The sequence below is a fragment of the Novosphingobium silvae genome, assembly GCF_009856825.1.
Lineage (GTDB): Bacteria > Pseudomonadota > Alphaproteobacteria > Sphingomonadales > Sphingomonadaceae > Novosphingobium > Novosphingobium silvae.
The window spans coordinates 221161-278831 of the sequence record NZ_WVTD01000002.1 but is presented as its reverse complement, the minus strand read 5'-3'; the positions used below and the strand labels follow the sequence as shown (position 1 = coordinate 278831).

Genomic DNA, 57671 nt, shown 5'->3' with positions numbered 1-57671 from the left:
TGAAGACAACCGGAAGCGCCAAGATCAAGACCGCGGACTTGCGCAAGTTCGCAGCCGAGCGCCTCCACGAACTGGACGCCTGAATTGGACCAGTCGGGTTTTCCGGGCTTTGCCGATTGGCTTGCGCTCTGCAACCTGAAGGCGGCTTATTGCCGCCTGCTGGATACCAAAGACTGGGAGGCCTGGAAGGCGCTTTTTACCAAGGATTGCGTCGTCGACACCGGTCCGAGCGGCGGCATCCTGACGCAGGGTCGAGAGGAGTTCGTCCAGCTCGTAAGCCGTTCGCTGGGCGAGGCGAGGACAGCGCATCAGGTGCATTCACCGCAGATCATGGTCGAAGGCGATCTCGCGCACGTTGTCTGGGCCATGCAGGACCGGGTGATCAAGGATGACTTCGCCCTTACCGGCTACGGCCACTATCATGAGACGTGCGTCCGCACGCGCGAGGGTTGGAGGATCGCGCGTCAGCAACTGACACGCTTGATCGTCGAGATGGATCGATTCGAAAACTGACATGATCGTCGCCCAGGGCCGTCCGGTGCTATCTTGGCGATCACCGCTCTTCTCGCGCACATCATCGCTGGGGCGCCGCGCTCGGCGGTAGCGGCGAACCATCGCAGCCGCGATAGGCGGGCTGCGGCCTGTTCGCTATTGTCGTTCACATCAGTCGGACCCGGCGAAGTCCGGCGACCGGTCAAGCGGGAGGAAACGTGGGTAAGACGATCGTCATCACTGGCGCTGGGGCGGGCCTTGGCAAGGCCCTTGCGCGGCGCTTCGCCGAAGAGGGGGAAACGGTCGTTCTCCTGGGCCGGACTCTGGCCAAGGTTCAGGACGTAGCCGATGAACTGGGCGGCACGACGATGGCGGTGCAGTGCGATGTCTCCGACCCCGCCTCCGTACGCGCCGCCTTTGCCGCGATCGCCCAGAAGCACCCGAAGATTGATGTGCTGATCAACAACGCGGGTATCTACGAGCCCTTCACGATCATGGAGGCGACCGATCGCCAGATCGATTCGATAATCGCCACCAATCTCAATGGCCCGATCTATTGCTGCCGATCCGCCATTCCCATGTTGGAGCGCGGTGGCCTGATCATCAACGTGGGCAGCGAATCAGTGGACGTGCCGTTCGTGATGCTTTCGCTCTACCAGTGCAGCAAGGCCGGGCTGGAGATGTTCACGCGCTCTCTCGAGGCGGAACTGGAAGAGGCCGGTATCCGCGTCGCGTTGCTTCGCGCAGGCCCCATGTACGATGAAGGCAAGGAAGCGCCCGGCTGGGACCGGGACACAGCAATGCGTTTCCACATGGGCTGCGCGAAGAACGGCCTGGACCTGCGGACCCGCCCGGTTTCGCATTCCAACTCGGTCACGGGGGTTTTCCGCGCGGTCATTGACCTGCCCCCGGATGTGCGGGTTTCCCACGTCTCGATCGGAGCCCGCAGGGCCTGAGCGCTCGCGGTCCGTCGCCACCTTTCTTGAAGGACACGTTCATGACCACTCTTCCCGACGCTAGGCTCTACATCGACGGAAAACTGCGCGATGCGACCGGCGGGGCCACTTTCGAGATCATCAATCCCTGGACAGGTGAGCCGGTCGGCCAGGCGGCAGATGCGACTGCGGCGGACGTCGAGGAAGCGATCGCCGCCGCCCGACGCGCTTTCGACGAGACGGACTGGTCGACCAACGTCGAGAAGCGTCTCGTCCTGATGAAGAAGTATCGTGACCTGTTCGAGCGCGAACGTCCTCGCCTTGCCGAACTGGCCATCAAGGAGGCCGGGGCCGCGCAAGGCGCCGTTGGCCGGGCCCATGTCGGCATGGCGCTCGATGGCTGGGACGAGTACATGAACGTCTTTGGCAAGCTCGAATGGGAAAAGGACTATGGCGAGAAGCCGGCCTTCGGTCTGATCCATAAGCGGGTCGGGGTGCGCGAGGCCGTTGGCGTGGTGGGCGCGATCACGCCTTGGAACGTGCCGCTCTATGTCAATATCGGGAAGGTCGTGGCCGCCCTGCTTGCGGGCTGCACCGTGATCCTGAAACCTGCTCCCAACACACCCGGAATGGGCGCCATCTTTGGTGAACTGGCCAAGGAGGCAGGCTTCCCCGCAGGCGTCATCAATGTGGTGTTCGGCGCCGATCCCGCGCTCGCAGGCGAGATGCTGGTGACCGACCCGCGCGTCGACCTGATCTCGTTCACCGGCTCCACCGGGGTCGGCAAGCGGATCATGGAGCAGGGTGCGGCAACGCTGAAGCGCGTGTTCCTTGAACTGGGAGGCAAGTCGGCGAAGATCGTTCTCGACGATGCTCCCAACTTCGCGATGGACGTGGCGATGACGATGCTGGTCTTCCACGCGGGGCAGGGCTGCGCGGTGCAGTCGCGCCTCCTCGTCCCCCGCAGCCGCTACGAAGAGGCAAAGGTGATCCTCAAGGGTGCCTATGGCAAGTTCGGCGACAACTGGGGAGACGTGAGCAATCCCGAGCACATCATGGGCCCAGTGGTTTCCAAGCGCCAGATGGAGCGTGTGAAGAGCTACATCGACCTGGGAAAAGAGGAAGGCGCGACACTGCTGGCTGGCGGGAACATCCGGCCCGACAAGGGTGGCGGATGGTTCGTGGAACCGACATGTTTCGTCGACGTGACCAACGACATGCGCATCGCGCAGGAAGAGATATTCGGCCCTGTCCTCGTCGTCATCCCCTACGAGGACGACGAGGACGCCATCCGCATCGCGAACGACAATTCCTACGGCCTTTCCGGGGGAGTCTCGGGCAGCCATGACCGGGCGCTCCACATCGCACGCCGGGTTCGCACCGGGTCGATGAGCGTGAACAACGGCATGTGCATTGCCGGCGACATCCCGTTCGGCGGCTTCAAGGCCAGCGGCATGGGTCGCGAGTGGGGCCTGGAAGGGATCGAGGAGTACACCGACGTCAAGATGCTGGCGTGGCCGGTAGGGCAGGTGGAGCCCGCCTGATCCTCTCGCGGTGGAAGCAGTGAAGCCTGACGAGCCCGAACTGATCACGCACCTCGACATCGTCGAGCACAGCCGCCTTGCCGCGCTGCCGCCGACGCTGGCGGCAGCCGTGACACAGGCCTGTGCAGCGGTTAGCCATAACATCAACGGACAGAAGCTGGGTCGGAAGGGACGCGTAACGCGCGAGCGCATCCTGACTGCCGCCATCGACCTTATCGAGGCGGCGCAGGAGCCGGTCACGCTTGGCCGGGTGGCCCGGCATGCGTCCCTTGGTATGACCTCGGTCTACAATTATTTCACCGACATCACCGAACTGCTCCTGGCGACACTGGAGCCGGTCATGGCGACCGCGCTTGACGACTATCTCTCCGTCATCGAGGAGCGCTGGCCGGACGACGCGCTTTTCGAGCACTGCTACCGCTTCGTGCGCAGTTACCACGGCTTCTGGCTGCGCCATTCCCGTCTGCTTCACTTGCGCAATGCGCTCGCCGATCAGCAGGACGCACGTATGATGCAGCACCGGATAGAAAGCAGTCGGCCGATCATCGATCTGCTGGTGCGGCAGATGAGCGACGAACCTCTGGGCTTCGGCCCGCATACGTCGATGGCGACTATGTTGATGATCGGGATCGAACGATCGGTGACGCTGGTGACCGACCGTGAACTTCGACGTCTGGTGAACATCGGACCGGACATAAGCGAGGATCGCTACCTCGTTCCGGGAGCCAGGCTGATGGAGCTTGCGATAAGCGACGCACGCAGCGGAGGCGCCGGGCGCGAGCCGATGGCTCTGCTGGACTGAAGCCGTTTTTGGACAAGAAAAAAGGCGGAGCCGGCCGGCTCCGCCTTTTCGTTTTCCAAGACTGCGTGGCGTTACTTGCCGCGAAGCTTGCGATGCTTCGTCAGGTCGAGAACCTCGCTCGGATTACCGTCGTCCTGGAGCAGGCCAAGGCGGCGGGCGACTTCCTGATAGGCTTCTTCCTCGCCCCCGAGGTCGCGACGGAAGCGATCCTTGTCGAGCTTCTCGCCAGTGGTCATGTCCCACAGGCGGCAGCCGTCGGGGCTGATCTCGTCCGCCAGGATCACGCGGCTGTAATCACCGTCCCAGATGCGCCCGAATTCGAGCTTGAAATCGACGAGGCGGATGTTGATGGCCGCGAACATGCCGGCCATGAAGTCGTTCACGCGGATCGCCATGGCGGCGATGTCCTGCATCTCGTCGTTGTTGGCCCAACCGAAGCAGGCAATATGCTCTTCGGCAACCATCGGGTCGCCGAGGGCATCGTCCTTGTAATAGTATTCGATCAGCGTGTGCGGCAGCATCTCGCCCTCGGGAATGCCGAGACGCTTGGAAATGGAACCGGCCGCGACGTTCCGGACGACCACCTCGATCGGGATGATCTCCACCTGCCGGACGAGTTGCTCGCGCATGTTGAGGCGACGCACGAAATGGTTTGGAACGCCAATATGGTTCAGGCGCGTGAACACGTACTCGCTGATGCGGTTGTTGATCACGCCCTTGCCCTGGATCGTGCCCTTCTTTTGCGCATTGAACGCAGTGGCGTCGTCCTTGAAGTACTGGATCAGCGTACCGGGTTCGGGACCCTCGTAGAGGATCTTGGCCTTGCCTTCGTAGATCTGGCGGCGACGGGACATACGCGTGGTCCTTGAAACGGTCGAAAGAGCAAACCCGGCAGATCGAGCCGCGTTGGCGACTTCCACGGCCAGGGAATTCGTGCGCGCATATAGTGCAACCGAGGTCAAAAGCAAACCACCCTCGGGGAGTTGTCGCGCCGCCCACGGACGTGAAGGGCCGGAGCGGCGAAAGCGGAGTGCAGGGTGCGACCGGCGGCGCCTTTTCCGGCACGTGTCGCGGGCGCCGTTCAGTCCTGGCGGACTGTCTTCTTCGTTTCGGCCGCCAGGCGCCGCAGCATCCGGGAGACGTCGGAGGCGAGGAAGGGCTTTGCCAACATCGGGCGGGCGGCATGGTCGGACGGCAGGTGGTCCCGGTCATAGCCGCTGACGAAGGCGAACGGGATGTCGCGCGCGGCGAGGGCGTCCGCCACCACGTCTATCTTTTCACCGTTCAGGTTGCCGTCGAGCAGGGCGAGGTCCGGAGCTTCCCGTCCGATCAGGGCAAGGGCCTGGGAGCAGGAGGTCGCGGGGCCGATCGTGCTGGCGCCGCCGTCCCTCAGCTCCATCATCAGTTCCATGGCGACCATCGGCTCGTCCTCGACGACGAGCACACGCACGGGCGGCAGCGCTTCCGCAGGGACCGCGGGTGTCGGAGGCGGGCTCGCGGCCGAAATCGAACTCCGCGCCGCAAGACCTCGGCGTTCACCTATCGGGTTCTTCTCGGGCGGGGGGGCGGCGCTATCGAGCGGCAGTGTCATGCGCCAGCAAACACCTTCAGGAGCGAACTCGGCAGTGATCCGTGCGCCGTCTGCCGCCATGCTGTGTTCGATGAGTGTGGAGCCGAAACCGCGCCGCTCGGGCGGCGACACCGGCGGCCCGCCTTGCTCCGACCACTCGAGCGAAAGGATGCCCCCCTCGTATCGCCAGGCAAGTCGCACCGTCCCGGTTGCATTCGACAGCGCGCCATACTTGTGCGCGTTGGTCGCCAGTTCATGGAAGATGAGCGAGAAACGCAGCGCAAGTTCGGGCGGCAGATCGACATCGGGCCCGTCCAGCAGCAGCCTGTCCTCGCTCACCGCGCCGATCGCCACCTGGTCGGCGATAAGGGCCCGCAGGCTGGCACGCTCCCAGGTGGTGGCGCTGAGCATGGAGTGGGCGCGTGCAAGGGCCTGGAGACGGCCCGTGAAGGCATCCTGAAATTCACGCTCGGAACGGGCGTGGCGGAACCCCTGAGAGGCGATCGCCTGCACGGTAGCGAGCGTGTTCTTCACCCGGTGGTTCAGCTCACCGATCAGCAGGCGCTGGGTGTCCTCGGCACGGCGACGTTCCGTCACGTCGAGCAGTTCGATCATCACGCTACCCGGCCGCCCGCCGCTGCCGGCAAGAGACGAGCAGTACCATTCGCCCTCCCGCAAGGCGCCGTCTGCGCGGATGAAGCTGTGCGTCTGCATGGCGCGTCGGTCGGCGGCGCCATCCAGAAGGGTGTTCATGCCCGAGAGGAAGGCCGTTCCGTCGCCGTCCGGACGTATGAAGGGAGCGTCCGAAAGGGACAGCCCGAGCATTGCCGAGGCCGGATACCCGACCGTTCGTTCCGCGCTGCGATACCACCCGATGATCTTCAGGTTGGAATCGATCTCCATCGCGGCGAGGGGAGAGTTGTCGCCGTGGGCGCGAAGACGGCCGAGCGCAGCGCCAAGTTCGTCCCGCTGCAAGGCGATTTCCCGGCGTTGGCGGGCGAGTTCGACGAAAACCGCGACTTTCGAATTGAGGATCGTGATATCGAGCGGCTTCAGGAGATAGTCCACCGCGCCCGTTTCGAACCCGCGGAACTTGCGCCGCTCGTCCGTGGCGACGGCGGTGAGGAACACGATGGGCACGCCACGTGTACGTTCCGTTCCGCGCATGAGTTCAGCCAGTTCGAAGCCGTCCATTTCGGGCATCTGAACGTCGAGAAGCGCGAGCGCGAAATCGTGACGCAGGAGCAGTTCCAGCGCTTCGAGGCCGGAGGCGGCAGTTACCAGTTCGACGCCGGGCTGATCGAGAGCGGCCTCGAGAGCAACGAGGTTCTCGCGAACGTCGTCGACAGCCAGGATCTTGATCGGGTCAGAGGGCAAGGGACGGTCCCGGCAGGACGCCATTGTTTACGCGTTCGACGAAGGTGCGGCTCATGGCATGGCGTCCGGAGGGCGGTTGCACCGCGTTACCGGCGTGGCGCAAAGTGGTTACGCAAACCGTGCGCCTGGTAGCAGCTCAATCCACCCATGTCCTGCCTGTGCACTCGTTCGACGGGGCATACCGGTGTCACTTGGACCGCTCCCCCAAGCGCGGTTCCCGGATCGGGCATGTCAACGCACATGCGTGGCATTCGGTTCCTGACTGGCGAAGAATTTTTTCGACGGCCCGGATAGTGGCGGAGCCGCGAAGCAATTGCGAGAGCACGGGTCAGCCCGCGAAAACTTCCTTAAGACATTCCTGCTAAGCGCAGCCGATCATAGAGCAATTTCTAACGAACGGGTCCGCTCCAGAGATGCGCCACGCAACGCAATTTGCAAATCGGCTTTCGCGCGACCGGGCGGGCAATATCCTCCCGATTGCAGCTATCGGGCTGCTGGTTGGTGCCCTTGTGATCGGTTCCGCCGTTGACCTTGGCCGGACCTACCTTGCCCAGCAGCAGTTGCAGGCCGCCTGCGACGCGGGTGTCCTGGCCGGGCGGCGGGCGGTGACAACGAATGGCTTCGACGAGGCAGCGAGGAAGTCCGCAAACGCGTTTTTCTTCACCAACTACAACGACAACGCGCAGTCGAGCCGGTCTACCACGTTCACTCTCTCGACGCCTGACGATGGCAATACGGTGACTGCCACCGCCACCACGGTGCTCGACACGCTGCTGATGCGCGTGTTTTTGAAAGACAGTTTCAACATCTCCGTCGAATGCGCCAGTTCCATGGGCGTAGGCAACGCGGACGTGATGATGGTGCTCGATACGACCGGGTCGATGGCCTTCTCGCTTGGCAACACCACGCGCATTGCGGCCCTGCGCTCGGCGATGAAGAACTTCTACAACACGATGACGAGTGCCACGTCCGGCTCGAACGCGCGGGTGCGCTACGGCTTCGTCCCCTTCAGTTCCACGGTCAACGTGGGGCGCCTGCTGACTGACCTCGACACGCGTTATCTTGTCGACAATCGCACGGTCCAGTCGCGGATCTACGAGCCCGACGATGATCGTGACAACGACAGCTACGACAGCTGGAACGTCTACTCCAGCACGGCCTATCGCAACAACTATTGCGACAACCGGGTGCCCGGAGACGATAGCTACACCGACACCAGTTCGGGATCGTCAAGGTATGTGCGGCGCAAGCAGTATGCCTGCCGTTCTTCGGGCAATCGTTATTACATCTACTGGCGCTATGCCTATCGCCCCTACGTCATGCGCTACCGCCCGGTCGCCTATGACATGACGGCCTACAAGGCATTCTCCTCCGTGCGCACTCCCATCGGCAGCAGCGGCGCGAACCAGAACATCACCTGGGGCGGCTGCATCGAGGAGCGAAGCACTGTCAACCAGGCGACCTTCAGCTACTCTCCGACGACGGGGATCACGCCCAGGGCGGCGCTGGACCTTGATCTCGACAGCCGGCCGGATGTGAACAACGACGCCACGAAGTGGGCGCCGATGATCCCGCAACTGAGCTATACCCGATGGAACGACCGCGGCAGTTATACCACGTCCTCGCCGATGTACGATGGCGAGCAGGCGGGCATCTACTGTCCCGTCCCGGCGCGCCTTCTGGGCGAGATGAGCAAGTCCGCATTCGATCAGTACACGGACTCGCTGACGGCCGTGGGCGGGACCTACCTCGACATCGGCATGATCTGGGGCGGCCGCATGATCTCGCCGCAGGGCATGTGGGGCGACCTGGTGAACGACGAACCGCGCAACGGCGGCGAAGTGGCCCGTCACGTCATTTTCATGACCGACGGCGAGATGGAGCCCAACATCTACATCCCGCAGGCATGGGGGATCGAGTTCTGGGATCGGCGGGTCACCACCGACGGCAGCTCCGGTGACAGGGCGCGCCACACCCAGCGCTTCCTTGCCACGTGCGAGGCGATCAAGGACAAGGGCATCCGGGTGTGGGTGATCGCGTTCACTTCTGGATTGAGCACCGACCTTACGACATGCGCGTCGGACGCCAGCTCCTACACGGCGACCAGCGCCTCCGAACTGAACTCGGCCTTCCAGGAGATCGCCAAGCAGGTCGGCGAATTGCGGGTTGTCGAGTGATGGGCCGGGCAGGTGCGCTTTCACGCCGCTGCCGGGAGGACCAGCGGGGCGCGACCGTGGTCGAGTTCGCGATCGCGGCGCCTATCCTCATCACGCTGCTGCTGGGCATATATGACATGGGTCACTGGGCCTACCTCACTGCGGTGCTGCGCGGCGCGGTGAACCAGGCCGCTCGCAGCGACTCCCTGGAGACTGCGGACACCGCCAAGGCGGACGCCTATGTGATGAGCATCGTCAAGGGCGTGGCACCCGGCGCGATAGTCACCTCCAAGCGAGTGAGCTACTACGATTTCGCCGACATCAAGCGCGCCGAAGCCTGGAACGACAAGAACGGCAACGGCGTGTGCGACCGGTCGGAGGCTTACACCGACGAGAACAGGAACGGTCGATGGGACGCCGACGTCGGTACGGAGGATAACGGCGGCGCGAACGACGTCGTACTCTATTCAGTCACGGTGACCTACACTCCCGTTTTCTTCATCCCCTTCGGCACCGGCACGAACACGTCCCGCACGATCAGTGCCAGCGTGGTCAAGAAGAACCAGCCTTACGCGCTTCAGGAGAAGTACGGCTCGGCGGCGGGGACCTGCTCGTGATACGCCGGTTCGCCGTTTTTGCGCACAGGCTGCGGCAGGATGTGCGCGGCGTGTCCTTCATGGAATTCGCCTTGATCCTGCCTATCGTGATCGCGATGGGCTTCTACGGCGCCGAGATGGCCTACATGGCGACCGTCAACATGCAGGTCGGTCAGATCGCGTCTTCCGTCGCCGACAATGCCTCTCGCCTCGGCCAGACGGACAATAGCGCCGTTACCCCGACCGTCAGCGAAACGCAGGTGGATTCGATCCTGACGGGCGCCCTCATCGAAGGCGCGGGCATAAAGTTCGAATCGACCGGGCGGGTGATCCTCTCTAGCCTGGAGGTGGATCCGAGCACCGGCCGGCAGTACATCCACTGGCAGCGCTGCCGCGGTAGCCTGAAGATCCAGTCGAAGTACGGCGCCACGGGCGCAGGCCTGACGGGCAGCCGGCTGAGCGGTATGGGAAATCCCCAGATCACCGCCAGCGCCGGCTCCGCTGTGATGTTCGTGGAGGTATACTACACCTATCAGCCGATCTTCGGGACGATGTTCGTCCGCAGCACGAATTTCCGGCGCGAGTCCGCCTTCATCATCCGCGACGACCGGAACCTCACCCCCGGCGTCACCGGGGGCACCACCAAGTCGTCTTGTAGCTGAACCGGGCACCGGGCACCGGGCCCCGAGGGCCGAGCGATTCCGCCTCGTCAGCGCACCGGTTCGAGGCGCATGGCAACGCCGCCGCCGGGAGCAAGCCAGACATCCATGCTGTCGCCCTTGCGAACCGTCCTCGTCTCGTAGGAAATCTTGTGACGTGCCTCCGTCAGGTACGTCGCACCATCGCCGTCCTTCCATACGGCGGCCTTGTACCGCTTGCCGGGCTCGAGAAAGTCGAATGCAAGCTTCACCGTGCGCGCAGTGGCATCGTTCACCCCTCCGACGAACCACCGTGGAGACTGGCGATCCCGCCGTGCGAAGACGGCATAATCCCCGATTTCGCCGGCGATCAGGTGGCTTTGCGACCAGTCGGTGGGCACGCTCTTGATGAAGTCCATCTCGCGCGGGTGCTTGTCCAGCTGCTCGATGAAGTCAGCCGCCATCTGGATCGGTGAGTAGATCGCCAGATAGAGCCCCAACTGCTTGGCCAGGGTTGAGGCGAGGGGACCTTTCGCGCCTTCCAGGCTGAGAACGCCGGGCGTGAAGTCCATCGGGCCGGACAGCATCCGGGTGTAGACGAGGGTCGGCTCGTGCTCGGGGCCGTTGGAGAACGTGCCCCAGGCATTGTACTCCATCCCGCGCGCGCCTTCCCGCGCGATCCAGTTGGGATAAGTGCGGCGAAGTCCGGTGTCCTTCACGGGCTCGTGCGCGTTGATGGCTATGTGGTGGCGAGCGGCGGCTTGAACGACGGCGAGGTGGTGCTGTACCATCCGCTGGCCATCGTGCCATTCCATCCGCATCGGTCCAGGGGTGCCGCCTGGCGCATCGGTATCGGCAATGATGCCACCCGCATCGGCAACGTATCCCGTCTTCACCACGTCAACGCCAAGCTTTGCGTAAAGCGCAAAGCCGTCATCCATGTGCGCTTCGTAGTTGGCGATGTTTCCACCCGTTTCATGGTGACCGATCAGGCGCACGCCCTTGCTGCGGGCATATCGGGTCACCGCATTCAGATCGAAGTCGGGCGTCGGCTCGGTGAAGCTGAAAGCGTCGCCATGCCCGAACCAGTCTCCGTTCCAGCCCTTGTTCCATCCCTCCACCAGCACACCGCGGAACCCGTGCCGGGCGGCGTAGTCGATGTACTTCTTCGTGCGCGCGGTGGTGGCGCCGTGGAGGGGTCCTTCCGCCCAGCTCCAGTCGTTGCGGATCATCCCCCACCAGATCCCGATGTAGCGCGCCGGTTTGATCCAGCTCACGTCTCCAAGCCTGTTCGGCTCGTTCAGATTGAGCTCCAGGTCGCTCTCGACCAGCCCTGCCGCACCGTCTGCGATGCGAATCGTGCGCCACGGGGTCGCGAAAGGCAGTGTCCGCACCACGCGCGGACCGCCTGCGGAAGGCGACAACGTCGTACGGAATTTCTGGCCATCGGCGCGCTTGAACCAGTAGCCGGCATAGTCAACCAGCGCCGCTTCGTGGAACGAGAGGTGCGTGCCGTCGTCCAGCTTCATGGTTATGGGCGTATGCGCCGTCGATACGCCGTCGATCGGCGTCTGCTGGTAGACCTGCTCGTATCGGTTCCATTCCCCGCCCGGGATCCACCAGGCGGTGCCTTTGGGAACGATATCGAACTCTGTGGTCTCGTCGGCGATCTTCATCGTCTCGAGCCCGGCCTGCCGAGGGAGTTCGTAGCGGAACCCGACACCATCGTCGAAGAGGCGGAAGGTGACGTTCATCAGCTTCGATCCCTGCGGCTCCGATTGCCGGAAACGGACCGTGACCTGGTTGTATGTGTTCCGGACGAAGCGGCGCTCGCCCCATGGCTGTTCCCATGTGTCGTCGGCCGAAGTCTTCTCGCTGCCCGCGATGGAAAATCCGCGCACCATGTTGAGCCCGTCGGCCAGGACGAAGCCGAGCTTGCTCGGCGCGATCAGCAGCTTGCCCTTGCGGGAAAGCGACCAGACGGGCCTGCTGTCGCCGTCGGTGCCCACGGTCAGGACTATGCTGCCATCGGGCGAAGCCGCCGTGACGTCCTGAGCCAGAGCCTGGCCGCCAAGCGGCACGAGAGCGGCGCTGGCGAGGGCCAGCCAAGCAAGGGATTTCACGCCTGTTCTCCTTCGATGATCCAGATGCCCGCCCACGCGGGAAGAAACGAGGGCGACGCCTCGTTCACGGCTGCAAGGACGCGGCCTTGCACCGGCAGGCCAGCGGGGCTGAGTTGCGGCCAGGACTGTGGTGTTCCGCTTATGTTGAACGCTGCGAGCAAGGTCTCATCCCCCAGCCTGCGTCTGAGGACGAGGCGACTTTGATCTGCCGTCAGAACCTCGCAGGAGCCCACTCGCAGCGGCCTGCTGCCCCGGCGCAGGTGCAGCAGATCGCGCGTCAGGTTCAGCAGCGATCCGGGGTCTCCCTCCTGCCGGTCCACGGCGCGAGCCAGGTTTTGCTCACTTAGCGGTAGCCAAGGCGCCGCCTGGCTGAAGGCACCATGTTCGTCCTGGGCCCTCCACGGGAGCGGAGTGCGGACGCCATCGCGCGAAAGCGTCAGCGGCCAGTTCGCGATAGCTTCAGGATCGTGCAGGAGTTCGAAGGGTATGTCGTCCTGCAGCAGGCCCAGTTCCTCACCCTGGTACAGGATCGGATTGCCCCGGAGCGACAGCAGCAGCATCGCTTTCATGCGGGCGAAGGCGTCCACCTCGTCGGGAGCGCACCATCGGGACAATGCACGGGGCGCATCGTGGTTTTCGAACGCCCAGCTCGGCCAGCCCGCACCCGGCTCGTCAGGCCAGAACTCCAGCGCTTCCGCCACGCGCGCAGGCGTCAGGTCCTCGGCATAGAGGAAGTCGAAGCCATAGGCGCTGTCCAGTCGTGCCGGACCTTGCGTGAAGGCCTTCATCTCGGCGCCTGCGCCCAGTCCGCCGACTTCCGCCAGCGAGTAGGTGTCGGGATAGCTGGCGATCAGAGCCTGCAGTCGCTCGATGAAGCCCACGATATCGGGGTGCGACTGGTTGTAGGTCTGCAACTGGAAGTCGTAGGGACGCGTTCGTGTCCGACCATCGTCGGGCGCCGGCGGATTGTCGCGCAGCAGTGGATCGTGCATCGAGTGATTGAGCGCATCGATGCGAAAGCCCGACACTCCCCGGTCGAGCCAGAAGCAGGCGACATCGAGCAGGGCCTGTTGCACGCCCGGATTGTGGACGTTGAGCTGAGGCTGCTCGCTCAGGAAATTATGCATGTAGTACTGGCCGCGCCGTGCGTCCCACCGCCAGGCGGGGCCGCCGAAGATAGACTGCCAGTTGTTGGGAGGTGACCCGTCGGCGCGGGCATCGGCCCACACGTACCAGTCGGCGCGGGCGCTGGTGCGCGAGCTGCGGCTTTCGGCGAACCAGGGGTGCCGGTCCGAGGTATGGGCATAGACCTGGTCGACGATCACCCTAAGGCCGAGCGACCGGGCCCGTTCGATGAGCGCGTCGAAGTCGTCGAGCGTGCCGAACATGGGGTCGACGTCGCAGTAGTCCGAGATGTCGTAGCCGAAATCGGCCATCGGCGATTTGTAGAACGGCGAGATCCAAACGGCATCGACTCCAAGCCGGGCGACATGGTCGAGCCTTGCGGTGATCCCGCCAAGGTCCCCGATGCCATCGCCATTGGAGTCCGCGAAGCTGCGCGGATAAATCTGGTAGATCGCCGCGCCGCGCCACCAGGGGCTGTCGCTGCGATTGAGAGCGGGCTGGTTCATGGGATCCTGGAGAAGCAGACAGGTCAGGGGCGGGCGGCGCAGACAGTGAAGCCGAGCGGCGGAAGCTGCACCGTCAGGCTGCCCGGTGCACTCGGCTTGGCGGCACAGTTCGCACCTGCAAGCGTGGCGAAGCTGTTCGACGCCGGAGAGACGGCAACTTGCGTAGTGAGGGCCAGCGTCGAGGTGTTGAACGCCAGCAGCACCTCTCCGCCAGTTTCGGGATCGAAGCGGGAGACCGCGAAGAGCCCCGGCTGCTCGGAGGAGGCTCGTAGCTGCGTGGAACCCGAGGTGAGCGCCGGCGTGCTGCGCCTCAGGTGCGCAAGGTCCGAGATGAAGCGGTACAGTGGATGCGAGGTATCGAAGTTCGCCTCGGCCGTGGTCGCGGTCGTACCCACAAGCGTCTCGGAGTTGTAGGCGGCGACCTTGGACGGGAACATGTCCTGCCGTGCGAGCTGGTCGTTGCCGGCGCCGACAAAGCCCTGTTCGTCACCCGAGTAGATTGTCGGTACCCCGCGCAAGGTCAGCAACAGGGCATGGGCGAGCTTGTCGCGGGCCAGCAGCTCTTCCGCAGAGATTCCGGGCATGGCCTTGCGGATGAACATGGCGATGCGCCCGGCATCGTGATTGCCCAGGAACGTCGGCAACTGCAGCGCTGCCGCCTTCCCTCCCTGGTACAATGCGTCATCCTCGACCATTCGGGCGAGTTGCTGCGTTCCTTCCTTGCCGCTCAGAGCGGTGATCGCGCCTTTCATGAAGGCGAAGTCGAGGACTGCCGGCAGCCCGGCGCTTCGCGTCCACGAAGCCAGCAGCGCCGGGTCGTAGTCGTCCGTGGCGATTTCGCCGAAAACGTGGAAGTTGTGAATGCCCCTGGCTTTTGCCCGGGCGACCATGGCCGGGACAAAGGCGCGCCAGAACGCAGGGTTGACGTGGCGCGCGGTGTCGATCCGGAAGCCGTCTATGCCGAAGCGGTCGATCCAGGCGCCATAGATGTCGATCATCCCGGCTACGACACGCGGGTTCTCGGTGGCGAGGTCATCGAGGCCGACGAAATCTCCGTACTGGGCGCTTTCGCCTTTCCAGTCCGTGTTGCCGCGATTGTGGTAGAAGATCGGATCGTTAAGCCATGCCGGAACCTTCACGCTGCGTTCGGCCCTTGGCACCAGCGGCGTGTATGCGAAGGACGGGTCTGTCAGCTTGGACCAGTTTTCCGGCGCGGGATCCTCGTCGCCCGCGAAGCCCGGATTGATCGGGCGACCGCCCGTTCCCCCTCGGGTGGAGAAGGGATACTGCGCTTTCGAGCGATAGGGGAAGCCCTGAGCCGCGGCCTCGGCGTACTGAATGACGTCGGCCGTATGATTGGCGATGATGTCCATGTAGACCTTCATGCCGCGAGCGTGAGCGGCATCCACCAGGGCCTTGAAGTCTGCATCTGTGCCGAAGTGCGGATCCACCGTGGTGAAGTCCGTGATCCAGTAGCCGTGGTATCCGGCGCTTTCCTCGCCCTTGGCACCTTGCACGGGCTTGTTCCTGAAGATTGGCCCCACCCAGATCGCGCTGGCGCCCAGCCCCTGGATATAGTCCAGCCTGGAGGTGAGCCCCTTGAGATCGCCGCCATGGTAGAAGCCCTTGTCGGCAGGATCGAAGCCCGTCTTCAGCCGATCACCTTCAAGGCCGCCCTTGTCGTTCGCCGTGTCGCCGTTCTCGAACCGGTCCGGAAGGACGAAGTAGATCACGTCCTGCTCGGGCCTGCGGCTGCGCATGTCATCTTCCGGCGACGCTGCAGCCGAGCCGTGCCACAGGGCAAGGCCCAGTGCGGCGAGCGAGGAAAGGGCGAGCTTCATCGGTCGTTCTCCGGATGCCGGCAGTGTAGGCGGAACCGGGAAGCGAAGGAGACTTCGCCGGTTCCGCCCGGGCGGCGCCGCTTGGGGGAGGAGGTTCCCTCGCGGTGCCGATCAGGTGGGCGCAGGATGGCCCGGCCCACCTTGCGCTCAGAACTTGTAGGTGAACCCCGCCAGGAAGCGGCGGCCATACGTCTGATAGTCGATTACCTCCCGATTATCGCCGGGATTGGTCGTCACGAAGGGCTCGTCGGTAAGGTTCTGGCCCTGGACGTAGAGCGACAGGCCTTCAAGCGCGCTGCCGGGCTGGAAATCGTAGCCGATCTGGGCGTCGATGATGGTCTCTGCGGCAGCACGGCGGCGCTGGCGATTGGCCGCGAAGCCGGACACCTCGCCAATGAAGGTCGAGCGGTAGCGCACCGATCCGCGGGCGTTGAAGCCTGCCTTCTCGAAGTATGCGGTGCCGTTGGCGACCCACTTGGAATAGCCGGGAAGGGCGCTCGGCTCTTCGCCGGGGCTCGGCTGGATCTTCGTCTTGGTGTAAGCAACGGAGCCGGTCACGCCAAAGCCTTCCAGAGCGGAAACGAAAGCGTCGAAGGGCAGGGTGGTCGCCACTTCCACGCCGTAGAGCTTGCCGCCCTTGCCGTTGATCGGCACGTTGATGACGGCTGTGTCCGAGATGGGGATACCGTTGCCCGGCGGCTGCAGGGCCAGGCTGTCGGTCGGAACCACTACGTCCTGGTTGTAGATGTAGCTCTTCAGTTCCTTCCAGAAGAACTGCGCCGCGACATAGCCCTTGCCCGCGAAGTACTTCTCGAATGTCAGGTCCAGCGCGTTCGCGCGCCATGGCCGCAGGTCAGGATTGCCCGAACGCCCGGTCACTGCGGCGATTTCCTCCCCCGTGGGCAGGGCGACGAAGCTGTATTCGAAGCTCTCCGAGGCGCGCATGTCATCAAGCCGCGGACGGATGATCTCACGCGCGGCGGCAAAGCGGACCACGAAGTCGCCAGGGAAGCGCAGCGAAAGGTTTACGCTTGGCAGAACATCGAGATAGTCGGTGCTTTCGTTGCGGGTCAGCGATCCGACGTTGGCGGAACCGTTGGGGTTGGTCGGCGGATCCAGAAGCACGGCGGTCGCGCCGCGCGAATTCTGGTCCGTCCAGTTGGCCTGCACGCCGAAGTTGCCGGTCAGGTGCGCGGAGCCGACGTCGGCGTCCAGATTGCCCTGAACATATGCCGTCATGATCCGCTCGCGGATGGCATAGCTTTTCACCACCACATCGCCATAGGGATTCGCCACCCGGTTGTAGATGCCGTCGCGGACCAGCTCCAGCGGGTCGTAGCTGATGACGGAGCCAAGCCCGAGGTACTTCAGGTCCGTCGTCCCCTTGCGGTATTCCGCCGGGAGGACGAGGCTGGTGAGCCCGTCCGTATTGGCAGCCAGGCCAAGGAAGTACTCCTCAGGCACCAGCGACTTGGACCGGTTGGTGTAGTTCCACCCCGCCTGCAGCGAGTGGAGCGGACCGTCCTCGAACTCGTGCTCCACCTCGGCGCGGAACTGCCAGAGCTCGTCCTTGATCTTGCGGTCGTTGTAGTAGCCGTCCTGTCCGTTGAGGATGGCCGTGCCGTCGGGCGCGATCTGGGTGCCTCCCCAGCCTTGCGGGCTGGTCAGCTGGATGAGATCGTAGTCGCCATAGTCCAGTCCGTGGGTGAATGTCGTGCCCTTGCGGCCGCTGGAGAAACCGATGGCATCAGTCGCGCCAACGGTGTTTCTGCCGGTGCCGGCGGTGCTCTCCACGTTAAGTTCGTTGCGGTCCGTCTTCGAGTAGCTGACGTCCACGAAGGCGTTCCAGCCATTGTCGCCCTCCCACTTAGTGTTCCACCCGAAGGAGTACAGCTTGGCATGGCGCTGGAACACGTCGTTGCGGACCACGCCCTTGACGCCGTTGAACGTGCCCGCAGTGACCATGCCGTCCTCAACGGTGGCGCCCGGTGCCAGAGTGACAGTGTCCGGGTCCCAGTAGAGCGGCAACTCGATGCCGCGCTTGATCTGGTCGTCCTTGAAGTTCGAATAGAAGGCATCCAGCGTCGTCGTCAGGTTGGGCGTGGGTTGCCACTGCAGCGTGCCGTTGAGGCCAAGGCGCTTCAGCTTGGTGGACGTGACATACGATTTCGAGCCGCCGATGACCTTGTCACCTTCGGGAGTGTCTGCATATCCCCAGGAGTTGAACTCCTGGATCTGGTAAGGCTCATTTATGTAGCTGGCGCCGAGCGCGATACCGATCGTGTCGTTCGCGAACTGGTCGACGTACATGGCGTTCGCGCGATAGCCGAGATCGTCGGACCCGGCGTTGAGCTTGCCAAGATCGGTGTACGAACCGCGCGCGCCCACCGTGACGATGCGCTTGCCGGCATCCAGAGGGCGGATCGTGCGCATGTCCACGGTGCCGGAAAGGCCCTGTCCAACCAGGCTGGCCATGGGTGTCTTGTAGACGTTGACCGAACTGACCACTTCGGAGGGATACTGGTCGTACTCGACGGCGCGGTTGTCGCCCGTCGATGTCTGTTCGCGGCCGTTCAGCAGGGTGGTCGAGAAGTCGGGCGCGAAACCACGGATGGCGATCGAGTTCGAGCGGCCCGAGACACGCTGCGAGGTAAGGCCGGGCAAACGGGCGATCGACTCTGCGATCGACGCATCCGGCAGCTTGCCGATGTCCTCGGCCGACAGGGACTCCACCACCTGCTCGGCGCTGCGCTTCTGCGCGATGGCGGACTGAAGACTGGCGCGAAAGCCGGTGACGATGATCGAGCCGGTGTCCGCTGCAGGCTCTTCCTCTGCCGGTGAGGCCTCAGCCTCCTGCGCGAGGGAGGCACCCGGCAGCGCGGCGGCGACCAACGCGAGGGCGATGGCCATGCCGGACGCGCCGGCGGCCGAAGTTGCTTTGCGAACCGTCATTTCCCTGTCCTCTCCTGTCCCAGCCCGGATGTGCGCACCTCGGCGACTGGTTGTTCTTGCGAGGGCCCGCACATTGCTGCGGCGACTCCATCGGCTGCTTCTGATTAAGACGGGACTGCCGGGCGCATAATATGGCATACGTATGCCAAGGTGCCGAAAGGCGACGGCCGGTGGCAATGCTGCCACCGCAGCCGCCTCGCAGAAGCACGGCAAGCCCGGTGCTTGCATACGCCGGGCGGGCCGGTCGTTGCATTGCGGCACCGCTGGGGGCGCATAGGATAGGCGAATGGGACGCAAGCCAAGCAATCGACCGACAAGCTTCGACATCGCCTATCGCGCGGGTGTCTCGCAGCCAACTGTAAGCCGAGCCTTGCGGGGGTCGAAGTCGGTCAGCGCAGCGACGCGGGCGCGGATCGAAGCGATCGCGCGCGAGCTGAACTACTCGGTCGACAAGAACGCATCCTCGCTTCGTTCGCAGCGCGCCAACACGATCGCGCTGCTGTTCTTCGAGGAGCAGGCGCCGGACGAGGCACGGATCAATCCGTTCTTCCTGGCCATGCTGGGGGCCATCACGCGCGAGTGCGCGACACGCGGCCTCGATCTCCTGATCTCGTTCCAGAAGCTGGAGGACGACTGGCACGTCCGCTACCAGGACAGCCACCGCGCAGACGGGCTCATCCTGCTCGGCTACGGCGACTATAAGCTTTACGAGGACCGGCTAAGGCAGCTTGTGGGGCAAGGAACCCACTTCGTGCGCTGGGGCAACGTCGACGAGGGGAGTATCGGCGCGACCGTGGGCTCCGACAATCGGGGCGCAGGGCGGATGGCCGGGGAGCACCTGCTGCGCCTTGGCCGCAGGCGCATCGCGTTCCTGGGGCAGGCCGACGGCCACTATCCCGAGTTCGCAGAACGCTACCTGGGCCTGTGCGAAGCTCTGGAGGCGAGTGGGATCGCTCCCGATCCGAAGCTGCAGCGCGACGTCGTCAACCTTGAGGACATGGGCCGCGCATCGACGCTTTCGCTGATCGAAGAAGGGATACCCTTCGACGCGATCTTCGCGGCGAGCGATCTCATCGCCGTCGGTGCGATGCGGGCCTTGCGAGCGGCAGGTATGTCGATCCCCGAGGACGTGGCAGTGATCGGCTTCGACGACCTGCCGGCCGCAAGCATGACCACACCTCCATTGACGACGATCATGCAGGACCTCAAGCGCGCCGGGGAAGTGCTGGTCGAAACGCTGGTCGCGCAGATCGAGGATCAGGAGGCACTTTCACGGACCTTGCCAACCCGTCTGGTGGTCCGGCGCAGCACTGCTGCCTGACGTTCGCTGCTTGCGCCTGCACGAGTCGGGGCATTCGTATGCATATTGCCCGCTTGTCGCGCCCGTGCGAGGCCGAAGTCATATCCGAGGCGGCAGCAGTCCGCGCGGTACGGGAAGGGAAAAGAATGCATCCAACCACAAGCCTTGAAAAGCCGCGCCAGGGCTGGGCGGGCATGTGGAACATCAGCTTCGGTTTCTTCGGCATCCAGATCGGCTTCGCGCTGCAGAACGCGAATATGAGCCGGGTCTTCCAGTCGCTTGGCTCTAGTATCGACGACTTGCCCGCGCTCTGGGTCGCGGCTCCGCTGACCGGCCTGCTGGTGCAGCCGATCGTCGGGCACATGTCCGATCGCACCTGGCTTGGACGTCTGGGGCGGCGGCGGCCGTACTTCCTTGCGGGCGCGGTGCTGGCCACGACCGCCTTGCTGCTCATGCCCGAGAGCGCCGGATCGAGCGCGGGACTGCTGATGGCCGCCATGCTGCTTTGGCTGCTCGATGCCAGCCTCAACATCTCGATGGAGCCGTTCCGGGCATTCGTGGGAGACATGCTGCACCGCGATCAGCATACCGCCGGGTATGCGGTGCAAACCGCCTTCATCGGGGCCGGAGCGGTAGTCGGCTCCCTGTTCCCTTACGTGCTCGAGCATTTCGGTGTGTCCAACGCCGCAGGGCCGGGACAAATTCCCGACACCGTCCGGCTCAGCTTCTGGGCCGGCGCGGCTGCCATGTTGGCGGCGGTGCTCTGGACTGTGCTGACGACGCGCGAGTATTCGCCGGAGGAGCAGGCCGCTTTCGGCAATCTGGATGAGGAGCCGTCGTCCGTGGCCGCACTCGCCTCGCGCGGGAGCATGGCCGGGCTGCCGTGGATCGCCGCAGGTGCCGTCATCGCCCTGCTGGTCCGGGCATGGGATCTCGAGAAGGAGGTCTACCTGCTGGCGGGCCTGCTGGCCTGCTATGGAGCGGCGACCATGCTGGCCATACGGCTCGCCAGAACGGGCCGCAGCACTTCGATGCTCGCGGGGATCGTGGGCGACTTTTCCGGTATGCCGCCGCTGATGAAGCGACTGGCCTTCGTGCAGTTCTTCAGCTGGTCGGCCCTGTTCATCATGTGGATCAACACGACCCCGGTCGTCGCGCAGTATCATTTCGGCGCGAACGATCCGGCAAGTGCGGGATATCAGCAGGCTGGCAACTGGGTTGGAGTGCTGTTCTCCGTCTACAACGGCGTTGCCGCGGTGGCTGCGCTGGCCCTGCTTCCTGCACTTTCGCGGCGGCTTGGTCAGTTGCGGACCCATGCGCTTTGTCTCGTCGCCGGGGCTCTGGGCTTTGCGGGCTTCCTTGTGCTGCGCGATCCGCAGGCGCTGCTCGCATGCGAGATCGGCATCGGTATCGCCTGGGCCTCGATCCTTGCCATGCCCTATGCCATCCTCGCCAGCAGCCTGCCGCAGTCGAAGCTCGGGACCTATATGGGGCTGTTCAACGTCTTCGTCGTCCTGCCGCAGCTCCTCGTGGCGACCGTAATGGGATCGGTCATGAAGGCCTTCTTCCCGCATGAGCCGATCTGGACCATGGCGTTCGCCGCCTGCACTCTGCTGATCGCGGCAGCGGCATCGCTGCGCATCGGGAAATAAACGTCCGATCGGGAGCAACGATAGGTCTTCGCGCAACATCCTTGTTGCGTTACAAGGAGAGAAAGAGAGAGGAAGAGGATAAGAACAGGTATGCGCGCTACCCCTGAATTCGACTTTGCGCTGGGCGAAAGCGCTAAGATGATCCGCGACACCGTGGCCCGGTTCGCGGACGAACGCATAGCGCCTCTCGCCGCCAAGGTGGATGCACAGGACTGGTTTCCTCGCGAGCTGTGGCCGCAGATGGGCGAACTCGGACTTCACGGCATCACGGTGGAAGAAGAGTGGGGCGGCATCGGCCTCGGCTATCTCGAACACGTCGTTGCGGTGGAGGAGGTGAGCCGGGCATCGGCATCCGTGGGCCTGTCCTACGGCGCCCACTCCAACCTTTGCGTCAACCAGATCCGTCGCTGGGGTACCGACGAGCAGAAGGCAAAATACCTGCCGGGCCTGATCTCGGGCGACCATGTCGGCAGCCTCGCCATGTCGGAGGCCGGCGCCGGATCTGACGTCGTGAGCATGACGCTGCGGGCCGACGGCGTAACGGGAGGCTTCAAGCTGAACGGCACCAAGTTCTGGATCACCAACGGAACCTATGCCGATACTCTCGTCGTCTATGCAAAGACAGGCGAGGGCTCGAAGGGGATCACCGCGCTGCTGGTCGAAAAGGGCATGCCCGGCTTCTCCATCGGCCAGAAGATCGACAAGATGGGGATGCGCGGTTCCCCCACGTGCGAGCTGATTTTCCAGGATTGCTTCGTGCCGCAGGAGAACGTGCTGGGCCCACTGCATGGCGGCGTAGGGGTGCTCATGAGCGGGCTCGACTACGAGCGCGTGGTGCTTGCGGGGCTGCAGCTTGGCATCATGCAGGCGTGCCTCGACACCGTCATACCTTACCTTCGCGAGCGCAGGCAGTTCGGCAAGCCAATCGGTACTTTCCAACTGATGCAGGCCAAGGTGGCGGACATGTACGTCGCGTTGCAATCCGCGCGGGCCTACGTTTATGCGGTGGCCCGTGCCTGCGACGCAGGGCAAACCACGCGCTTCGATGCAGCGGGCGCGATCCTGCTGGCCAGCGAGAATGCGTTCCGGGTCTCGGGCGAGGCGGTGCAGGCGCTGGGCGGCGCGGGGTATACCACCGACTGGCCGGTCGAGCGCTACCTGCGTGATGCCAAGCTGCTGGACATCGGCGCGGGTACCAACGAGATCCGCCGCATGCTCATCGGCCGTGAACTCATCGGATCGGTCTGACCTCGTAGTCGACGGCGCCGCCCTCAGACGGCAGCGGCGCCGTCAGACACCGTCGCACGTAATCCTCGAAGCGAACCGGCTCCCTTCCAAGGAGCCAGCGGACCGTGTTGGCATTGCCTCTGCCTTCGTTGCGCGCCTGCCACGCATGGAGGCGGCTTACCGCGCTCGCCATGTACGCGAAGGTCGGGTCAGCAATGTCGAGAGCTTTCACCAGATCCTTCTCGGACAGTTCCCCTGCTGACACCGCTTCCCCGCTCGCCAGGGAGATCAGCGCCGCGACCTCCGCCGTGCTGAGGGCTTCTTCGCTGGCGATGTCATAGCTGGCATAGGCATGGCGATCCTCTGTCACGACTTTCGCGACGACCTCGGCAAGGTCAGCCATGTCCAGACGTGCCCGGCGAAGATCGACGGGGCAGGGCAGTTCCAGTGTTGCCGTTTCGAGCACGGCGTCCACGTCGATCTCCTGCATGAAGCTTTGCGGCCGCAGGATCGTCCAGCCTAGACCGGAACCCGCCAGGTGCGCTTCCACCTCCAGCTTGGCGGCGTTACCGGGCACGCTGTCCACCTGCGCATGAAGCGCCGAAACATAGATGAAGCGCCTTGCACCGGCAGCTACGGCAGCGTCTATCATGCCGGTGCCCATCGCTGCCTCACGCGGGTGAAACGGCGGGGCGGAATGGATGACGATGTCGACCCCCTCTACCGCCCGCGCCCGGTCGGCCGGGTTTTCCAGGTCGCCATGAACGAGGTCGATGCTCGAAGTCGGCTCGTCCCCGGGTTCACCCAAAGTAAACGCCATGGCGCGCTTGGGCCGACCGCTTCCCGTATTTCCCGGTATCGTTTCGATGGGACCATCGCGGCGTGAACTGCCGGTGTTTCCGGGCACCGTCCGTATTGATCGTTCGCGGCGGCCGCTGCCGGTGTTCCCGGGTATGGTCTCCACAGGTCCGTCGCGCCTTCCGCCTTCGGCTGTCGCCGTGAGGACCTCGATCGGCTGCTCGCCGGCGGCGCCGCAGGTCGGAAGAACTTCGAGGCAAGGTGCATCGGGTTCCGCATATCGGCAGAAGCCACGTATCGAGATGGCCCGATCGGCGAGGCGCAGGGCATCGATGATATGACGACCCATCAAGCCTGTCGGCTCAACAACCAGAACGCGCATAGCTGATCCCCCTGACCTGACCCGACGGATAGGCCTGCAATGCCTCCAAGGGTACTGACAACTCCTGTTACCCATGGAACCGCGCCGGCCGTGAATTCCTGACTATTCCCAGCTCAGATGACCTTGCAATGACGACAGGCAGGCCAGACCCGAAGCAGCGAACATTGTGTTCGTGCTCCGGTTGCCGCGCTTCGACCTATGGGGCGGGTGCCGGCACGTTGACGATGGTTTCTGCCAGACGCTCCACTTCGGCGCGATCGTGGCTGACATAGAGAATGGGCAGTCGCAACTCGTCTCGAATGCGTTCTATGAGAGTGAGGACCTCTCCCCGCCGTGCCACGTCGACCGAGGCGAGCGGTTCGTCCATCAGCAGGAACGCCGGCGTGGAAAGAAGCGCTCGCCCGATCGCCACGCGCTGCGCCTCGCCCCCGGATAGGGTTGCGGGCATGCGGTCGAGAAGGGCGGCGATGCCAAGCAACTCGAGCGTGTGGTCCCAAGCCAGCGCGCGTTGACCCCCTGCAGCGCGCCTCATCCCGAATTCCAGGTTGCTGCGGACGGTCAGATGCGGAAATAGTCGCAGATCCTGGAAGACATATCCGCACCTTCGCTGCTCGGGGCTGAGATCGATCGCGGCCGACCGGTCGTAAAGAGGCGTTCCCGCAACGCAGATGCGCCCCTTCGAAGGTCGAACCAGTCCGGCTACCGCATCGAGCAGGCTCGTCTTGCCGGCGCCCGAAGGTCCAAACAATGCCGTGAGGCCGGGTCCCGAGGTGAAGGAATAAGACAGCGACAATGTCCCGCGGCGCAGGACGACATCGATTTCAAAGCTCATGACGGCCCCTGTGCTGGCCACTGCGTCGCGCAAGCCATTCGGAGGTCACCAGTGCGATCAACGACAGCGCCACCGAAATCCCGGCAAGGCGCGCCACCTGAATATCGGAACCGGGCATCTGCAATGCGCTATAGATCGCCAGGGGCAGCGTCTGCGTCTCGCCGGGAATGTTGGAGGCGAAGGTGACTGTCGCGCCGAACTCTCCGAGGGAGCGAGCGAGCCCCAGCACCAGGGCTGCCAGTATTCCGTTGGCGGACAGCGGCAGAGTCACTTTCGCGAAGGTGCGCCATCGGCCGGCGCCAAGCGTGCGGGCGGCGCCCTCCAGCCTGCGGTCCACAGCCTCGAGCGACAAACGCATGGCGCGCACCATCAGCGGCAGCGCCATCACCGCCGCCGCAAGGGCAGCGCCGGTCCAGCGGAACAGGATAGTGATCCCGAACACCCGCTCAAGGAAGCCGCCCACCATGGCATTCGGGCTGAAGACCATCAGCAGCAGCCACCCCGTCACGACCGGAGGCAGGACAAGCGGCAGATGAACGAGTGCGTCGAGCAGGACCTTTCCCGGGAACGTCCAGCGCGCAAGCATCCATGCCAAGCCGAAGGCCGCCGGTAAGGCCGCTGCAATCGCCACGGCGCTCACTTTCAAGGAAAGAAGCAGGATTTCCCATTCAACGGTAGATAGCCAAATCATTGTCCAGCTACTTCGTTGCAAACCCATAGCGACGGAATACAGCCTTGCCCGCTGTAGAGACGAGATAGCGCCGGAAGGCCTCGGCTTCGGGGTTGCGGGAAGATGCTATCAGCGCGACAGGGTAGCTGATGGGGTCATGGCTGGACGCAGGGAACCATCCGACTACGCGTACTCCGCGATCCGCCCTTGCATCCGTGGCATAGACGATCCCCAGCGGGGCCGCGCCCCGGCTGACGAGCGCCAGTGCGGCGCGGACACTTTCCCCGGGCGCCAGCTTGCCTTCAACCGATCTCCAGACGCCGAGCCTGGTCAGCGCCTGCTTGCCGTAGACCCCTGCCGGTACACCGGAGGGATCGGCGATCGCCAGTCGCCCGCCGCCCAGCGCCTTAGCCAGCGGCATACCGGTCGAAATCCGCAACCGGACGGTGCTTGCGCGCGGAGCGACCAGGACCAGCGAGTTGCGTAGGAACGACACTCGCGAACCCTTGCGTAGCAAGCCCCTGGACTGCACCTCGTCCATCCAGGGCTCGTCGGCGGATACGAAGATGTCGGCAGGGGCCCCGGCCTCGATCTGGCGGGCCAATGCCGAGGATCCGGCGAACGAGATCCGCGGGCGGGGATGGCCCTTCGCCTTCCACGCGTCTGCAGCGGCGTTCATCGATTCCTGCAGGCTTGCTGCCGCGAGGACGACGGGCGCTTTCGGCGCAGTGGCCGCCGGTGCGGCGGACGCGAACACCAGCGCGAACGTCGCGGTAAGCGCTGCCACGCTTCGAGCGAGGGAGATTGTCATCGAGAGGGCCTCCGAAGGATACTGTATCGACCAGTATATCGATCTGCATGCATTGCAAGCGGCGGCATCTTCGTGCCGCGCCGGGATAGCAGGTGGTCAGGCTTTCTGGCTGGCCCTTGGCTCAGGTAGAAGTGCGCTGGCGAGGGCGTCGTAATCGGATCCTCGGGATGCGCCGACGATGCCTTCCTGCAGCGCGCGATAGCGGACGAGCACTTCTTCACCCAGCTCGGTCAGCCTGGCGCCGCTGCTTGCCGCACGACCGGGTGCGGTGTGGACCAGTGGGGCGTGCCAGCAGCGGTTCATGGCATCGACCAGCAGCCATGCTCGCCGGTAGCTCATCTCCATGGCGCGGCCCGCTGCGGAGATGGAGCCGTGCGCGCGTATGGCGTCCAGCAGGTCCGCCTTGCCCGGCCCCATCGCGACCTCGGAGCCGCAGTAGATTTGTATCTTGATCTTGAGCGGTGGAGCAGCGGTCATCGCTTCACGCTAAAGCGGCGCCTCTAACCCGGCAAGTACCGGAAGAGGTCTTCCGATGCGCGGCGAATCAAGCCTTTGCGGGCGCACCAAGCTTTGAAGGAGGACGAGAGGGCGGCGCCATCAGCAACAGTTGCTGCATTGCGGCGTGAAAGAGCAATAAAATGCTGCTTTGCAGTGAAATTACCGGGATATTTCTTGGCGATAACTTACCAGTCCAGCAAATTCGGAACCGGAAACGCTGTGCAGTGCGGCAATTGTCGGCGCGCCGGCGGTGAAAAATTTTCGCAACATAAATATATATTACGATTTCCAGCATCAAAGTTACAATTTTAGAATGACGCCGAGAATATTCGACCGGCCTCAAGGCGATCTGGAACCGTCCGACGTTTTTTGCTATATATTTGGTAGTAGTTAATTGGAGGCGACGCCAACAGGTGCGCCCCATGGGATTGACAAGGCAGCAGGGCCGCAACGGCGCCCGAAAGCTCGCCGGATGGTTGAGGATGGATCATGAAGGTCGCAGATGAAAACATCATTCGTTTCGAACGTGGTTTCGATTCCAGGCGTTTCCCATCGCCACTGCCCCACGGCATGGTCTACGCTGCCCAGCGCATCGGCCGTAGCGAGGAAGAGCACGACGGCCGCGGGCTGACGATTGCCATCTTGCTTTGTATGGCCTGCTGGGCCGCGCTTGGATACTTCCTCCTGGCCTGATCGCGTCGGAGCGTTCGCGCTGCTGCAGGGACAGAACGGCCCGCCGTGACCGCCTGGAAGAACTGTCGGGCGACGAGTAGAGCGGCATGACGCCGACAACTGCAGCAGGTGCTCCCCGGGTAGGTCGGCGGTCAGGAGAGAAAGGATTTCACGTCCGCGACGAAGCGATCGAACTGGTCGTGGTGGAGCCAGTGGCCTGCATTTTCGTACTCGATCAGTTGGGCTGTAGGAAGATGCTTCAGTCGCTCGTCGCTGGCGGGGCTGCTGGCAAAGCTGTTCGTGCCCCATAGAAGCAGCATGGGGCAGGTGATCGCTTCCCACAGGGCGACTACTTGGTCCGTGGGCAGGTCCGATGCAGACCAAACGTTAAGGTAGTTGTCGAACTTCCAGCTCCATGTGCCGTCCTCGTTCCGGCTTGCGCCGTGCACGGTAAGGTGGCGTGCCTGTTCATCCGTCAGGAAGGCGTTCTCCCTTTTCATCCGCTGGTAGGCGTCGCGCAGGTTTGCGTACTTGCGCACCGTACGGCCGGATGCCTGGCGCTTGTCTTCAATCCACTGCCGCAGCCGCTCGCCGGCATCGCGTGTTTCCTGCGCGCGCCGCATCGCGGGAGCGGGGCCAAGTCCTTCGATGTTGACGAACTTCGCCACCCTGTCCGGGTAAAGGCCGGTGAAGCGCGTAGCGATGTTGCCGCCCAGCGAATGGGCGATGATCGTCACCTTCTCCCGGCCCAAGGTATGCACGAGCTGCGCAAAATCGTAGACGAAGGCGTCCATCCCATAATGTCCTTCGGGGGACCACTCGCTATCGCCGTGACCACGAAGGTCGGGGCAGACGACGTGCCAGTCGTGCCGCAGTTCCTGTGCGACCCAGTCCCAGCTTCGGCAATGATCTCGTCCACCATGCTGCAGGATGAGCAGCGGAGCGTCCGGATTGCCCCAATCGGCATAGTTGAGTCGCAGGCGTTGCGAGATGAAACGGTTCGACGTTGGGCCAGGCTGGATCTGCATGGCAGGGAACGTGGAGCGTCTCGCGTGCGCCGTCAACGCTCGGAGGAATGCGCCCGGGCGATGAGGGTGCCGTCTGGACCATGCCCGAAGGAAGCATTTGTGGGGATGAAATAATGCTATCCCTCGCCCATCCTTGGCAAAGCAGGGGGCGAGAGACTATCTCGCGGCCAAGACGATAGTTGAGTTCCTTCGGAGACTGCCCAGTGGCAACCACGCACAAGACCCGTATGCTGATCATCGGTTCCGGACCTGCCGGCCTGTCCGCCGCCATCTACGGCGCGCGCGCGGGCATGCAGCCGATCGTCGTGCAGGGATTGCAGCCGGGCGGTCAGCTGACCATCACCACCGATGTGGAGAATTACCCGGGCTTCCGCGAGGTTATCCAGGGGCCGTGGCTGATGCAGGAGATGGAGGCTCAGGCCGTTCACGTTGGCACCCGCATGATGTGGGACACGATCACCAGCGTCGATCTTTCCGGAGAGACGTTCATTGCCAGAGGTGACGGCGGCGACATCTACGAGGGCGATACGCTCGTCATTGCGACGGGGGCGCAGGCGCAGTGGTTGGGCGTGCCCGGGGAGCAGGAGCTTTCCGGGAAGGGCGTCTCTGCCTGCGCGACTTGCGACGGGTTCTTCTACCGCGGCAAGAAGGTCGTCGTCATCGGCGGCGGCAACACTGCCGTGGAGGAAGCGCTGTATCTTACCAATCACTCCGACGACGTCGTCCTGATCCACCGGCGCGATTCCCTGCGTGCCGAGAAGATCCTTCAGGATCGCCTTTTTGCCCATCCCAAGATCTCGGTGATGTGGAACAAGCGCGTGGATCGCTTCATGCCGGGTGAGGATGGTGCTCTGCGCGCTGTGGCGCTGATCGACACCCAGACCGGCGAGCAGAGCGACGTGCTGGCGGACGGTGCTTTCGTGGCTATCGGGCATGCCCCTGCAACGGAGCTCTTCAAGGGCAAGCTGGCGATGGACGAGACCGGCTATCTCCTGGTGCAGCCCGGCACCCCCAAGACGGATGTTCCGGGTGTTTTCGCCGCCGGAGACGTTTCCGACCACGTCTATCGTCAGGCCATCACTGCCGCCGGAATGGGCTGCATGGCGGCACTGGACGCCGAGCGCTACCTGGCCGCCAGACAGTTCGAGGGAGTGACGGAAACCGTGCAGTACTGATCTTCAGGCACCCGAGGCGAGGGGCCTTTTCCCACGAACGGGAAAGGAGCCCTATTGCCGAAGTGCTTCCAGCACTTGGCGAAGCAACCACTCCTTTGCCTCCGGCTCGACATAGCTGTGCGAGGCATCGGGGCAGATGTGCAGCCGCGGGTCTGCCCGGTCCCATCGTGACAGGAACGCCCGTCCCGTCCGGTCCTTACCTGCCACGAGGAAGCGGACCGTGCCCTGGTAGCCTGAAATCCCCCGCTTCATCAGGTCTGCGAGGCTGTCGCCATCCGCCTTTGGATCCTTGCGCAAGACATGCGCCAGGCTGCGCAGCAAGGCTGGCAACGAGACTTTCCCCGTCAGCAGTCGCCTGATCGCCGCAGGATCGGAAAGGCGGCGGCGATAGTGGTCACGGACCACCTGCACAGGTGCTTCGTCGCTTTCCCGCTCGATCGTCCAGGGATTGGAGAGCACCAGACCGTCCATTCCCGCGCCTGCGGCGAGCATAAGCGCGCTGGCGGCATCGCAGTTGCCCATGCCGATCACGCGGTCCACTTGCGGGCATTGTGAGAGCAGTGCCTGCCGCGCGGCCGCGATGTCAGGAGCGGCAGACCGGAAGCCCTCGTTGATGCCCTCGCTGTCACCCACGCCGCGCCGGTCGAAGCGCAGTACCGGATAGCCTTGTGCGGCGACCCCTGCGGCGAGCCGGGCCTGTCCGTTCCAGGCACCGCTGCGCACCTCGTTTCCTCCTGATACGAGGAGGAGCGCGGTGCGTCCGGGGGCCGTGTCGAGGGTCGCCACGAGGCGCGCTCCCTCGCACTCGAACGTGAGATGCCGGCGCGTCATGCGCTCAGTTCCCGGTGCAGGATCACGGCTAGTGCCTCGGCCTGCGCCGCATCCTCGCCGGGTTCGGCCCGTAGCCACAGACCGCTTGCACCCAGTTGCTCCTGAACGATCACAAGCGCGTCGCGCGCCGGTATCATCGGCTCGAAGTGCCGGTAGAAATCGGCACCAAGGCTATAGCCTGAAAGTGTGACCCCTTCTGACACAGCAAGGGCAGCCAGTTGCTCCCGGCTCTCCTCACGACCGGCCTCACGGGCCGAGAGAATCCGCGCGCGTATCATCTGCCGCAGGATCGAGGCACCCTTTACGGGCGCATAGTGCAGGGCAGGCAACCGGTTGGGAGTGAGCAGGCATCCGCCACGCACCCCCATGGCATGTGTCGCGCCGAAGTGCAGGGCGGCCGCGGCCATGGCATCCAGCCAGTCGGTCGGATCCTGCATGTCGAGCGGCTGCAGGCTTTCAGTGCAACCGGGCAGATCGGGCAGGAAGCTGTCGATCCCCAAACGGTCGAGGCGGCGCATCAACTCGACAGCGAAGCGCCGCAGCCGGTTGGCTTCGTCGAACAGCGCCGGAACTATCAGCAACCGAACCGGCCGCGCCTCGTCGAACTGGAGCGCTGCCTCCTCGCAGGTGCCGCCCCCCGGAAGCGGACAGGGCCAGCTCGTCGGGATCATCCCCTTCGTTCTCCGGGCGAGAGGCGTGTCACCCCGCCCGCTTCGCCTCGGCAAAGGCGAGGAGACCGCCATAGGTCTCCAGCATCTCGCCCTCGATCTCGTCGTCGTCGATCACGATGTCGAGACGGTCCTCCAGCTCGGTCAGGAGCCCGGCCACGGCCATGGAATCAAGCTCGGGCAGGTGCCCGAACAGGCCCGTTTGCTCATCGAATTGATCGGCCTGGCCGGGCTTGAGCCCAAGTACGTCCGTCAGGATGCGACGCAGAAGCAGGTCGGTGTTGTCTGGCATGGCCCCTCGGCTGCAGAGTATCTGTGGACGATCGATCCGTCGATTATCGCGGGGCCTCTACCCCCGGTTGGTGCCAGCGGCAAGGCTGCGTAGCGCCCACTTCGCCAGAACCGGCCAGTTTCGAGGGGAAAGCGGCTTGAGCATGTCCAGGCTATAGCGCGGGCGCTGTTGCTCCATCCAGTCACGCTTGTAAGGATCGTCGCCGGTGCCAAAGTCTACCAGTGAAACCCGGTCGCGATCCAGCGCATGTGCGATCATCGCTGCGCTCAATACCGACCCCGGGGAGAGAACGCGCGCGGCCTCCCGATGGGCAAGCTTGTGGATGAACGCGGTTCCGCCTTCGACTGTCCACATCTGCGCCGCGATTGCCGGTCCATGCGGATCGAGGGCATCCCGCGCGATCCCCAGGCGGAGGCGGCCTGCCGCGCCTTCGGCTTTCGCGAAGGTGCGCAGGAACTCGGGCGAACCCTCGTGCGGCTTCCAGCTCTGCGCGTATACGGCCTCGTATTCGGCCCATGCCATTTCGTCGAAGTGAGTGAGGATTTCGGCCCGAACCCGCCCAGACTTGCGCTTCAGCGTCGTGCGAACCTTGCCGGGGCGGCTGGAAAGATAATCTTCGTAGCTGCGTCCATTTACAGGGAGAATGTGATTGATGCCGCACATCTCGCGGCGGACCAGCCAACCCGCCTGGCGGAAAGCCTTCTGCGTTGCCGTGGCGCTTCCATCCTCGTCGGGCACATTCGTAAGCGTGATCCGATGGGCGCGCTTGCGAAGAGCGCGGGCGAGACCGTCCAGCGGCGGGCGCGGACCTGACACAAGCGGCCGGAAGCGGAAGGTGTACCAGTTGGCAAGCGCGGTCAGACGCCCGGATCCGCTGGCGAGGGGCAGGACTGCCATGCCTCCTTCGTTGCTTGCGAAGGCCAGCAGCGGGGTCATGGCGCAGTGCTCGGCAAGGCCTTCCCACCATGCGAGCCGGTCGAAGGGTGCATGCTGGCAAGCATAAGAGAGAAAGTGCGCGAGCGCCGCGTCGGATTGCGCTTCCTTGAATTCGGAGAGATAGACGATCCGTGTCACGTATCCTCGCGGAGCTTTCTTCTTCCATGCCGGTCAGTTCCGACAGCACGATCCTGCCGCTTGACCACCTGGCCCTGCGCGGGGCCGATGATGACGATGCTCTGGTGCTTCGTGAAGGGGTGCTTAGCTGGAAGGACTTAAGAACGCGTGTCTCGCGCCTGGCTGCGTGGCTGGCGCACGAGGTGCCGGAGAAGGGCGCGCGCGTCGCCACCTGGTCGGCAAAGGGCGAACTGACCTGCCTGATGCCTCTTGCCGCCGCGCGGGCGGAACTGGTCCACGTGCCCATCAACCCGCTTCTCAAGCATGCGCAGGCCGCGCACATCCTTGCAGATAGTGGAGCGGCGTTGCTCATCGGGACGTCGGCGCGGATCGGGACTCTCGATGCAAATGAAGTTCCTGCGTCCTGCCGCGTGCTGGAAGAAGCCGAGGTGCTGGAGCTTGCGCAGCGGCTCGGCGGGGCGTTGCCGCCCTCGGCGGCCGATCCCGATACCCTTGCCGCGATCCTCTATACCAGCGGTTCGACCGGCCTTCCGAAAGGCGTGATGCTGAGCCATGCGAACATGTGGCTTGGGGCCGAAAGCGTGAGCGGCTACCTCGCGCTGGCGTCCGACGACCGCACGCTGGCGGTGCTGCCGCTTTCGTTCGACTACGGGCAGAACCAGCTTCTTTCGACATGGTTCGCCGGAGCCTGCGTCATCCCGCTCGACTACCTTGTCTCGCGCGATGTGATGAAAGCGGTGGAGCGCCATGGCGTGACGACGCTGGCCGCTGTTCCCCCGCTGTGGGTGCAGCTATGCGAACTGGACTGGCCGCCTGAGACAGCGGCCAAGCTGCGCCGGCTGACCAATAGCGGGGGCGCGTTGACAGCCGATCTTGTGCGCCGCCTGCGCGCCTTGTTCCCGTCGGCCAGCCTGTTCCCCATGTACGGCCTGACGGAGGCCTTTCGCTCGACCTATCTCGATCCCGCACTGGTCGATACGCACCCGACCTCCATGGGCAAGGCCATCCCCCATGCGGAGATACTCGTGATCGATGAAAGCGGCGATGTTGCTGCGAACGGCATCGAGGGCGAACTCGTCCACTGCGGTCCGCTCGTTGCGCAAGGGTACTGGCGTGACCTCCAGCGCACGGCCGAGCGCTTCCGACCTGCGCCTGCTGCTTCACGCTATGGAGGAACGGCAGTGTGGTCGGGTGATCGCGTGCGCCGGGACAGCGAAGGTCTGCTCTATTTCGCGGGTCGGCGCGATGCGATGATCAAGACGGCCGGTAACCGTGTCTCGCCACAGGAGATCGAGGAAGCCGCGCTCGCCACTGGCCTCGTTGCCGAGGCGGTAGCGCTGGGCGTTGCCGACGCTCGGCTGGGACAGGTGATCCATCTCGTCGTGAGAGCTGCGCCGGGGCAGCAGGACGCAGGCGAGGAACTGCCGAGAAGGCTGATGCAGGAACTGCCGAACTTCATGCAGCCCAAGGTAATCCACTGGCGCGAGGCAATGCCGGTCGGGCCCAACGGCAAGATCGATCGCACTCTACTCGCCTCGGAGATCGCGGCATGAAGGCGCTCGGCCCCATTCCCTCGGGCTTTGGCGCGGTCGATGGCGTGCTGGAGCTTGGTGGGTCGCCCGTGACCCGTTGGGTGGAGGAGGCGGGATCGACTCCGCTGTTCCTGTACAGTGCGGATCATATCCGCCGCCGCGTCGCGGAATTGCGCAGCGCGCTGCCCGTCCGGATTGCTCTCCACTACGCCGTGAAGGCCAATCCTTTTCCGCCCCTGCTGGAGCTTATGCGCGGGCTGGTCGATGGCTTCGATATCGCATCCGGCGGTGAACTCGAGATCGTGCGCGGCGCCGGTCTGTCGCTTGCGCAGGTAAGCTTTGCGGGCCCGGGCAAGCGGGATAGCGAATTGCAGGCAGCGATTGAAGCGGGAGTGACGCTCAACCTGGAGTCGGAGGGCGAGGCGGCCCGCGCAATCGCGATAGCGGAGCGTGTGGGCGTGCGGCCGCGCCTCGCCATCAGGGTCAATCCCTCGTTCGACCTCAAGGGCTCGGGCATGAAGATGGGTGGAGGCGCAAAACCCTTCGGCATCGATGCGGAGCGTGTACCCGCCCTTGTGCGCACCGTGATCGATAGCGGTGCGCAGTGGCGTGGCTTCCATATCTTCGCAGGCAGTCAGGCGCTCGATGCGGAGGCGGTGGCGGACACCCAGGCGCAGGCTCTCGCGCTCGCAGCCGAACTGGCGCAGCAAAGCGGTGTGCCCCTGCCGCACTGCAATCTTGGCGGAGGACTGGGCATTCCCTACTTCCCTGGGGACACGCCGATCGACCTGCCGCTTGTCGGAGAGCGGCTGGCAGCGCAGATGGCAGCCTTGCCCGATGTGCTTCGCGACACGGAATTCTGCATCGAACTTGGCCGCTATCTTGTCGGAGAGGCGGGCGTCTACCTTGCGCGGATAGTCGATCGCAAGGTGAGCCATGGCGAAGTCTTCCTTGTCACCGATGGTGGATTGCACCACCAACTGGCAGCCTCCGGCAACTTCGGTACGGTCGTCCGGCGAAACTACCCCTCCGCCATAGCCACCCGGTTTGGCGCGCCGGTCGCGGAGGAGGCGACGATCGTCGGGTGCCTTTGCACGCCGCTCGACCGGCTCGCGGACAAGGGAGGCTTCCCCCGTGCCGACGCAGGCGATCTCGTCGCCGTTTTCTGCGCCGGCGCTTATGGGGCGAGCGCCAGTCCGTCGTCGTTCCTGGGGCAGGGACCGGCGGTGGAGATGCTGGTCTGAAGCAAGGCGCCGGTGTTAACGGCTACTGCGGGATCGTCCCGGAATGGGACCGCGCAGGGATTAGCCTTGCAAGGCTAACGCAATGTTCACCCTTTGACAGGATACCGCATATCGAATTTCGCCAAGCTTCGTCCCGCGTGCAGATTGCCCGCAGGAGGAACAGGTTCAGACAGGGAAGTACCATGCCGCATCATCGCTCCGTCCGACTTCTGGCCGCCTGTGCGCTTGCCAGCGTCGCCCTGACGGGATGTGCATCGACTTCCGGCCCGCAGTTGCCGCCCGCAGCCTTCGTGGCGATGCAGGAAGGGCCGGGCGAAGAATACGTCATCGGCCCGCTCGATCAGCTGACCGTCTTCGTCTGGCGCAACCCGGAACTGGGCGCCAAGGTGCAGGTGAGGCCCGATGGGCGGATCACCACGCCGTTGATCACCGACATGCCTGCCGTGGGCAAGACCCCCGCGATGCTGGCGCAGGACATCCGCCTGCAGCTTTCACAGTATATCGAGGATCCGCTCGTCTCGGTGATCGTGGACGGGTTCTCCGGCACGTTCAGCCAGCAGATCCGCATCGTCGGCGCTACCGAAAAGCCGGCCTCCATTCCCTACCGCGCGAACATGACAGTGCTTGACGCGATGATATCGGTGGGTGGCCTGTCAGAGTATGCAGCGGGCAACAGCGCTCGCCTGATACGCTTCGACAAGACCAGCGGCACCCAGAAGGAATACAACCTGCGGCTTGGAGACCTTCTCAAGAAGGGCGACAGCAAGGCGAACGTCATGCTTTCGCCCGGGGATGTGATCATCATCCCCGAGAGCATGTTCTAAGGGCCTCTGCGCGGCATGGACTCGCTTTACGAACAGGTTCTCAGCGCGCTTCACAGCGTGTGGCACCGCCGCTGGATCGCGCTTGCCGCAGCCTGGGCGATCTGCGTGGTCGGCTGGCTGCTGGTCGCGCTGATACCCAATTCCTACGAATCGCGGGCGCGGATCTTCATCCAGCTCGATGATGCGCTGGCCGAACAGGTCGGGATCGGTGTCGCCGACAAGAAGCGGGACATCGAGCGGATCCGCCAGACGCTTACCGCTGCCGTCAATCTCGAGAAAGTCGTACGTTCCACGCGCCTTGGCGATACGATCGAGGATCCCAAGCAGATGGAGGCCGCAGTCCTCCGGCTTGGCAACAACGTGAAGGTGGTCAGCCAGCAGGACAACCTCTTCGAGATCACGGCGACAGCGAACGACAGCTCCTTTTCGGATGGCGAGAACGCCAAGCTCGCGCAGAGCGTTGCCCAGAAGATGATCGACATCTTCCGCGAAGAGAACCTGGCCGGAAACCGGGGCGAAATGGTGGAGACCCTGGCCTTCGTTAACCAGCAGCTTGCCCAGCGCGAGCGTGAGCTCGAATCCGCAGAGACGAAGCGCACTTCCTTCGAGGCGCAGCATCCCGAGATGGCGCTGGGCGGCGCGGCCATGGCTCAGCGTCTGGAAACCTCGCGCGCCAATGTCCGCGACATCGAGGCTGACCTCTCCGCAGCCCAGAGCGCGCTGGCAGCAATCGACGGTCAGCTGGCGGGTACTCCGCGCACGATCGCAGGAGCATCGGATGGTGGTCCGCAGTCGGCCCTTGCGCGGGCACAGGCGGACCTGTCTGCGATGCGCGCAAGGGGGCTCACCGACAGCCATCCCGACGTGATAGCCGCCCGCAACCAGGTTGCAGCGCTCAGGGCCCCGGCGGCGCAGGAAGCTGCCAGCGGCCGGGGCACGATCAACCCTGCCTACAGTTCGCTCCAGTCCATCCGGGCCGAACGCCAGGCGAACGTGCAGGCGCTGCAATCCCGCAAGGCGGCGCTCCAATCAGACATTGCCTCGCTCACCGCGGCGGCCATACAGGACCCGGAACTGGCCACGCAGGCGCAACGCATCAATCGCGACTACGACGTGCTTCGCCAGCAGTACGACAAGCTCCTGCAGGACCGCGAGGAACTGCGCCTGCGCGGCGAGGTGAAGACCGAGCGCGAGGCAGTGAAGTTCGAGGTCGTTGACCCGCCAACCACGCCTCGGGCCCCCGTCGCCCCCAACCGTCCGCTGCTCCTTCTGGGCGTGCTGATGGCGGGTATCGGCGGCGGATGCGCGATTGCTCTTGCGCTCAGCCGGGTTCGGTCCGTCTTCGCCACCACCTCTTCGCTTGAGCGCGCGACCGGCCTGCCGGTGCTCGGCGCCATTTCGCAGAGCATGACCGATGGCGCTCGGGCGCTGCGTCGCAAGCGACTGAAGTACTTCTACGCCAGCTGCGCCGCACTCTGCGGGCTGTTCGTGGTGTTGCTCGCTGCCGAGTTCGTCCAGCGCGGCATGGTGGCGTGAGGGAACCGACATGACAGACCATCGCAAGATCCCGGTCCCCCCGCAAAGCCAAGAGCCTGCCGGAAAATCGCTGCTGGAGCGCGCTGCAGGCAAGTTCGACTTCAACAGCTTCATGGTCCGGCCGGTCCCGGTTTATCCAAAAGCGCCGGAGCAGCAATCGGCGGCGAAGCCTGTCGACGTCTCGCCTGAGGAGGACCCTGTCGCGGATCGATCGCCTACGACGTCCGGACCCCCTGCAGCGCATTCCGGGAGCGTAGACGCTACGCCCTCGGCCGCGATTTTCAGCGGCGAGCGTCACGTCATCGACCGTGAGCATCTGCGCGAACAGGGGCTGATCGTGCCCGAGGGCACCGTCACGGAAACTCTCGAGGAGTTCCGGATCGTAAAGCGGCAGTTGCTGCTTCAGGCCGCCGATCTGCGTCGGCAGAAGGCAGGACCGATGGCTCAGCGCATTCTCGTCAGTTCGCCGCATCCGGGCGAGGGCAAGACTTACTGTTCGGTGAACCTTGCGCTCTCCATCGCGGCGGAAAAGGAGAGTGAAGTGCTCCTTGTGGACGCCGACTTTGCCAAGCCCTCGATCCTTTCCGCTCTCGGGATGCCGGGAGGGAAAGGCCTGATGGACGCGCTGATGGACGAGACGGTGGACGTGACCGACTGCGTGCTGGGGACCGACATACCGGGTCTGTGGGTTCTGCCGGCGGGAGACACCAGCAGCTCCGACAGCGAGTACCTTTCAAGCTCGCGCACCGCACGGGTGCTCGACCGGCTGACGCAGGATGCGCCCCATCGCATCGTGATATTCGATTCCCCGCCCGCGCTCGCCGCATCGCCGGCGGCCGAGCTGGCCAAGTACGTCGGCCAGACCGTGGTGATCGTGCGGGCCGACCGGACCGGGCGAGGCGCCCTTGACGATGCCATCTCGCTGCTTGGCGCGTGCCCCAACGTGCAGTTGCTGCTCAATGCCGCGCAGTTCAGTCCCAGCGGCCGGCGCTTCGGCTCGTACTACGGGTACAAGGGATGAAGCGGTCCAGCCATGCGCGGCGCCGTATCGCCGCTTTCGCGGTACTCTCTGCCACCGCAATGCCCGCGGCGGCGACGGCTCAGTCCATCGGCTACGAAGGGGTTGGCGGTGGCACCCAGGCCGAGGCCGCGCCGGAGGGCGGCGGCGTGCAATCCGGTAGGGCTTCCCGCGGCCGAGGGCGCGGGTTAAGTGGTCGCCGGGTCGAGATCCAGCCGTACATCGAACTCGATCAGATCGTCACGGCCGAGCTGTCGCCCGGAGACGATGTGCTAACCTACACACAGGCGGCGATCGGGGCGGATGCCTCTGTCCAGGGGCGCAACACCGGCGCTTCGGCTTCGGTGCGCTACCAGCGACAGTTCGGTTGGGGCAAGCGGGCGGGCGACGGCGACGCCATCAGCGGTCTCGTGAGCGGCTACGCCACGGTTGTACCGGGCGTAACGATCGAAGCCGGCGGTCTGGCCTCGCAGGTCGATGTGGAGAACGGCGGCACTGCGCTTGCCGTTGGAACGCTTGCGGGGAACGGCAAGTCGACCGTGTACTCCGCCTACGTCGGTCCTTCGGTGGCCACGCGAGCAGGGGACCTCAACCTTTCGGGCAATTACAGGCTCGGCTATACCAAGGTGGACCAGTCCAACGGCGCACGCAACGCCCAGACAGGCGCGGCTGCCGACGTCTTCGACGACAGCACGACGCACATGGCCGACGTTCAGGCGGGTTTTGCCCCCGGCACTGTCCTCCCCGTCGGCGTCGGCGTGGGAGGCAGCTTCTATCAGGAAGACGTCTCCAACCTGGACCAACGAGCCCGCGACATGCAGGCCCGCGCCATGGTGACCGTGCCGGTCAGCCGCACCGTGCAGGCGGTCGGCGCAATCGGCTACGAGGATGTCGAGGTATCCAGCCGCGATGCCCTGCGCGGCGCCGACGGCCTCCCGGTGATCGGCTCGGACGGACGCTACGTCACGGACAAGTCCTCGCCGCGCGAACTGGCCTACGATGTCAGCGGCCTCATCTGGGACGTGGCCGTCATGTGGCGGCCCAGCCGGCGAACATCGCTCTCGGCACACTTCGGGCGACGCTACGGTTCGACGAGCTTCGGCGGAACGCTTGCCTATGCGCCCAACGACCGCAGCCAGTTCAGCGTCGCAGTCTATGACAACGTCTCAGGGTTCGGCGGACAGTTGAACCGCACTCTCGATCAGTTGCCCGATGATTTCGAGGTCGTACGCGATCCCGTTACGGGTGAATTGCGGGGCTGCGTTTCCTCGCTGGAAAGCGGCAACTGCATCTCGAGCGCACTGGGCTCGGTGCGCTCTTCGATGTTCCGCGCGCGGGGGATCGCAGCGAACTACTCGATGCAGATCGGTCGCCTGAATGCAGGCGTGGGCGGCGGCTATGACCGGCGCAAATACATCGCGGCGCGCAACACGGTGCTTGCTTCGGCTGACGGGGTGATAGACGAGAACTGGTGGCTGTCGGCCTATGTCAGCGGCGATATGGGCCGCGACGCCGGTTGGTCGGCAAATATCTATGCCAACTGGGTCGACAGCAGCGACCCGCTGACCCAGGCTGTCGCCGGATACGGAGCCTCGGCGAGCTACTACAGGGTGCTGGCGGCGCGGCTGCGTGGTACGATCGCAGTTGCTCTAAACGGCCAAAGCTACGACGCCCCGGCGATCGACGACCTGTGGACCGCCTCGGCGCTCGCCGGTCTGCGTTACTCGTTCTGATAAGGAAAACCGCCATGTTCGACGACTTCTACGGGCTCGACGCGAGGCCTTTCCAACTTACCCCCGATCCCGCCTTTTATTTCGAAAGCCTCACCCATCGCAAGGCGCTGTCCTATCTCGGGTACGGTCTCGCGCAGGGCGAAGGCTTCGTGGTCATCACGGGCGAGGTCGGGGCGGGCAAGTCCACGCTCGTCGCCTATCTGATGGCAACGATCGACCCGCAGCGCCTGACCGCCGCCAACGTGGTGACGAGCGCGCTTGATGGAGAAGAGATCGTCCATGTGGTCGCCCAGTCCTTCGGAATTCCGGTCGCCGGACACGACAAGGCATCGGCGCTCGGGGCTCTCGAGGCGTTCTTCCATGACGAGGCGCGCGCCGGGCGGCGGTGCCTGCTGATCGTCGACGAGGCGCAGAACCTTTCGATCAGCGCGCTCGAAGAACTGCGCATGCTGTCGAATTTCCAGCTCGGCTCGCATCCCCTGCTGCAGACTCTGCTGCTCGGCCAGCCCGAGTTCCGCCAGACGCTGCTCGAGAGCGAGCAGTTGGAACAGCTGCGCCAGCGCGTGATTGCGACCCATCATCTGGGCGCCATGCAGCCGGGCGAGATCCAGCCATATATCGAGCACCGGCTTGCCTGCGCGGGATGGAAGGGCAATCCCAGCTTCGATCCCGCCGTGTTCGTGGACCTGCATGAGGCGACCGGCGGCATTCCCCGGCGGATCAACCAGATTGTCAACCGTCTGCTGCTGCTGGGGGCCGTCGACCAGCGCGAGAACATCGACGCAGCCATGCTGTCCCAGGTGCTCGACGAGATGAGCGACGACGGCGCCTTGCCGGCTTCCGCTTCCCAGGAACAAGCCTCGGTCCGCCGGGACACGATCCCTGCTGCCGAGATCGCCTCTTCCCCTGGCGGGGCGTCTTTCCCGGCCGACGCGATCGGTGCCGCCGCCGTCGCTGAGCTTGTCGAGGCTGCGCTTGCGGATCGGGACGCGCGGATCGGTGAGTTGCAGTCTGCAATCCTCGAGCTTGCCGCCTCGGTGCAGACGCGCGAGGAAGCTCCCGCCGCTTCGGGTGCCGACGAGGCGATTGCCGAACTTCGCGACGAACTGGCGAAGGCGACGATGCAAGCCGCAAGGCTGGAGACTCGGCTAGCCGAGCAGGAGCGGACGCTGCGCCATACCCTGACGATGCTCATCGAATGGATCGAGAGCGGCGACGGGCAGCGCAACGTCGCCTGAGCTGAACGTGACGATGCCTTCTCACGCAGGGCCGGCGGGCCATGTCAACGGACTGTCGGTCGACGTCGAGGACTGGTTCCAGGTCGGCGCCTTCGAGACAGTGATCGACCGCACGGAATGGAACGGCCTTGCCTCGCGTGTGGAGCGCAACTGCGATGCCATCCTGCAGCTGTTCGATGATGCGAACGCCAAGGGCACGTTCTTCACTCTGGGATGGGTTGCCGAGCGTCATCCGGAGCTTCTGCGCCGGATCGCCGGGCAGGGGCATGAAATCGCGAGCCACGGGTGGGATCACGAGCGCGTGTTCCGCCTCGATCACCGGACGTTTGCGGCAGATATCTCGCGGGCGCGAAAGGCTATCGAGGACGCCTCGGGCAAGGCCGTTACGGGTTATCGGGCTCCCAGCTTCTCTATAGACGCGCGCACGCCCTGGGCGTTCGAGGTTCTGGCCGAGCAGGGCTATGCCTATAGCTCCAGCGTCGCGCCGGTGGCGCACGATCATTATGGCTGGCGAGACGCGCCACGCTTCGCCTTTCGGCCGGTCGCCGGACACGATCTCGTCGAAGTTCCCGTGACCACCGCGCAGTTCGCCGGGCGCCGACTGGCCGCAGGGGGAGGCGGCTTCTTCCGCGTCCTGCCATACGCTTTTTCCCGCTGGGCCATCCGGCAGGTGAACGGCAGGGACGATCGTCCCGCCGTCTTCTACTTCCACCCCTGGGAGGTCGATCCAGGTCAGCCGCGGGTCGAGGGCGCGCCGCTCCGCTCACGCCTGCGGCACTATACGAATCTCGACGTCATGAGCGCCAAGCTCGCGCGTCTGCTGGGCGAGTTCCGCTGGGGCCGGATGGACGCCCTCGCCGAGCGCGAGAAGGCGCGCGCCCCGCACCTGACAGAACCCGCGTCGGTTGCGGCGCGGGCTGCATGAACGCCCCTTTCGTGCCTTCACTTGCGCAAGTGCGCCTGCTTGATCTTGCCGACGTGAGCGAAATCGCCCGGCTTGAGGCGTTCGTCGCCAGACACCCGGAAGGCACTCCGTTTCATCGCCCTGCCTGGTTCGTGCCCGTGGCTCGCTCCACCGGCAACCGGGCGTTTGCACTGGTTCAGGAGCGCGCCGGCGAGATCGTGGCCTTCCTGCCGCTGAACGCCATCCATTCGCCGGTGTTCGGACGCCTTCTGGCGTCCACCGGCTTTGCCGTCGGCGGTGGTCTTCTTACCATCGACGGTGCGGAGCCTCCGGCCATGTTCCTGGCGGCCGAGGAGATGGCGCGGCGTCTTTCCTGCCCTTCGATCGAGCTGCGCGGGGGTGCGCTCCCTCAAGACAATGGCGGTTGGGCGCACAAGACCGGGGCGCACGCAAGCTTCGCCCGCCCTCTGGCAAGTGATGACGAGGCTCAGCTGGCCTCCATACCGCGCAAGCAACGGGCCGAGGTTCGTCGCTCGCTCGGTACCGATCTCACGGTCGATGTCGGCACATCGCAAGCCGATCGCGACGCGCACTACGCCGTGTTCTGCGAGAGCTACCGCAATCTGGGCACGCCCGTTTTTCCACGGGCTCTACTGGAAGCCGTGCTGGACGGTTTTGGCGCGGATGCGGACATCCTGACCGTGCGCCACCAGGGCAAGCCGGTCGCCAGTGTCATCAGTCTTTACCACGCGGGCGCGGTCATGCCGTATTGGGGCGGCGGCACCTGGGAGGCCCGGCGCCTGCGCGCGAACGACAGGATGTATTACGAGCTCATGCTCCACGCGCGCAGGCGCGGCGCACGTGTCTTCGATTTCGGCCGCTCCAAGACGTCGAGCGGCGCCTATCACTTCAAGCGCAACTGGGGCTTCGAGCCGGAACCGCTGACTTACGCCACCTGGACAGCTCCGGGCGCAGCCATGAGGGAGGCGGACCCTACCAGTTCGAAGCTTTCCCTGCAGATCGAGCTGTGGAAGCGCCTGCCGCTGGGCATAGCCAACCGGATCGGCCCCCTGATCGCGCGTGGGATCGGCTGAATGGGAGAGATACTTTTCCTGTCCCACCGCATCCCGTTTCCTCCGGATCGCGGTGACAAGATCCGCTCGCACCATGTGCTGAAAGCGCTGGTAAACATCGGCCCTGTGCATGTTGCGACTTTCGCCGACGACGACCAGGACTATTGCTGCGAACCCGACCTTGCGGCGCTGGCGGCCAGCTATCGTCTCGTCCAACGAAGCAAGACCCTGGCCGTTGCCGGGAGCCAGGCGCTCGCCAGCGGGCGTCCGGTCAGCCTCACCGCCTTTCACGACCAGCGGCTTGAAGCGTATGTTCGCGATGTGCTGGAAAGCCGGCCCATCGATGCGATCTACGTGTTCTCGGGCCAGATGGCACAGTATGTTCCGCCCGAGTATCGAGGGCGCCTTGTCGCAGACCTTGTGGACGTCGATTCCGCCAAGTTCGAAGCCTATGCTGCTGGAAAGCGGGGTTTCCGTGCCTGGATGGAGCGCCGCGAGGCCCGGCTGCTGCGAGCGGAAGAGGCACGCATCTGCTCCATCGCGGACGTCAGCCTGCTGATCAGCTGCGCCGAGACGGAACTGCTTCGGTCTCGTTTGCCCAACGGGGCGGCGCGGTTGCAGGCGATGGGAAACGGCCTCGATTCCGAGTTCTTCGATCCCGCAACGGTAGCGCCTGAGCCGCGCATGCTGGCTCATGGAGCACCGCGCATCGTCTTCACCGGGCAGATGGACTACGCTCCCAACATCGAGGCTTCGGTGCGCGCCATTGACCGCATTCTGCCTTTGGTACGAGAGGTGTGCCCAGAGGCCAGCCTTCACATCGTAGGCCGCAACCCGGGAGCCGAACTGCTTTCCCGTTCGGGTCGTGACGGCGTGATGGTCTGGGGCAGGGTGAATGACATCCGGCCCTGGCTGGCGGCCGCCGATATAGCGCTCGTTCCGCTGGAGATCGCGCGCGGCGTGCAGAACAAGGTTCTGGAAGCCATGGCGATGGCGCTGCCAGTCGTCCTGTCGCCGGGCGCGGCAACGGGTATCGACGCTCTCGACGGGCAGGAGTTCGCGGTTCGCGAAAGCGACGCGGCAATGGCGCAGGCAGTTCTGGACCTCGGACGAGCGCCTGTCCTCGCCGGGCGGATGGGCCGGGCCGCACGCGAATGGATCGTCACCCATGCAAGCTGGCGAGCGGCACTGGCCCGCCTTCCGAACTACATGGGCATGGCCGCCGAATGCGTAGAAATCGCCTGACGATGGCCACACACGCCCCTGCCGCGATGTGGAACAGGCTGGCGCCAGCATGGCGGTTGCCTTTGCTGCGCCTTGCCGCTGCGTGGGCGATGCTGTTCGTCCTCTTCTTCGCGGACTGGGCCGCCATGGCTCGCCAGTGGTGGGACATTTCCACCTACAACCATATCCTTCTGGTGCCACCGATCATCGCCTGGATGGTGTGGCAGCGCTGGCCCGAGCTCCAGCGCCTTGCACCGCGCGGCTGGTGGCCGGGCCTCATCCTTTTTGCAGGAGCGGCTTTCCTGTGGGTGCTTGGCGCGATCTCCGGGCTGGATCTGGCACGCCAGGCAGGCGCCGTGGCCATGCTCGGCGCAAGCGTTCCGCTTCTGCTTGGCGCGCGAGTAGGGGCAGGGCTGCTCTTTCCGCTGTGCTACCTCGTCTTCCTCGTCCCCGTCGGCGAGGAACTGGTCAAGCCGCTGCAGATGATCACTGCCGAGATCACCATTGCGCTCACACACCTGAGCGGCATCCCGGCAAGGATCGATGGCGTCTTCATCGATACGCCCGCCGGGCTGTTCGAGGTTGCCGAGGCCTGCTCCGGCGTGAAGTTCCTCATCGCGATGGTCGCTTTCGGCGTCCTGGCGGCAAATACCTGCTTCCTCGATCCGAGGCGACGGGTCGCGATGCTCGCGGCATGCGTCATCGTGCCGATCCTTGCCAATGGGGTGCGAGCCTGGGGCACGATCTATGCCGCGCAAATCTTCGGGATCGAAGCGGCGGCGGGTTTCGACCACATCGTCTACGGCTGGTTCTTCTTCGCGGCGGTCCTCGCACTGGTCATTTTGGGCGCGTGGCGCTTCTTCGACCGCCCGATCGATTCGCCCATGATCGATGCAGAGACAATCGGCCGCTCCGCGGTGCTTGGGCGTCTTGACGCGATGGGACTGTCGGGTGTGGCGGGGCTATGCGGCCTCGTGGTCATCGTGGCCGCGGGTTGGAGCTGGGCAGCGATTGCGGATCGGCTCGAAGCGCCAATGCCGGCGCATATCGATCTGCCGGCCGTCGCGGGATGGTCCCGCGTCGACTATATGCCCTCGATCTGGTGGGAGCCGCGCGCACAAGGCGCAGATCATCGTCTGCTCGGCCGTTACCGGGACGGGAGCGGTCATGAAGTCGATGTCTTCATCGCACTCTACGCTTCGCAAGGCGAGGAACGCGAGGCTGGCGGTTTCGGACAAGGTGCCCTGATGCCTGACAGCGCATGGGCATGGCAGTCCGGCGGTCCCGCCGTGGACAGCGGGCTGAGCGAGCGCCTGCTCGGGAACGGACGCGTCGAAAGGCTGGCCGTCACGTGGTTTCGAAGCGGCGATCTATTCTCCGGAAGCAACGCAAGGCTGAAACTTGCTGTCATGCTTGACCACCTGCTGCTGAGGACGCGCCCGACGGCAATGATCGTATTGTCCTCGGAAGATGCACCGAAGGGGCAGGCTGAACGCTCGATCCTCGCGTTCCAGGCCTCCACCGGTCCTCTCCAATCTTGGGTCGACCGCATCACACAGGTCCGGTAACGCGGCGTCATGTGTGGCTTCGCTGGCCTGTACCATCTGGAAACGCCCAAGCCGGTCGATCCTGCACGGATCTCGGCCATGTGCGATGCTATCGCGCATCGCGGACCGGACGGAGAAGGGGTTTGGACAGCCCCCGGGGTGGGCCTTGGTCACCGCCGACTGTCGATCATCGATCTTGCCGGCTCGCCCCAGCCGATGGCTTCTCGGGACGGGCGCGCGGTGCTGGTCTTCAATGGGGAGATCTACAATTACCGGGAGCTCAGGCAGGAACTGAAGACGCACGGGGCCACGTTCCGGACGGACGGCGACAGTGAGGTCATCCTGGCTGCATGGCAGCGGTGGGGAGCCGACTGCGTCAATCACCTGCATGGCATGTTTGCCTTCGCGATCTACGATCTGGAGGCGCGAAGCCTGTTCCTCGCACGTGATCGACTGGGGGTGAAGCCGCTCTACTACGCTCCCCTGAGCGATGGCAGTGTGGCGTTCGGCTCGGAACTCAAGGCCCTTCTCGCTCACCCGCTGCTGCGCCGCGAGATCGACCCGCTCGCCGTCGAGGATTATCTGACCTGGGGCTACGTCCCCGATCACAGGTCCATCCTCAAGGGCGTGTGCAAGCTGCCGGCGGGACATTCGCTGCTGCTGCGCCATGGAGCGACACTCCCGGGGCCGCGCCAGTGGTGGGATGTCTCCTTCGCGGAACGTCGCAAGGGAAAGGCGGCGGACATCGAAGCCGAACTGGTCCACCTGATGCGCCAGGCGGTAAGATCGCGCATGGTCGCCGATGTGCCGCTCGGGGCATTCCTGTCCGGCGGGGTGGACAGTTCCAGCGTGGTCGCGCTGATGGCCGAGGCAAGCGCGCAGCCGGTGAGAACCTGCTCGATCGGGTTCGACGTCGCCGCTCTCGACGAGAGCGCCTACGCGAGCCAGGTCGCCCGCCGTTTCGGCTCGGAGCATTCCTCGCGCGCGGTTTCCCCCGATGATTTTTCGGGCATCGACCAGCTTGCAGGCATGTTCGATGAGCCTTTTGCCGACGCCTCGGCGCTGCCGACCTGGCGCGTGTGCCAGCTCGCTCGCGAATCCGTGAAGGTGGCGCTGTCAGGCGACGGTGCGGATGAAGCGTTCGGCGGCTATCGTCGACATGTTTTCCAGCATGGAGAAGACCGTGTTCGCACCTTGTTGCCACAAGCTCTGCGAGGACCGCTCTTCGGTCGCATCGGCGCTCTATATCCCAAGGCGGATTGGGCACCTCGACCGCTCCGTGCAAAGTCCACGTTGCTCTCGCTGGCGGGGGACTCGGCACAGGGCTACGCACGGTCCATGGCGTTCGCACCGCCTGAAGTGCGCGAGGGGATCTATTCCGACGAGTTTCGCAGGCTGCGTGGGGAGTACCGGGCCGAGGACCCGGTTCTGGCCCTCATGCGTTCCGCGCCCGCGCGCTCGGGACTGGACAAGGCCCAGTATGCGGATCTCAAGGTTTGGCTCCCCGGTGACATCCTGACGAAGGTCGATCGCACGAGCATGGCCGTGGGTCTGGAAGCGCGCGAGCCGCTGCTGGATCACCGCCTGATCGAATTTGCGGCAAGCCTTCCCGAGGCCCTTCGGGTCCGCAGAGGCCAGGGCAAGTGGCTCATGAAGAAAGCCATGCGGCGCTACTTGCCGGACAACATCCTCTACCGGCCCAAGCAGGGCTTCGTCACGCCGATCGCCCAGTGGTTTCGGGGGCCCTTGGCGGGTGCAGCGCAGGAGATCGCAGCGGGGGCGACGCTGGCCCGGACCGGCTGGTTCGACACGCGTCGTCTTGCGGGGCTGGTCGACGCGCATGTCGCGGGGACAAGCGACAACTCCCGTCTGCTATGGCAACTGCTGATGCTCGAGCGGGCGTTTACCAGACTGGGAATCGGCTGAGCCCCGACCGGCGCTGTTTTGCCAGCTTTCCGGCTTCGTCGCACTATGCGCACTTAACTACACTTATTCTTAGGAACTCTGGTCTACGCCGGCTGCAACGAAGCGTCATTGCGGTACGTCGATGAACAGAATTGGTCGCCATTGCTGTTACATGGAGCGGAAATTCTCCGCACTGCCGACGCACGTCCCGCGATTCGCCAAGGGGTGGTCATGACCGGATTGTGGGGGAACATAGCGGACATCTGGAAGCGGCCGCGGGTCCGTATCATGGTCTGGGCTGCGTTGGCTGGCCTGGCCATGGGCATTTCGGCCGCCGGGCTCCCGCTTGAAGACGCGATGCGCAACGTGCGCTGGGCGGTTCGACTGCATCCGGCTGACCAGAAGGTGCTGATCGTTCTGCAGGACGATCGTACGAACGATGAACTCGGCGTCACCGACGTCAACCGGGGGCATGACGCGGAACTGCTGCAGCGCCTCTTCGCGGCTGGTGCCAAAAGCGTCTACTTCACCAAGTCGTTCGCCAAGAAGGCTGCTCCCACAGACGATCTGCGGTTCGTGCAGGCTCTACAGGCTCATCCGGGCAAGGTCTTCCTTGGAGCGGAATTGGGGGTAGACGTCGGGAAGGGGAACTTCGTGAGCGATCTGCCGCTTCCGCAGTTCCGGCAACACGCGAAGTCTGTGTCCGTCATCACTCGCCACCGTCCTCTCAACCTCAACGTTCAAATTCCTTATTCCTCCGAGAGCGCGATCGGCCGTATTCCATCGGTTTCGGCCCAGATGGCTGGAATCGAACGTTCGTCTGACGAGTTGTTCTTCCCCGATTTTTCCATCGCCATCAGTTCCATTCCGAGCATCAGTTACATTGACGTTCTACGCGAAAGCTTCGTGCGAGAAGATGTTGCTGGGAAGGACATAGTGGTCTCTCGCGCAGCCGTCGGCTCGAACGATGTGTTTCGCGTACCGGGGCAGGGCGTCGGCGCGTCGGAGGGCTTTCTGCACGTGATCGGAGCACAGACGCTTCGATCGGGTGTTCCCCAGGACATAGGATGGTTCATCCCTTTCCTTGTCGTGCTGCTGGTGGTCGCCTCCGGGCTCCGTCGCGGTCGGGCGCTGGATGTTTATCGCTTCACTGCGCTTGTGACAGTGCTTGGCGTCGGTCCGTTCGTCCTGAACTACTTCGACGTCCAGATCGACATCGTGCCCGCAATTGTGGTTGCAGTTATTGCGGTAGTGCGCATGCGGAACCTTGATCGTGTGGAGGAAGCGGGCGAGACGAACGCGGGTTCCGGCTTGCCGAGCGTGCAGGCGCTACGCAACTCCGGAGACCTCTCGACGCGCACTCTAGTAGCTCTGAAGATCCGAAACTACGGAGGCATCATCAGCAGCTTCGCCGAGCACGTCGAAGGGCAACTGGCGAAGGAAATCGTTCGGCGCATCAGGATTAGCGATGAAGGCGTCCTGATCTACCACGAAGGCGGCATGTTCGTGTGGCTCTCATCGATCCGCAGCACGTTCGATCTTTTCGAAAACCTCGAAGGCCTTCATCGCATTGTGCAGAACGGTATCCAGGTGGGCGGGATCGATATCGACCTCTCGTTCAACTGCGGCATCGACTCGGAATTCGATCGCCCTCTTTCCGGCCGTGTGGCGAGCGCGATGCAAGCCGCCGAAGAGGCGGTCCGCAACGACGAGCTCGTGTATCAGCACGACGCGCGCAAGCATGAAGCTCAGTGGGAGATTTCGCTTCTCACTTCGCTGGACCGTGCGATCGACAACGGCGAGGTCTGGGTCGCTTACCAGCCCAAGCTCGAACTGCGCTCCAATCGCATCAGTGGCGCAGAAGCGCTCGTGCGCTGGACGCATCCGGAACGAGGCCCAATCAGCCCTGACAAGTTCATCCGCATCGCCGAGGAATTTCATCGGATCGAGCGCATCACACGCTTTGTCATTAACGATGCGGTCCGGGTGGCGGTGGAGCTGGAGCGGCACGGTTTCGAGATGACGATGTCGGTCAACATCTCGGCCCAGTTGCTTCGAAATCCAGGGCTTCCCGGCATGATCGCCGAGATCCTTGCTACGCACGGACTTTCGCCCAACCGCCTGATCCTTGAGATTACCGAGACCGACCGTCTGGATCGCAGTTCCAAGACGTTCCAGATGCTGCAGCGTCTGGTACAGTCCGGCCTGCGCCTGTCGATCGATGACTTCGGTACGGGTAACGCCACGATTGATTACCTGCGCTACCTTCCGGCAAGTGAGGTCAAGATCGACAAGAGCTTTGTGTCCTCTATGGAGTCACGCAAGGACGACCTGGTTCTTGTGCAGTCGATCATCGAGATGGCCCATTCCCTCGATCGTGTCGTGGTGGCCGAAGGCGTAGAGACGGCAGCAGTGCTCGAAACTCTCTCCGAGCTTCGTTGCGACGTGGTGCAGGGCTACCACATCAGCCGGCCTGTGCCATTCCGAGACCTCCTTGACTTCATCTCAGGACGCCGGGCGCGATTGATTGGTTAAAATTCTCTTGATGAAGCGTTAGCTAACAGTTATCTGTGCTAACGGCCGCAGTGACGCGGCCGCTTCACATGGGAACTGACAATGACCAAGGACATCTGGGGCGGTGGTTGGTGGGGTAACGCTCGCTAATAGCGGCGAACTCCTGCTGAGGTCTCAGCCACACGGCTTGGACCCCGCAAGATACAGAAGCGCTTTCCAGAGGAACTCCTGTCTTTTGGAAAGCGCTTTTTCTTTGCCTAGATTTCGCGAAGTACGGAGGCAAGCGCCGTTTTGAGCGCGGCAGCTGCTCCCTTCTTTACAGCGTCACACTGGCTACACATGCAACCTGTGCAGCGGTACGCAGACCAATGTTAGCTAACGAAGATCAACCCTCCCCATGGCCAAGCGCAAGATAGTCCGCGCTCTGCATCTCGTTGAGACGGCTAACGGTGCGCTCGAATTCGAATCGACCGGTTCCTGATTGATACAGATCCTCAGGTTCGGCATCGGCTGCCGCAATCAACTTGACTTTGTTCTCGTAGAGCGCGTCGATCAGGGTCACGAACCGTGCTGCCTCGTTTCGGCGATCAGGCCCCATTCGGGGTATGCCTACCAGGATCACCGTATGGTAAGCGCGAGCAATGGCCAGGTAATCGGCCGCTCCCCGCGCTTCGCCGCACAGCCGCTTGAAGCTGAACACACCCACGCCCTTGAGGCTTTTGGGAACGTGCAGTGTCCGCCCGCCGCCCACGTCGAGGTCAGCGGATGGCACATGCTCGCTATCCTCCGGCGGATAGTCGGTGAGACGGTAGAAAGCCTCGCGCGCAGCCTGCGTCGCCGCTTCACCCAGCGGAACGTGCCATGTGGCCATGCCGCCCAGGCGCTGCATGCGATAGTCCGTCGGTCCGTTAAGCGTCAGCACGTCGAGTTCCTGCTCGATCAGCGCGATGAAGGGCAGGAAGTGTTCGCGGTTCAGGCCGTCCTTGTACAACTGCGACGGTGCACGGTTCGAGGTGGTGACGACCGTCACGCCTTCGTTCACGATAAGGTGTGTGAACAGACGACTCATAATCATCGCGTCGGCGGAGTTGTTTACCACCATCTCGTCGAAGGCGAGGCACCTGACATTTCGCGCGATCGTTGCGGCCACCGGCGGAATCGGATCGCCTGTCTCCTTCTTGCGCTCGTCACGAAGAAGGGCGTGGACCTCCAGCATGAAGGCGTGGAAGTGGATGCGCCGCTTGCCAGGGATATCGAGCGTTTGCACGAATAGGTCCATGAGCATGGACTTGCCGCGACCAACCCCGCCCCACATGTAAACGCCGCGGGGCGGCGCTGGCTTCTTGCCAAGCAGCTTGCCGAGCAAGCCCGTTGAGGATTGCGCCTTGTAAAGCGCGCGCTGCAGGCGATCCAGGCGCTCGGCAGCGGCGGCCTGTTCGGTATCGGACCGCAGTTCGCCGGTGGCGACCAGCGTCTCGTACCGTTCGAGCATCGCGGTCATCGAGCATGTTCCACTGGGCTTGAAGGCTTGCGCAAGGTGCCCATGAAGCTGGCGACCAGATGGTCTTCCTGCTCCGCAGTGCCGCGCAGGAAGACGAGGCGCCGCGTTTCCTTCACGACTTCCGTGACGATGTCGAGAGGTCGGCCGATACGGGCCGCGCCGATGAACTGATTATGGAGATCCAGCGTGACCGCGCCTGCGGCGTCTGTTCCGAGCACAGTGAACATGGCGGCGAACATGGCCACGTCGATCAGCGCCATGGTAACACCGCCGTGAACGTTCCCATGCACGTTACTGTGGCGCTCCTCGGTGTGGACCAGACGAACGCGAGAGAAGCGCTCGCCCTCGCGCCGGACGATCATTCGGCCAAGGCCCAGCGAGTTGAACCTCGCACCGTTGTCCAGCTTCCACGTGTGCCAGCCGGGGAATTCCGGGTCGGGCTCGTAAGTAAAGGTGCTCCTGGTCACAGCGCCAGCTGAGTCCCGCGAGGGCTTCAGACCTGACGCTCTGCCTGCATCTTCTTTATCTCGGCGATCGCGCGGGCTGGCGAAAGACCCTTCGGGCATACGTTCGCACAGTTCATGATGGTGTGGCAGCGGTAGAGGCGGAACGGATCCTCCAACTCGTCGAGACGCTCACCGGTCATCTCGTCACGGCTGTCCGCAAGCCAGCGATAGGCCTGCAGCAGGATGGCCGGGCCGAGGAACTTGTCCGAGTTCCACCAGTAGCTTGGACACGAGGTGGAGCAGCATGCGCACAGGATGCACTCGTAAAGGCCGTCCAGCTTCTCGCGCTGTTCGGGGCTCTGCAGACGCTCCTTGCCCGACGGAGTGGTCGAGACGGTCTGCAGCCAGGGACGGATCGAGGCATACTGCGCATAGAAGTGCGTGAAGTCCGGTACGAGGTCCTTAATCACGTCCATGTGGGGCAGGGGGGTGATACGGATATCGCCCTTGAGGTCTTCGATGGCGGTGGTGCACGCAAGGCCGTTCTTGCCGTTCATGTTCATGGCGCACGAACCGCAAATGCCTTCGCGGCACGAGCGGCGGAACGTCAGCGACGGATCGGCTTCGCTCTTCATCTTGATGAGCGCGTCGAGGACCATTGGACCGCAGTTCTCGAGATCGATCTCGAACGTGTCGTACCGCGGGTTCTCGCCCGAATCCGGGTCGTAGCGGTACACGGTGAACTTCTTCACCTTGGCGGCACCCTCGGCCTTGTGGACTTTGCCCTGCTTCTTGATCTTGCTGTTGGCCGGGAGGGTGAAGGTCGCCATGAAGAATCCCCGTGATCTTGCACTGCGGCATGAACCGCGACTGATGTGACCCCTCTAGCGATTCGACGCGGCAGGGCAAGGGGTGACAAAGGTCAGGGGCGCTCTGCAAGCAATCGTTTCAGCCTGTTGCGAGGTGTTCGCAGCCTGGGTGGCGCGAGAGAGAGGCATTTTTCTCTCGCCGACAGGCAAGTATCCGAGATCGCGCAGAGCGCCATTCAGGGCAGGTGCTGTTTCCCGTCAAAAACCGGGAAGGGTGGATGTGCGGAAAGACGGTCCGTTGCTCCTCCTCGGAGCAATGGAGATGCGCGACATGGCACTGCGGGCGAGGCTGGAGGTGGTACGTCCCCTAACGCGAAGCGTTGGCAGGGCTGCGATCTGTCGCGCTGCCTTTGCGGAGAGGAGCCGTTACCAGGATGCGCGCGCGGCGCAGGCGTGTCTCGCTGACATCGAAACAGCGTTCGACACCAGGGCTATAGCTCGTGTTCGAAGATTTTCTTGAGTTGCTGAATAGCCGCCAGCCGACTCCTGCGGCGCGCGAGCGGCTGCCAGGCAGAGAAGAAACGCGAATTGCCGAAACGACAAGCGCCGCGCGTGATCCGAAGATCGCGCGCGGCGCCTGAACCTGGCTCGGAAATCTTAGTTGCCGAACGTGCGCTGCCACCAGCCGCGACGAGGGCTTCCGTCAGAGAGCTGGGACTCTCCGGAAGCGACATCGTCAGCAGGCCCTTCGTCAGTGGTGGCTTCTGCCACTGCGGCGGTTTCTGCCTGGGCCGTCACAGCTTCGTCCGTTCCAGCTTCCGCCTTCTTGCGTCGCGGTGCACGCTTGGGCTTCGCGGGTGCTTCGGCGCCAGCAGGTTCCGCAGGAGCCTCGGCGGCCTCCACGTCTGCCTTCTTGCGGCGCGGCGCCCGCTTCGGCTTGGCCGGCGCCTCCTCTGCAACCGGCTCGACGGTGGCTTCCGCTGGAGCATCGACCGTTTCGGCTTTCTTGCGACGGGGTGCACGCTTCGGCTTGGCGGGCACTTGCTCGGCAACCGGCTCGACGGCAGAGTCAGGCGCAGCCTCGGCATCTGCCTTCTTGCGACGCGTGCGCTTGGGCTTGGCGGGCACTTCCTCGGCAACCGGCTCGGCTGCGGTAAGCTCCGGCTCGCTCGCAGCTTCGACGACCTGCGCAGGCTCGGCGTCTTCGGCGGGCTCGTCAGCGCTCTCGTTGCTTTCGCCATCGCTGCCGTTTTCGCCATCGCTGCCGTTCTCGCCTTCGAAGCCGTTTTCGCCTTCTCCACGGCGACCACGACGGCGACGACCGCCGCGACGGCGACGCTTCTTCGGCGCGTCGCTGCCTTCGTCGGTGTCACCCTCAAAGGTGCCTTCGGCCTCGTTTTCAGCCTCGGTGTCGGCCTCGTCTTCCGCGTCGTCGGCAGCGTCGGCTTCGGCATCCGAAGCTTCGGCACCGTCTTCGTCACGGCGATCGCGGTTGCGACCACGGCGGCGCTTGCGGCGCTTGCGGCCACGTCCTTCGCCTTCGTCGCCCTCGGCTCGCTCGCGAGGACGCTCAGCGGAAGCGGCTTCGTCGCGGCCGATCTCTTCCTCTTCCTCCTCTTCTTCCTCCTCGATGATGAAGTCGTCCTCGACGTCCTCTGCGATCGGATCGAAGCGGGGCACGAACTCGTTGCGCGGACCGGAAGAGATCACGCGCATCTTCGCGCCTTCGTTCTCGCCCTCGGGGATCACTTCCACGGTCACGCCGTAGCGGTCCTCGATATCGGCAAGGTCGGTGCGCTTGGCGTTCAGGAGGTAGATCGCAGCCTCGGTCGAGGCGAACAGCGAGACGACCACGCCCTTGCCCTTGGCAGCCTCGTCCTCGATGAGGCGAAGCGCGGACAGGCCTGCCGAGCTGGCGGTACGCACGAGGCCAGTACCATCGCAGTGCGGGCACGAGCGCGTGGTCGCTTCCAGCACACCGGTGCGAAGGCGCTGGCGGCTCATCTCCATGAGGCCGAAGCTCGAGATGCGGCCAACCTGGATGCGCGCGCGATCGTTCTTGAGCGCTTCCTTCATCGCCTTCTCGACCTTGCGGACGTTGGAGCCGTACTCCATGTCGATGAAGTCGATCACGACGAGACCGGCCATGTCGCGCAGGCGGAGCTGGCGGGCGATCTCGCCTGTGGCCTCGAGGTTGGTGGCGACCGCCGTCTGCTCGATCCCGTGCTCCTTAGTGGCGCGGCCCGAGTTGATGTCGATCGAGACGAGCGCCTCGGTCGGGTTGATGACAATGTAACCGCCCGACTTAAGCTGCACGACAGGGTCGTACATCGCCGTCAGCTGGTCTTCCGCGCCGTAGCGTTGGAACAGCGGGACCGGGTCGGAATACGGCTTAACCTTGCGGCCGTGGCTGGGCATCAGCAACTTCATGAAGTCGCGTGCGGCGCGGTAGCCTTCCTCGCCCTCGACAACGACTTCCTCAATGTCGCGATTGTAGATGTCGCGGATCGCGCGCTTGATGAGGTCGCTGTCCGAGTGGATCAGCGTCGGCGCCGCGGAGCGCAGAGTTACTTCGCGCAGGTCGTCCCAGAGCCGCGCAAGGTAGTCGAAATCGCGCTTGATTTCGGTCTTGGTGCGCTGGAGCCCGGCGGTGCGCACGATGCAGCCCATGCTGCGCGGCAGGTTCAGCTCCGAAATGATCGACTTCAGGCGCTTGCGGTCAGAGGCGGAACTGATCTTCCGGCTGATGCCGCCGCCATGGCTGGAGTTCGGCATTAGCACGCAATAACGGCCGGCAAGGCTGAGATAGGTGGTCAGCGCCGCGCCCTTGTTGCCACGCTCTTCCTTGACAACCTGCACGAGCAGCACCTGGCGGCGGTGGATGACGTCCTGAATCTTGTAACGACGACGCAGTGCCATGCGCTTCGCGCGCAGGTCGTCGGCCTCCTTGGAGCGGCCCGACGAACGGCCCTGGCGGCGACGCCCACGCCCCCTGCGGCCCGAACCTTCAGATCCGGCTTCGCCTTCTTCCTCGGAGTTCTCGGCCTCGTCGTCCGCGTGGAACGGGTTCTCGACGGAACCATCCTCGATCGTTGCGACATGATCCTTCTCGGACGTGTCGACCTCGGTCAGGCCGCCATCATCGTCGCCGAACTCGTCCTCGTCCTCGTCGTCACCCTCGCTTGCGCGGAGCGCGGCTTCCTCTTCGGCGTGGGCGGCCTCTTCGGCCAGCAACGCCTCGCGGTCTTCCTTGGGGATCTGATAATAGTCGGGATGGATCTCGCTGAAGGCGAGGAAGCCGTGGCGATTGCCGCCGAAGTCGACGAAGGCAGCCTGGAGCGAAGGCTCCACGCGGGTCACCTTCGCGAGGTAGATGTTACCCTTTATCTGCTTGCGTTCAGTGGACTCGAAATCGAATTCTTCAATCCGGTTGCCCTTGACGACCGCCACCCGCGTTTCTTCCGGGTGGCGCGCATCGATAAGCATGCGCGTTGCCATTTGATAGTCTCCGTGCGCGCTCACGCCCGGCCGGATCAGCCAGGGGAGCGCGATTGTGTTCGTTGTCTGCGGATTTGCCCCGAAGCGCGAAGAAGGCCCAGCCGTTTGCGGCGAGGCCCATTGTTCGGCGCGACGTTTCGCGGGCATGTTCGTGCGTTTGCATCTGCCGCTTCCGAAGCGGCGAAGAGACGAGGCAATCCAGCGCCTCGTGCGCGGCGAAAGTATGAGCTGACCTGCGAGCAATTGGCAGCAGGCGTGCGCATGTGTCTGCGAGGGGAAGATCGCGCGGCGTAAAGGCACGCGCGGAAAATTGCGACCACGCCGCCACCGCCCGGTCGGGCGTCGGCTGGCAGGGCGGCAATTGGCTTCTCATGGCTCGCTTCAACCTGTGAGGTCTTCCGGAAGGATTCCCGGTTCCCTGGCGCCGGGGCATACTGAACCGGTCCTTGCCCGGCACCATATGGTGATGTTGTTCCGGAATGCGAGGACCGAAAGCATGGCCTCGGTGTGACAGGCGTAGCATCCAAGTTCCACCACGGCAAGTTCCTTGGACCCGCC

At 64.1% G+C, this 57671-nt stretch carries 47 protein-coding genes (1 of these 47 running past the window's edge); 27 read left to right on the top strand and 20 right to left on the bottom strand.

Annotated features, from left to right (window positions below):
* From GR702_RS04280 to GR702_RS04260, 5 genes are all read left to right on the top strand, one after another.
* Positions 1-83 carry the end of a class I adenylate-forming enzyme family protein gene (locus GR702_RS04280; RefSeq protein WP_202408041.1) on the top strand. The gene continues 1627 nt to the left of window position 1, outside the view, so 83 of the gene's 1710 nt are visible here — the last part of the coding sequence; its start codon lies off the left edge, out of view; the stop codon is at positions 81-83.
* A gap of 1 nt (position 84) precedes the next feature.
* Positions 85-513 (top strand): nuclear transport factor 2 family protein, encoded by a 429-nt coding sequence (locus GR702_RS04275; protein WP_160984726.1) that lies wholly within the window; start codon positions 85-87, stop codon positions 511-513.
* A 197-nt stretch (positions 514-710) separates the two neighbouring features.
* Positions 711-1448 (top strand): SDR family NAD(P)-dependent oxidoreductase, encoded by a 738-nt coding sequence (locus tag GR702_RS04270; protein WP_160984725.1) that lies wholly within the window; start codon positions 711-713, stop codon positions 1446-1448.
* Between the two features lie 41 nt (positions 1449-1489).
* Positions 1490-2971 (top strand): aldehyde dehydrogenase family protein, encoded by a 1482-nt coding sequence (locus tag GR702_RS04265; RefSeq protein WP_160984724.1) that lies wholly within the window; start codon positions 1490-1492, stop codon positions 2969-2971.
* 19 nt (positions 2972-2990) lie between these two features.
* Positions 2991-3773, top strand: a complete 783-nt coding sequence (locus GR702_RS04260) for a TetR/AcrR family transcriptional regulator (RefSeq protein ID WP_337192519.1) — start codon at positions 2991-2993, stop codon at positions 3771-3773.
* A gap of 71 nt (positions 3774-3844) precedes the next feature.
* Here the strand turns inward: GR702_RS04260 and purC are convergent, their stop codons facing one another.
* The gene (gene purC, locus GR702_RS04255; RefSeq protein ID WP_160984723.1) at positions 3845-4627 is read right to left on the bottom strand and encodes a phosphoribosylaminoimidazolesuccinocarboxamide synthase; all 783 of its coding nucleotides are present in this window, start codon (positions 4625-4627) and stop codon (positions 3845-3847) included.
* 227 nt (positions 4628-4854) lie between these two features.
* Entirely contained in the window at positions 4855-6720 is a 1866-nt protein-coding gene (locus GR702_RS04250; protein WP_160984722.1) for a response regulator, read from the bottom strand.
* Positions 6721-7133: 413 nt separating this feature from the next.
* Between GR702_RS04250 and GR702_RS04245 the strand changes: the two genes are divergently transcribed.
* Genes GR702_RS04245 through GR702_RS04235 form a run of 3 tightly spaced genes read left to right on the top strand, consistent with a single transcriptional unit; the run spans position 7134 to position 10134 of the window.
* Positions 7134-8897, top strand: a complete 1764-nt coding sequence (locus tag GR702_RS04245) for a TadE/TadG family type IV pilus assembly protein (protein ID WP_160984721.1) — start codon at positions 7134-7136, stop codon at positions 8895-8897.
* Positions 8897-9493 (top strand): TadE/TadG family type IV pilus assembly protein, encoded by a 597-nt coding sequence (locus GR702_RS04240; RefSeq protein ID WP_160984720.1) that lies wholly within the window; start codon positions 8897-8899, stop codon positions 9491-9493. Before GR702_RS04245 ends, GR702_RS04240 begins: the two co-directional genes overlap by 1 nt.
* A 41-nt stretch (positions 9494-9534) precedes the next feature.
* Positions 9535-10134 (top strand): TadE/TadG family type IV pilus assembly protein, encoded by a 600-nt coding sequence (locus tag GR702_RS04235; RefSeq protein ID WP_337192518.1) that lies wholly within the window; start codon positions 9535-9537, stop codon positions 10132-10134.
* Positions 10135-10181: 47 nt separating this feature from the next.
* Here GR702_RS04235 and GR702_RS04230 read toward each other — a convergent pair whose 3' ends face one another.
* From GR702_RS04230 to GR702_RS04215, 4 genes are all read right to left on the bottom strand, one after another.
* On the bottom strand, positions 10182-12233 hold the full coding sequence (locus tag GR702_RS04230; protein WP_160984719.1) for a glycoside hydrolase family 97 protein: 2052 nt from the start codon (positions 12231-12233) through the stop codon (positions 10182-10184).
* Complete coding sequence (locus GR702_RS04225; RefSeq protein ID WP_160984718.1) at positions 12230-13864, bottom strand: alpha-amylase family glycosyl hydrolase; 1635 nt, start codon at positions 13862-13864, stop codon at positions 12230-12232. Before GR702_RS04225 ends, GR702_RS04230 begins: the two co-directional genes overlap by 4 nt.
* A 23-nt stretch (positions 13865-13887) precedes the next feature.
* Positions 13888-15705 (bottom strand): alpha-amylase family glycosyl hydrolase, encoded by a 1818-nt coding sequence (locus GR702_RS04220; RefSeq protein WP_160984717.1) that lies wholly within the window; start codon positions 15703-15705, stop codon positions 13888-13890.
* 147 nt (positions 15706-15852) lie between these two features.
* Positions 15853-18657 carry a TonB-dependent receptor gene (locus tag GR702_RS04215; RefSeq protein WP_237449543.1) on the bottom strand — a complete coding sequence of 935 codons (2805 nt, stop codon included), beginning with the start codon at positions 18655-18657 and terminating at the stop codon, positions 15853-15855.
* A 286-nt stretch (positions 18658-18943) separates the two neighbouring features.
* Between GR702_RS04215 and GR702_RS04210 the strand changes: the two genes are divergently transcribed.
* From GR702_RS04210 to GR702_RS04200, 3 genes are all read left to right on the top strand, one after another.
* On the top strand, positions 18944-19978 hold the full coding sequence (locus GR702_RS04210) for a LacI family DNA-binding transcriptional regulator (RefSeq protein ID WP_160984716.1): 1035 nt from the start codon (positions 18944-18946) through the stop codon (positions 19976-19978).
* A 125-nt stretch (positions 19979-20103) separates the two neighbouring features.
* A complete protein-coding gene (locus tag GR702_RS04205; protein WP_160984715.1) occupies positions 20104-21609 on the top strand; it encodes an MFS transporter in 1506 nt (501 codons plus the stop codon).
* Between the two features lie 90 nt (positions 21610-21699).
* Positions 21700-22857: an isovaleryl-CoA dehydrogenase gene (locus GR702_RS04200; RefSeq protein WP_160984714.1), complete on the top strand. Its 1158-nt coding sequence runs from the start codon at positions 21700-21702 to the stop codon at positions 22855-22857.
* Here the strand turns inward: GR702_RS04200 and GR702_RS04195 are convergent.
* The 5 genes from GR702_RS04195 to GR702_RS04175 form a co-directional block, all read right to left on the bottom strand.
* Positions 22841-23983 (bottom strand): SDR family oxidoreductase, encoded by a 1143-nt coding sequence (locus GR702_RS04195; RefSeq protein ID WP_237449542.1) that lies wholly within the window; start codon positions 23981-23983, stop codon positions 22841-22843. The genes GR702_RS04200 and GR702_RS04195 overlap by 17 nt on opposite strands.
* A 229-nt stretch (positions 23984-24212) precedes the next feature.
* Entirely contained in the window at positions 24213-24848 is a 636-nt protein-coding gene (locus GR702_RS04190) for a molybdenum ABC transporter ATP-binding protein (protein ID WP_160984712.1), read from the bottom strand.
* The gene (gene modB / locus GR702_RS04185; RefSeq protein WP_160984711.1) at positions 24838-25539 is read right to left on the bottom strand and encodes a molybdate ABC transporter permease subunit; all 702 of its coding nucleotides are present in this window, start codon (positions 25537-25539) and stop codon (positions 24838-24840) included. Before modB ends, GR702_RS04190 begins: the two co-directional genes overlap by 11 nt.
* A 7-nt stretch (positions 25540-25546) precedes the next feature.
* The gene (gene modA, locus GR702_RS04180) at positions 25547-26329 is read right to left on the bottom strand and encodes a molybdate ABC transporter substrate-binding protein (protein ID WP_160984710.1); all 783 of its coding nucleotides are present in this window, start codon (positions 26327-26329) and stop codon (positions 25547-25549) included.
* A 96-nt stretch (positions 26330-26425) separates the two neighbouring features.
* Complete coding sequence (locus GR702_RS04175) at positions 26426-26806, bottom strand: winged helix-turn-helix domain-containing protein (protein WP_160984709.1); 381 nt, start codon at positions 26804-26806, stop codon at positions 26426-26428.
* A 510-nt stretch (positions 26807-27316) separates the two neighbouring features.
* Here GR702_RS04175 and GR702_RS04170 point away from each other — a divergent pair.
* Positions 27317-27520: a hypothetical protein gene (locus tag GR702_RS04170; RefSeq protein WP_160984708.1), complete on the top strand. Its 204-nt coding sequence runs from the start codon at positions 27317-27319 to the stop codon at positions 27518-27520.
* A 131-nt stretch (positions 27521-27651) separates the two neighbouring features.
* On the opposite strand, the gene GR702_RS04165 is transcribed toward GR702_RS04170, so the two are convergent.
* On the bottom strand, positions 27652-28527 hold the full coding sequence (locus GR702_RS04165; protein ID WP_160984707.1) for an alpha/beta fold hydrolase: 876 nt from the start codon (positions 28525-28527) through the stop codon (positions 27652-27654).
* Between the two features lie 203 nt (positions 28528-28730).
* Here GR702_RS04165 and trxB point away from each other — a divergent pair, with 203 nt between their 5' ends.
* Positions 28731-29702 carry a thioredoxin-disulfide reductase gene (trxB, locus tag GR702_RS04160; protein ID WP_160984706.1) on the top strand — a complete coding sequence of 324 codons (972 nt, stop codon included), beginning with the start codon at positions 28731-28733 and terminating at the stop codon, positions 29700-29702.
* 51 nt (positions 29703-29753) lie between these two features.
* Here the strand turns inward: trxB and GR702_RS04155 are convergent, their stop codons facing one another.
* Genes GR702_RS04155 through GR702_RS22640 form a run of 4 tightly spaced genes read right to left on the bottom strand, consistent with a single transcriptional unit; the run spans position 29754 to position 32567 of the window.
* A complete protein-coding gene (locus tag GR702_RS04155; RefSeq protein ID WP_160984705.1) occupies positions 29754-30533 on the bottom strand; it encodes a hydrolase 1, exosortase A system-associated in 780 nt (259 codons plus the stop codon).
* Entirely contained in the window at positions 30530-31204 is a 675-nt protein-coding gene (locus tag GR702_RS04150; protein WP_160984704.1) for an alpha/beta hydrolase family protein, read from the bottom strand. The genes GR702_RS04155 and GR702_RS04150 overlap by 4 nt, the downstream gene beginning before the upstream one ends.
* 28 nt (positions 31205-31232) lie before the next feature.
* A complete protein-coding gene (locus GR702_RS04145; RefSeq protein ID WP_160984703.1) occupies positions 31233-31493 on the bottom strand; it encodes an acyl carrier protein in 261 nt (86 codons plus the stop codon).
* 57 nt (positions 31494-31550) lie between these two features.
* Entirely contained in the window at positions 31551-32567 is a 1017-nt protein-coding gene (locus tag GR702_RS22640; protein ID WP_160984702.1) for a GNAT family N-acetyltransferase, read from the bottom strand.
* Between the two features lie 26 nt (positions 32568-32593).
* On the opposite strand from GR702_RS22640, the gene GR702_RS04135 reads away from it, so the two are divergent.
* From GR702_RS04135 to GR702_RS04075, 13 genes are all read left to right on the top strand, one after another.
* Positions 32594-34120 carry an acyl-CoA ligase (AMP-forming), exosortase A system-associated gene (locus GR702_RS04135; RefSeq protein WP_160984701.1) on the top strand — a complete coding sequence of 509 codons (1527 nt, stop codon included), beginning with the start codon at positions 32594-32596 and terminating at the stop codon, positions 34118-34120.
* Positions 34117-35343: a pyridoxal-dependent decarboxylase, exosortase A system-associated gene (locus GR702_RS04130; protein WP_160984700.1), complete on the top strand. Its 1227-nt coding sequence runs from the start codon at positions 34117-34119 to the stop codon at positions 35341-35343. The genes GR702_RS04135 and GR702_RS04130 overlap by 4 nt, the downstream gene beginning before the upstream one ends.
* A 182-nt stretch (positions 35344-35525) precedes the next feature.
* On the top strand, positions 35526-36167 hold the full coding sequence (locus GR702_RS04125; protein WP_160984699.1) for an XrtA/PEP-CTERM system exopolysaccharide export protein: 642 nt from the start codon (positions 35526-35528) through the stop codon (positions 36165-36167).
* A 15-nt stretch (positions 36168-36182) separates the two neighbouring features.
* The gene (locus tag GR702_RS04120) at positions 36183-37703 is read left to right on the top strand and encodes an XrtA system polysaccharide chain length determinant (protein WP_160984698.1); all 1521 of its coding nucleotides are present in this window, start codon (positions 36183-36185) and stop codon (positions 37701-37703) included.
* A 10-nt stretch (positions 37704-37713) separates the two neighbouring features.
* Entirely contained in the window at positions 37714-38724 is a 1011-nt protein-coding gene (locus GR702_RS04115) for an AAA family ATPase (RefSeq protein WP_160984697.1), read from the top strand.
* A complete protein-coding gene (locus GR702_RS04110) occupies positions 38721-40454 on the top strand; it encodes a preprotein translocase subunit YajC (RefSeq protein WP_160984696.1) in 1734 nt (577 codons plus the stop codon). The genes GR702_RS04115 and GR702_RS04110 overlap by 4 nt, the downstream gene beginning before the upstream one ends.
* Positions 40455-40468: 14 nt before the next feature.
* Positions 40469-41692, top strand: coding sequence for an XrtA/PEP-CTERM system-associated ATPase (locus GR702_RS04105; RefSeq protein WP_160984695.1), 1224 nt, complete (start codon positions 40469-40471; stop codon positions 41690-41692).
* 13 nt (positions 41693-41705) lie between these two features.
* Complete coding sequence (locus tag GR702_RS04100) at positions 41706-42617, top strand: XrtA system polysaccharide deacetylase (RefSeq protein ID WP_160984870.1); 912 nt, start codon at positions 41706-41708, stop codon at positions 42615-42617.
* Positions 42614-43690: a FemAB family XrtA/PEP-CTERM system-associated protein gene (locus tag GR702_RS04095; protein ID WP_160984694.1), complete on the top strand. Its 1077-nt coding sequence runs from the start codon at positions 42614-42616 to the stop codon at positions 43688-43690. Before GR702_RS04100 ends, GR702_RS04095 begins: the two co-directional genes overlap by 4 nt.
* A complete protein-coding gene (locus tag GR702_RS04090; RefSeq protein ID WP_160984693.1) occupies positions 43691-44914 on the top strand; it encodes a TIGR03087 family PEP-CTERM/XrtA system glycosyltransferase in 1224 nt (407 codons plus the stop codon).
* Positions 44915-44916: 2 nt separating this feature from the next.
* On the top strand, positions 44917-46461 hold the full coding sequence (gene xrtA / locus GR702_RS04085) for an exosortase A (protein WP_160984692.1): 1545 nt from the start codon (positions 44917-44919) through the stop codon (positions 46459-46461).
* A gap of 9 nt (positions 46462-46470) precedes the next feature.
* Complete coding sequence (locus GR702_RS04080; RefSeq protein ID WP_160984691.1) at positions 46471-48366, top strand: XrtA/PEP-CTERM system amidotransferase; 1896 nt, start codon at positions 46471-46473, stop codon at positions 48364-48366.
* 210 nt (positions 48367-48576) lie between these two features.
* Complete coding sequence (locus GR702_RS04075; protein WP_160984690.1) at positions 48577-50880, top strand: EAL domain-containing protein; 2304 nt, start codon at positions 48577-48579, stop codon at positions 50878-50880.
* 364 nt (positions 50881-51244) lie between these two features.
* On the opposite strand, the gene zapE is transcribed toward GR702_RS04075, so the two are convergent.
* The 3 genes from zapE to GR702_RS04060 are packed head-to-tail and all read right to left on the bottom strand — an operon-like array spanning position 51245 to position 53636.
* Complete coding sequence (gene zapE, locus GR702_RS04070) at positions 51245-52360, bottom strand: cell division protein ZapE (protein WP_160984689.1); 1116 nt, start codon at positions 52358-52360, stop codon at positions 51245-51247.
* On the bottom strand, positions 52357-52827 hold the full coding sequence (locus GR702_RS04065; protein ID WP_337192517.1) for a PaaI family thioesterase: 471 nt from the start codon (positions 52825-52827) through the stop codon (positions 52357-52359). Before GR702_RS04065 ends, zapE begins: the two co-directional genes overlap by 4 nt.
* 26 nt (positions 52828-52853) lie before the next feature.
* On the bottom strand, positions 52854-53636 hold the full coding sequence (locus tag GR702_RS04060) for a succinate dehydrogenase iron-sulfur subunit (protein WP_160984687.1): 783 nt from the start codon (positions 53634-53636) through the stop codon (positions 52854-52856).
* A gap of 479 nt (positions 53637-54115) precedes the next feature.
* On the opposite strand from GR702_RS04060, the gene GR702_RS04055 reads away from it, so the two are divergent.
* On the top strand, positions 54116-54256 hold the full coding sequence (locus GR702_RS04055) for a hypothetical protein (protein WP_160984686.1): 141 nt from the start codon (positions 54116-54118) through the stop codon (positions 54254-54256).
* Positions 54257-54272: 16 nt separating this feature from the next.
* On the opposite strand, the gene GR702_RS04050 is transcribed toward GR702_RS04055, so the two are convergent.
* The gene (locus tag GR702_RS04050) at positions 54273-57113 is read right to left on the bottom strand and encodes an Rne/Rng family ribonuclease (RefSeq protein ID WP_160984685.1); all 2841 of its coding nucleotides are present in this window, start codon (positions 57111-57113) and stop codon (positions 54273-54275) included.
* Positions 57114-57671 lie beyond the last annotated feature (558 nt).

Excerpts from the sequence above, each read along its gene's own strand:
- GR702_RS04115 (WP_160984697.1), top strand. The coding sequence starts at position 37,714 with ATGACAGACCATCGCAAGATCCCGGTCCCCCCGCAAAGCCAAGAGCCT.
- GR702_RS04145 (WP_160984703.1), bottom strand. The coding sequence starts at position 31,493 with ATGCCAGACAACACCGACCTGCTTCTGCGTCGCATCCTGACGGACGTA.
- zapE (WP_160984689.1), bottom strand. The coding sequence starts at position 52,360 with ATGACCGCGATGCTCGAACGGTACGAGACGCTGGTCGCCACCGGCGAA.
- GR702_RS04220 (WP_160984717.1), bottom strand. The coding sequence starts at position 15,705 with ATGAAGCTCGCCCTTTCCTCGCTCGCCGCACTGGGCCTTGCCCTGTGG.
- GR702_RS04190 (WP_160984712.1), bottom strand. The coding sequence starts at position 24,848 with ATGAGCTTTGAAATCGATGTCGTCCTGCGCCGCGGGACATTGTCGCTG.
- GR702_RS04155 (WP_160984705.1), bottom strand. The coding sequence starts at position 30,533 with ATGACGCGCCGGCATCTCACGTTCGAGTGCGAGGGAGCGCGCCTCGTG.
- purC (WP_160984723.1), bottom strand. The coding sequence starts at position 4,627 with ATGTCCCGTCGCCGCCAGATCTACGAAGGCAAGGCCAAGATCCTCTAC.
- xrtA (WP_160984692.1), top strand. The coding sequence starts at position 44,917 with ATGGCCACACACGCCCCTGCCGCGATGTGGAACAGGCTGGCGCCAGCA.
- GR702_RS04240 (WP_160984720.1), top strand. The coding sequence starts at position 8,897 with ATGGGCCGGGCAGGTGCGCTTTCACGCCGCTGCCGGGAGGACCAGCGG.
- GR702_RS04050 (WP_160984685.1), bottom strand. The coding sequence starts at position 57,113 with ATGGCAACGCGCATGCTTATCGATGCGCGCCACCCGGAAGAAACGCGG.
- modB (WP_160984711.1), bottom strand. The coding sequence starts at position 25,539 with ATGATTTGGCTATCTACCGTTGAATGGGAAATCCTGCTTCTTTCCTTG.
- GR702_RS04095 (WP_160984694.1), top strand. The coding sequence starts at position 42,614 with ATGAACGCCCCTTTCGTGCCTTCACTTGCGCAAGTGCGCCTGCTTGAT.
- GR702_RS04245 (WP_160984721.1), top strand. The coding sequence starts at position 7,134 with ATGCGCCACGCAACGCAATTTGCAAATCGGCTTTCGCGCGACCGGGCG.
- GR702_RS04165 (WP_160984707.1), bottom strand. The coding sequence starts at position 28,527 with ATGCAGATCCAGCCTGGCCCAACGTCGAACCGTTTCATCTCGCAACGC.
- modA (WP_160984710.1), bottom strand. The coding sequence starts at position 26,329 with ATGACAATCTCCCTCGCTCGAAGCGTGGCAGCGCTTACCGCGACGTTC.
- GR702_RS04225 (WP_160984718.1), bottom strand. The coding sequence starts at position 13,864 with ATGAACCAGCCCGCTCTCAATCGCAGCGACAGCCCCTGGTGGCGCGGC.
- GR702_RS04200 (WP_160984714.1), top strand. The coding sequence starts at position 21,700 with ATGCGCGCTACCCCTGAATTCGACTTTGCGCTGGGCGAAAGCGCTAAG.
- GR702_RS04090 (WP_160984693.1), top strand. The coding sequence starts at position 43,691 with ATGGGAGAGATACTTTTCCTGTCCCACCGCATCCCGTTTCCTCCGGAT.
- GR702_RS04265 (WP_160984724.1), top strand. The coding sequence starts at position 1,490 with ATGACCACTCTTCCCGACGCTAGGCTCTACATCGACGGAAAACTGCGC.
- GR702_RS04175 (WP_160984709.1), bottom strand. The coding sequence starts at position 26,806 with ATGACCGCTGCTCCACCGCTCAAGATCAAGATACAAATCTACTGCGGC.
- GR702_RS04125 (WP_160984699.1), top strand. The coding sequence starts at position 35,526 with ATGCCGCATCATCGCTCCGTCCGACTTCTGGCCGCCTGTGCGCTTGCC.
- GR702_RS04210 (WP_160984716.1), top strand. The coding sequence starts at position 18,944 with ATGGGACGCAAGCCAAGCAATCGACCGACAAGCTTCGACATCGCCTAT.
- GR702_RS04080 (WP_160984691.1), top strand. The coding sequence starts at position 46,471 with ATGTGTGGCTTCGCTGGCCTGTACCATCTGGAAACGCCCAAGCCGGTC.
- GR702_RS04105 (WP_160984695.1), top strand. The coding sequence starts at position 40,469 with ATGTTCGACGACTTCTACGGGCTCGACGCGAGGCCTTTCCAACTTACC.
- GR702_RS04060 (WP_160984687.1), bottom strand. The coding sequence starts at position 53,636 with ATGGCGACCTTCACCCTCCCGGCCAACAGCAAGATCAAGAAGCAGGGC.
- GR702_RS04215 (WP_237449543.1), bottom strand. The coding sequence starts at position 18,657 with ATGACGGTTCGCAAAGCAACTTCGGCCGCCGGCGCGTCCGGCATGGCC.
- GR702_RS04120 (WP_160984698.1), top strand. The coding sequence starts at position 36,183 with ATGGACTCGCTTTACGAACAGGTTCTCAGCGCGCTTCACAGCGTGTGG.
- GR702_RS04135 (WP_160984701.1), top strand. The coding sequence starts at position 32,594 with ATGCCGGTCAGTTCCGACAGCACGATCCTGCCGCTTGACCACCTGGCC.
- GR702_RS04150 (WP_160984704.1), bottom strand. The coding sequence starts at position 31,204 with ATGATCCCGACGAGCTGGCCCTGTCCGCTTCCGGGGGGCGGCACCTGC.
- GR702_RS04100 (WP_160984870.1), top strand. The coding sequence starts at position 41,706 with ATGCCTTCTCACGCAGGGCCGGCGGGCCATGTCAACGGACTGTCGGTC.
- GR702_RS04110 (WP_160984696.1), top strand. The coding sequence starts at position 38,721 with ATGAAGCGGTCCAGCCATGCGCGGCGCCGTATCGCCGCTTTCGCGGTA.
- GR702_RS04170 (WP_160984708.1), top strand. The coding sequence starts at position 27,317 with ATGAAGGTCGCAGATGAAAACATCATTCGTTTCGAACGTGGTTTCGAT.
- GR702_RS04205 (WP_160984715.1), top strand. The coding sequence starts at position 20,104 with ATGCATCCAACCACAAGCCTTGAAAAGCCGCGCCAGGGCTGGGCGGGC.
- GR702_RS04075 (WP_160984690.1), top strand. The coding sequence starts at position 48,577 with ATGACCGGATTGTGGGGGAACATAGCGGACATCTGGAAGCGGCCGCGG.
- GR702_RS04195 (WP_237449542.1), bottom strand. The coding sequence starts at position 23,983 with ATGGGTCGTCATATCATCGATGCCCTGCGCCTCGCCGATCGGGCCATC.
- GR702_RS04130 (WP_160984700.1), top strand. The coding sequence starts at position 34,117 with ATGAAGGCGCTCGGCCCCATTCCCTCGGGCTTTGGCGCGGTCGATGGC.